This is a genomic window from Pseudofrankia sp. EUN1h (genome assembly GCF_001854645.1).
Taxonomy (GTDB): Bacteria; Actinomycetota; Actinomycetes; order Frankiales; family Frankiaceae; genus Pseudofrankia; species Pseudofrankia saprophytica.
Genome location: NZ_MBLN01000036.1, coordinates 57,672 through 114,972, shown reverse-complemented (window position 1 = coordinate 114,972; position 57,301 = coordinate 57,672). Strand labels below are relative to the sequence as shown.

Sequence of the window (57,301 nt, the reverse complement as noted above, 5' to 3'; positions counted from 1 at the left end):
CCAAGGCGGCACGACGTCAGCCAGACGATCCACAGACAGTTTTCACCCGATCAGGGTGCGCCGTCAGGCGCACGGGCTACTAACCCTCGGGAGCCGGGTCTGACCCGGGTGCCTCGTTCCGCGCGAGCGCCTCGGAGATCGTGCCGTAACGGCCGTCGTGGTACAGGAGCGGCTCGTCCGTCCGGTCGATCCGACTGTCCACCACCTCGGCGACGACGAGGTAGCTCTCGCCGGCCGCGATCCGATGCTCGATCCTCGCCCGCAGCCACACGGCCGCGTCGGACAGCACCGGCTCGCCGGTCGGCAGGGTGCGCCAGCGGACCGGCGGCGCGAACCGGTCGACGCCGCTCGTCGCGAACCGGCGCGCGATCTCCTCATGATCGGACGAGAGCAGGTGCACCACCAGCGTCTCGGCGGCCAGCATCGCGGGCGCGCTCGACGACGTGGCCGACAGCGACAACGACAGCAGCGGCGGCGCGGCCGACAGCGACGTGACCGACGTCGCGGTGAACCCCACCGGGCCGGCGGGCCCGGTCAGGGTGACGACCGCGACACCGGCCGCGTGCCGGCGGAAGACCTGCCGTAGCGCCCCCGCGTCGACGGTGGGCGCGGCCCCCGGCGCGCGGCGGCCCAGCACCACCGGCCGTGGCTCCCGGGCCGTGTCCGGCACCTCGGCCAGTGCTGGGTCGACATCCGCGAGGAAGTCCGCGTCCGTCATCGGGTGCCCCACCAGCCCTTCCCCGCCGACGGCCACGCGAGGGCGAGGCCTCGCGTGGCCGGAGGGCTCTCGGCGAACTCCGTCGACGGATTCACGTCTCTACCCAACAGTTCCCGCCGCCACCATGCAGCCAGAACTCGAGGTGATTTGGACCAGGATCACGCGGATGGGGCCGGTACGGCGGCACCGAGGCCACCGTCCCGGCCCACCGCGCCGTCAGCCGAGCCTGTCGGCCGCGGCGGGACGGTAGCGATAGCCGACCCGGCGGACGGTCTCGATCCGGAATCGGTGCTCGGTTCCGAGCTTGCGGCGCAGCCGGGTCACCAGCACGTCGACGGTGCGCCCGGCCTGGCCGGGGTCGTCGTCGACGTGGTGTCCCCAGACGTGGCGAAGCAGCGCCGCCCGTGAGTACACCCGGCCGGGGTGGCGGACCAGGAAGTCGAGCACCTCGAACTCGAGGTACGTGAGGTCCAGCAGCTCACCGTCGAGCCAGGCAGCCCAGGCGGACCGGTCGACCGTGAGCCCGCCGCGCCCGCCCGACGCCCCGGCCGGGCCGAACGGGCTGCCGCCGGCTCCCGACGTGGCCGCTGCGGCCCCGGTCACCGCGCGCACGGCGACGGGGGCGCGATGGAGCTGGCGAAGGTCGAAGCGCTCGGCGGGGCCGCCCGGCGCACCGGCCCGGGCACGTGCCCCGGCCCCGGTGGGCTCGTCCGGCGCGCCCGCCGGACGGCGGACGGTATGGATGGTCGCGAGCGCGGGCACCCGCGGCGAGGTCGGAGGCGCGGGGACGGTGGCGGGCTGCGGCGGCATGTGGATCTCCTCAGGCAGGGCGGCGCGGGACGAGCGGCGGCGTGACGATGGCTGCGCCGGTGGGGTCGGCTCGAAGCGGGGATGGCTCGAAGCTGGGACGGACCTGCGCCGGCCGGGGGCGGTGACCTCGTGCTCGCCGCCGGCTTCGTCGACGGGCGCGGCGAGGAGGTCTGGTTCGCGACCGGTCTGGCGGCGCGAGGTGGTCGGCCGCGACGCCGGGAGACCGGCGACGCGGGCGAGCGGGGAGTGGCTGGCGGCTAGGGCGACGGGGTCTTCAGCGGACCGGACAGGCCGCGGAGGCGACCCGGAGCAGGTCGATGTAGCCCCTGGTCACCAGGTAGGCCGGCTTCAGCACGAAAGCAACGGAAACACACTCGTAGCGCGGCCGCCAACGTTTTCATGATGTGTTGTAATTCACTTTTCAAGTACTTGACTGAACAAAGTGGATTTTTGACCGCTGGGCGAGGTCGAATCAGGCCCCAACCAGAGGCCACGTGGACTCGACGGTGTAGCGCGGATGAGGGCCCAGCACGCTCCTCACGAGATCGAAATGGTCGACCGTCCACGCCAGTGCCGGCAGCTCCCCGAGCGCCACCAGCGCCGGTTCCAGGTCGGCGGCGCCCGGCCCCCGCTCCCGTCCGGAGGCGGCTCGGCCGCCACCGTCCTGTCCCGGCCGCCGGTCGTCGCGCGCCCGCGCCAACGTCAGGTGCGCGCGCAGCGGCCGATCGTCGAGGCCAGCGATCCCGGCCTTGGCCGCCGCGCGCCGAACCCCGGCGGCCAACGGGGCCAACTCGCCGGTGACGCCCGCCCACAGCACCCGGTGCCCGAACCGGCCCGCCCCCGCCAGCTCCACGGCGACCGGAGGGTGGCGGTGCGCCACCCGGCCGAGCCGATCAGCCAGATCCGCGCGCGGCGCGTCGTCGACCGGGCCGAGGAACGCCAATGTCAGATGGATCCGCTCCCGGTCGACCCAGCGCAGTGCCGGCGCCACTGGCCGGGCCCGACCGACCGCCGCGACCAGCGCCTCGATCACCTCGACCGGCGGTGTGACGGCCACGAACAGCCTCGCCCCGGCCGGACGGCCCCCGGACGTCCCGGAGGTGGCGGAGGTGGCGGAGGTCATAGACGTCCGGGAGGTCACAGGAGTCGCGGAAGTCACACCCGAAGGCGGCGCTTCCCGGGCGAGGCCCCGCCCGGCCGCGGTCGGCTCAGCGGACATCGCGTCCTCCTTGGTCCTCACCCCGGCCGCCAGCGGCCGAAGCGCCCTGCCGCCGCGGGATTCGCCGGCATGGCTCGCGCGGAGCGGCCTTCACCGGGCGCCGGGCAGGGGCACTATCTCTAGCCATGACCACCGTGCCTGAGCTTGTCGGCCCGCGCGACCCGATGGTCGCGCGGGCCTGGCGGGAGCGACAGCGCGCCGCGCGGCGCCTGGCGGACCCCGCGCGGCTGYCGGTCGTCACCGCGCTGGTCACCGACGGTTCGGAGCGCGCGACCGCCGCGCTGCTGCGGGAGGCCGGGCTGGAGGTGGTCGGGCTGCTCGCGCCCGAGCCGCTGGAGTCGCTGGCCTGGGCGGCGGACATCGAGGCGCCGCGGGCCTACGCCGACCTGGTCGCGCTGCTGTCGGACGACATCGAGGCCGTGTGCATCGAGCTGGCGCCGCCGGCTTCGGATCTGATCGCCCAGCGAGCCGCCGAGGCGGGGCTGCACGTGCTGATGGTGCGCGCGGTGACCGATGACCCCGCCGCGCTGCGCGCCGTGGCCGACGTCGCCGAGGACGCGGACCTCGCCCATGTCGTCGCCTTCGACGACCGGGCATGGCCGGCCGCCTGGCACGTGCAGGAATCGGTGCCCACGCTCGGCCGCCTCACCCAGATGACGGTGGTGGGTGCGCCGTCCGGGCCGCTGGGCCGGGCGGAGATCCTCGATCTCACGGTCCGCTGGTGCGGCGACGTGCTGGCCGTGTGCGCCGATCCGGAGGTCATGCCGGCGCGCCGGCTCACGGAGACCGCGCCCGTCACCCTCGCGCTCCTGACCGCGAGCGGCGCGACGGTCCTGGTGCACGAGCAGATGGGCGGGACGCTCGACGAGGCGACGTTCACGCTGTGTGGAGAGCGGGGGCGGATCGTCGTCGAGGGCCGCCGGGTCCGGCTGGCCGACCACGACGGAGTGCGCACCGTCTGGACACCCGCCCCGGCCTCCGACCGTCCAGGCCTGGTCGAGGCGGCCTACGACCTGGTGCGCGCGGTCGAGCTGGGCGACCCCGCGATGGTCCGCGGCGCCACCGTGCACGACCTGCTGACCGTCACCAGGCTGCGAGACGCCGCGCGCCGCTCGCGGGACAGCGGCGGCTGGGTCGAGCTGTGACGGCCGCCAGGCCGGGCGCCGGGGCGGTGGGGGGAACACCGGCACGGCGGGGGCGCCACCGAGGGTCGGAACCGGCGAGGGTCAGGACCCGGCGAGGCGTTCGAGGATGGGAGCCGCGCGGCCGAGCGCGGCGATGTCGTCATCGGACAGCTGGGTCAGGCGCTCGGCCAGCCACTCGTCCCGCCGGCGCCGGTCGGACTCGAGCAGGGCGCGGCCGGCCGCGGTGATCTCCGCGATGACCTGACGGCCGTCGGTGGGATGCGCGGACCGCGCGGCCAGGCCGGCGTCCGCGAGATAGGTGATGACCCTGGTCATCGACGGCGGCTGCACCCGCTCGTGCGCGGCGATCTCGCCGAGCGTCATCGGGCCGTGCCGCTCGAGCGTGGCGAGCGCGRCGATCTGCGTCGGCGAGAGGCTGCTGGAACGCTCCTGACGCATCCGTCGGGACAGCCGCATGACGGACAAGCGCAACGCCGACGCGAGTTCGGGCATCGCCGCGGTCTCCATCGTCCGACGGTACTCGTTAGCGAAGCTCAGGATGTACCGGGCCCCCTCGCGGGCCCGGCGGAAGGGACCATCGGCGAGCTCTCGCCCGGACGACCCTTCGGAAGCCACCGCTCGGGCGACGTAAGACCACCAACGGGCGGATCTGGACGACGAGGTAGGTGGTTACCCCCATCCTGGCGCCGAGGCTGTGACGGACCGTGTCAGGCTTATGACATGGCTCCTCAGCATCGGAGGGTGTGCTGACATGGCGTGGTCTCTGGTCTCGCCACCGAGTGACGGGCAGATACGCACGAGCAGGTCCGAGTGCCGCTTCCTGGCCCCGGTGATGCTCGTGCTGGCGACGGCCTGCCTCCTCACCACGCTGTTCKGGATGGCGCCGGGGGGCCGCRTATACCTTCCGACGGTCCTCGCGTTGCTCRCGATCCCCGGATCGTTCGCCGCCGCGGCGGTGCGCTGCCGGCTGGCCCGCRAACGGACCACGCTGCTGCTGGCGTCACTGCCGGTGCCGCCGTCGCTGGCGGACGTCAGGAGAGTGCTGCGGACGGCGCTGGGTGACCCGACGGGCGAGATCCATCTGTGGGTCGAGGACGACAAGCGCTACATCGTCGCGAACGGCGCGCCGGCTGATCCCCCGGACCCCGCCAAGGGCATCGTCCGATTCCCGTTGCGCGACCGTGACGGCCGCCCCCTCGCGGTGGTCGTCCTGAACGCCCGGCAGGGCGGACCCCGGGACTTCGTCGACGTGACGGTGAAGGCGCTCGCGGTCGCGTTGGAGAACGTCCGGCTGAAGGCGACCGCCGACGCCCGTCTCGAACAGATCGTCGCCTCGTCCGCCCGCGCCAACGCGGCCGCCTACGAGGCCCGCCGCCGCCTCGAACGCGATCTCCACGACGGGGCCCAGCAACGGCTCCTGGCGCTGGGTACCCGCCTCGGCGTCGCCCGCCACACCACGACCGAGCCCGAAACCCTCGCCGCCCTGGACGCCGCCCGCGGCGACCTCGCCGCCGCCCTCGCCGAGCTGCGCACCCTCGCCCGCGGCCTCTACCCCGCCCTCCTCGCCGGCGGCGGTCTCGCCCCCGCGCTCGAGGCCGTCGCGGACGCGCTTCCCCTCGCGATCACCATCACCGCCCCAGACGAACGTCTCGCCCCCGCCATCGAGGCCAGCGCGTATTACACCGCCTGCGAGGCGCTCACCAACGCCGTCAAGCACGCCCAGGCCACCGCCGCCGCCGTCACGATCACCTGTACCCCCCTCACCCTCACCCTCACCGTCACCGACAACGGCCAGGGCGGCGCGCGGGCCACGCCGGACGGCGGCCTCGCCGGGCTGAGCGACCGGCTCCACGCGCTGGGTGGCCGTCTGACCATCAGCAGCCCGCCGGGCAGCGGCACGACGCTCACCGCGGCCATCCCGATCACCTGAGCGACGGGGTTCTCATGCGGGTAGCCGTCGCCGACGACTCGGCCCTCTTTCGCGACGGCCTGGTCCTCCTCCTGCGCCGCGTCGGCGTCGAGGTGACGGTCGCCGCCGGGACAGCCGAGGCGCTGCTGGCCGCCGTCGCCACCGATCCCCCGGACGCGGTGATCCTCGACATCCGGATGCCACCGACCTTCGTCGACGAGGGCGTGCGGGCCGCCGAGAGGCTGCGCGCGACCCACCCGGAGATCGGCGTGGTGGTGCTGTCGACGTATGCCGAGGCACCGCACGCCGTGCGGCTGCTCGGCGACGGCTCCGGCGGGGTGGGCTACCTGCTCAAGGACCGGGTCGACGACGTCGACACGCTGCTGGACGCGTTGCGCCGGGTCGCGTCGGGCCGGCTGGTTGTGGACGAGCAGATCGTCGCCCCGCTGCTCGAGCATCGCCGCCAGGCGAGCTCGCTGGCCCGGCTGACCGCCCGAGAGCGGACCGTGCTGCGCCACATGGCGGAGGGACGGTCGAACCAGGGCATCGGCGCCGTGCTGCACCTCTCTCCGAAGACCGTGGAGAACCACGTCGCGAGCGTGCTGGCGAAGTTGGATCTTCAGGTCACCGCGGACGACAACCGCCGGATCCTGGCGGTGCTGGCCTGGCTACGCGACCGGGCGGACGACGATCCGTCCGCCGTTCCACTGCCCAGCCAGGGCTGACCGCCTCGGCGCGCTGGGCCCGACCGTTCGTCGAGCTCGACCGGGGCCAGATGGTCTCGTTCGGTGCGTTTTAAACTACTCTACGTAATTTCAAATATCGGCAAATAGACTCTTTTGCCGTCCTCTCGAAGCGATGCCAAGGGCAGTGGGGACCGGGCGGGCAATCCGGTACTACGGGCACACGCCAGGCGATACCTGATACACAACGCGTTCCCACCAATAACGATCGAGAGCTACCGGAACCAAGGTCGACGAGCGTTACGACCACGAATTGTGGCTAGCTCAGGGCGCTACGCATGGCTGTGGCGACGCAGCAGACCAACCCGGCTACGCGGGACGGACCGGGTGGCGCAACCCACGTCGGATGTTCCACTCCGATCACGCGCATGTGGCGCGCCGAGCGGCCAGACTTGGGAGTAACGAACTGCCAGCAAACCGGCGCGAGGGCTTCCGTTACCCGGACTCGTGGCGCCGGCGTCGTGCCAGCCCGTCGACCGACTGCGCTGCCACAGCGAGAGGAGCCCGGCGTGTCCGAGCAGGTCAGCACCCTGACCGTGACCGACAACCGCACCGGTCGTAGCTACGAGATTCCGATTAAAGACGGCGCCGTGCCCGCGGCCGACTTTCGCAAGATCAAGGTCGACGACGCCGACTTCGGGCTGATGACCTACGACCCTGCGTTCACCAACACGGCGAGCTGTCGCAGCGCCATCACGTTCATCGACGGCGACGCCGGCATCCTGCGGTACCGCGGCTACCCAATCCAGGACGTCGCGGAGAAGAGCAGCTTCCTGGAGGTCGCCTACCTCCTGCTCGCGGGAGAGTTGCCGACCAAGGACGAACTGTTCACCTGGGAAGACGAGATCACGCACCACACCCTGGTGCACGAGTCGATCAAGAAGTTCATCGACGGCTTCCACCATGACGCCCATCCGATGGGCATGCTGGTCTCGTCCGTGGGCGCACTGTCGACCTTCTACCCGGACGCCAAGAAGATCAAGGATCCGGGGCTGCGCCGGCTGCAGATCGTCCGGCTGATCGCGAAGATCACCACGCTCGCGGCGTACTCCTACCGGCACTCCGTCGGGTTCCCGTACGTCTACCCGGACAACGACCTGTCGTACGCCGGCAACTTCCTCAACATGATGTGGAAGGCGACGGAGCTCAAGTACGACCCGGACCCGGTCCTCGAGCACGCCCTCGACGTGCTGTTCATCCTGCACGCGGACCACGAGCAGAACTGCTCCGCGAACGCGATGCGCGCCGTCGGCAGCTCCGAGGCCGACCCCTTCTCGGCCGCCGCCGCGGCGATCGCCGCGCTCTACGGCCCGCTGCACGGCGGCGCCAACGAGCAGGTGCTGCGGATGCTGCGCGAGATCGGCTCGCCGGAGAACATCCCGGGCTTCATCGCGCAGGTGAAGGACGGCAAGAAGAAGTTGATGGGCTTCGGCCACCGGATCTACAAGAACTACGACCCGCGCGCCCGGGTGATCCGCCAGATCGCCGACGAGGTGTTCAAGGTCACCGGCACGAACCCGCTGCTGGACCTGGCGATGGAGCTGGAGCGGATCGCGCTCGAGGACGACTACTTCATCAGCCGCAAGCTCTACCCGAACGTCGACTTCTACACCGGGATCATCTACCAGGCGATGGGCTTCCCGGTGGAGATGTTCCCGGTGCTGTTCGCGATCGGCCGGATGCCGGGCTGGCTCGCCCAGTGGGAGGAGGGCCTGCTCGACCCCGAGCAGAAGATCGCCCGCCCGCGCCAGCTCTACGTCGGCTACGACGAGCGCTCCTACGTCCCGATGTCGACCCGCTCCGCCGCCCAGGACGCGGACGTGGACGCCATCGCCGCCCAGGCCGCCCAGGCCGCCCCGGAGCGCCCGCTGCGCTAGGCCCCCGCACCCACCCGGCGCAGGCCTTCGGCTGAGCGACTGACCCGCAAGACCCGCAAGACCCGCAAGAAACCCCGGCTCGACCCGAGCCGGGGTTTCTTCGTCTCCGCCGGCCAACCATGATCGCCAGATGTGTACCGGGATCCGAATGCCCAAGCCCCGCCAGTTCGGATTTCGATACACATCTGGCGATCAAGCCCGCTGGCGGCTCTGGTTGGGCCGTCCTCCAGCACGTGACCGGTCGCCCTGGTCAGCCGCTCGGGCTGGAGCGGTCATCGTCAGTCGCGCAGCCGGGAACGGACCTCGGCCATGGCGGCGGGGCACACGTGCCCATTCCGGGTCAGGGTGCGAGCCGCTCGACTGTCCACCATTCCTCGCTGTCCACCTTGGTCGACCTCCCCTCACTGTCGTCCGCTGCCACCGCGCTGGCCGGCCTACCGGTAAGTGGGGCCGTGCGGCGGTAGCGGAGGCGGTCGTGCAGGCGGTCGGGGCGGCCCTGCCAGAACTCGACGGTCTCCGGGACCACGAGCAGCCCGCCCCAGAACGGCGGGACCGGGATCGACGTCCCGGGCGGCCAGCGCTCGACGAGCTCCGCGTCGCGGCGCTCGAGCTCCTCCCGGGACGAGAGCACCGCCGACTGGTGGCTGGCCCAGGCGCCCAACTGGCTGCCCCGGGGGCGAGAGTGGAAGTACTCGGCAGAACGTTGCACCGACACTCGCTCCACGGTCCCCACCACGATCACCTGGCGTTCCAGCGAGTACCAGGGGAAGACCAGGCTGCCGTGCGGGTTGGCGGCGCTTTCCCGACCTTTGCGGGACGTGTAGTTGGTAAAGAGGAGGAATCCCTCGGCGCCGAACCCCTTCAGCAGGACCGTACGGGCGCTCGGCCGGCCGGCCGCGTCGGCGGTGGCGAAGACCATGGCGTTCGGCTCGAGCACCCCGGAGCCAGGCGCGGCGGCGTCGGCGAACCAGTGCGCGAACTGCTCCAGCCAGGTCGACGCCAGGTCGCTCTCGTCAAGCCGTCCACCGCCATAACCGCGGCGCACCGCGGCGAGGTCGGCGCCGAGCTGGGCGTCGGCCTCCGCCGGGACCCGAGCGAGGCGGGCGGGTCCGGGATGGACCTGACCGGAGTGGGCGTAGTCAGAGCGGGGCAGGTCCGATGGTGACGAAGCAGACCGTGGCCGGGTGGGCTCGGGCTCGGGGGCGGCCATGGGCCGATCCTGGCATCGCTCGCGGGGCCACGGGGAACCGGAGCTCCCGGTAGAGAGYGGCGGTCTCGCGGCAGTAAAGGCCGCCGGCGGAACCAGTACGCCGTTCTCTCCGTAACACGCAGGTTTCACCTGCCTGACCGCTTCGCGGGATGTGAAGTACGACACCTCCCCGTCACTGGGGGTTTCCCTGCGGCCCCGGACAGGACGATCGTCCCCTGCCAGGGGTTGGATGGTCGGCGGGGCCTGTTCGTGGCGTCGCCGGGCCCCGGGCGGCAGGATGCTCGCCGCGGGGGACGCAATCACTGCGATACATAGAGCGGAGATCCGGACTCGATGGCCGAGAAGACAAGCGATTTCAAGCCCGGTCTGGAAGGCGTGATCGCCTTTGAGACCGAGATCGCCGAGCCGGACAAGGAAGGCAGCGCGCTGCGCTATCGCGGCGTCGACATCGAGGATCTCGTCGGCAAGGTCGACTACGGCCATGTGTGGGGCCTCCTGGTCGACGGCTCCTTCGAGCCTGGCCTGCCGCCGGCCGAGCCTTTCCCGGTGCCGGTGCACTCCGGCGACATAAGAGTCGACGTGCAGAGCGCGTTGGCCATGCTCGCCCCCTACTGGGGCTTCGGCCAGCTGATCGACATCCCGGACGAGCAGGCTCGCCAGGACCTCGCCCGGTCCTCCGTGATGGCGCTGTCGTTCGTCGCGCAGTCCGCCCGCGGCCTCGGCCAGCCGGCGGTGCCGCAGACCGAGGTCGACAGGGCACGCACGATCACCGAACGGTTCATGATCCGCTGGCGTGGCGAGCCGGACCCCAAGCACGTCCAGGCCGTCGACGCGTACTGGGTGTCGGCCGCCGAGCATGGCATGAACGCGTCGACGTTCACCGCCCGCGTGGTCGCCTCCACCGGCGCTGACTGCGCGGCGGCGCTGTCCGCCGCGGTCGGCGCGCTGTCCGGCCCGCTGCACGGCGGCGCGCCGTCCCGGGTGCTCGCCATGCTCGACGAGGTGGAACGCACCGGCGACCCGGTCGGCTACGTGAAGCGCGCGCTGGACAACCACGAGCGGCTGATGGGTTTCGGCCACCGGGTGTACCGGGCCGAGGACCCGCGTGCCCGGGTACTGCGGCGCACCGCCCGCGACCTTGGCTCGCCCCGCTACGAGGTCGCCGAGGCGCTGGAGGCGGCGGCGATCGAGGAGCTCACCAACCGCTACCCAGACCGGCCGCTGCGCACGAACGTCGAGTTCTGGTCGGCCGTGGTACTCGACTTCGCCGAGGTGCCGGCGCATATGTTCACGTCCATGTTCACCTGTGCCCGGACCGCGGGCTGGAGCGCGCATGTGATGGAACAGAAGCGCACCGGCCGGCTCATTCGGCCGTCCGCGCGCTACGTCGGTCCGGCGCCGCGGCCCCTGGGGGATGTAGCCAGTGCCTGATACCGACATCGTTCTTCCCGACGAGCTGCGGCCGGTCGACGGCCGGTTCGGCTGCGGCCCGTCGAAGATCCGTCCGGAGGCGGTCGCGGCGCTGGCCGCGAGCGGAACCGGGCTGCTCGGCACCTCGCACCGGCAGAAGCCGGTGAAGAACCTGGTCGGACGGGTTCGCTCCGGGCTCGGCCAGCTGTTCTCGCTGCCGGATGGCTACGAGGTCGTGCTCGGCGTCGGCGGGTCCACGGCGTTCTGGGACGCCGCGGCGTTCAACCTGGTCCGTGAGCGCGCACAGCACCTCGTGTTCGGCGAGTTCGGCGGCAAGTTCGCGGACACGACCAAGGGCGCCCCGTTCCTGGGTGAGCCCTCGGTGGTGAAGTCCGCGCCGGGCACCCACCCGGACTGGTCGCCGCTGGCGGGCGTCGACGTGTACGCCACGCCGCACAACGAGACGTCCACCGGTGTCGCCAAGCGGGTGCGCCGGCCGGTCGGTGCCGACGAGGGCGCGCTCCACCTGGTCGACGCCACCTCCGGCGCGGGCGGCCTGCCGGTCGACGTGTCCGAGACGGACGTCTACTACTTCGCGCCGCAGAAGTGCTTCGGCTCGGACGGTGGCCTGTTCGTGGCGCTGATGTCGCCGGCGGCGCAGGCGAGGCTCGCCGAGATCAGGGCGACGGACCGGTGGATCCCGCCGTTCCTGGACCTGACCACCGCGTTGGACAACTCCACCAAGGACCAGACGTACAACACCCCGGCGGTGGCGACGCTGTTCCTGTTCGCCGAGCAGCTCGACTGGATGCTCGGGCAGGGTGGGCTGGACTGGTGCGTGTCCCGGACCGCCGAGTCGAGCTCGATCCTTTACACCTGGGCCGAGAAGACCCCTTACACGGTGCCGTTCGTGACCGACCCGGCGCATCGCTCGCAGGTGGTCGTCACGATCGACTTCGACGGAGTGGACGCGGCGGCGGTCGCGAAGGTGTTGCGGGCGAATGGCGTCGTCGACGTCGAGCCATACCGCAAGCTCGGCCGCAACCAGCTGCGGATCGCGTGTTTCCCGGCGGTCGACCCGGCCGACGTGGAGGCGCTCACCGGCGCGGTCGAGTTCGTGGTCGAGCACCTGTAGCCGCCACGCGACGCTCGACAGAACGGCCGGTCCGGTCCTCCTTCGGGAGGCGGACCGGCCGTTTCGCGTAGGTGCGGGGGTGGCTCGGCTTACGGGACGCACAGGTCGCCCGCCGGACCAGGCGGGCTGTGACCTGCCTGGCGCACTCCGGCGTGGGGTCGGCGGGGCCCGCCGCGAGATTGTCACTCAATGGCAAAACTCGCCCTTAGTGGTGGGACAAGCTTCCTACGTGGAAACCGACACCCAACGGCAGCGCTAGATCGTAACCCTACCTGTGTATCCGCTATGCCTTGTTGGTACCGTTCCTGACCGGTACCGGTGCGCGCGCAGGGGAAGTGCCCCCGTCGGCTCGGRCCAACTAGCCCTCGTGGGTGGCAACCGCGCGGGCCGGTCTGCGAGGGAGACGGATTCATGCGTAAATCCAGAATGCGGGCCGTCGTGGCCGGCACTATCGGCGCGGCGGTGATCGCCGTGGGTGCTCCGGCGTGGGCGGCTTCCCCCTCGCCGAGTGCCAGCCCCGAAGCGGCCTCCAGCCCGTCGGCCAGCCCCACGGCCACGGCGACTCCCGTGACGAACGGCCTCGGCGTKACCATCAGCCCGCCCGCGGTCATCCCGCCCGGCGCCACGGCCACGGCCACCTCGACGGAGACGCCGACGCCGACGCCCGAGGCCGGCCTGACCAGCACCGCGGTGACGTCGGCGAGCCCGACGGCCACCGGCACACCCGGAGTGATCGTCGTCCCGGGCTTCGGTGAGATCGACTTCAAGAAGGGCTGCGACACCTTCAACTCCTTCTCGCCGATCAAGGTCCCCTGCGACAAGGAGATCAACGGCATCGAGGACTTCGAGGTCAACCCGCTGCTCATCACCGCCACCTGCGGCCCGAACGGCCCGGACTGGACGATCAAGAACACCGGCGCCAAGGCACTCGGCTTCGGCTGGTTCGACATCAACCTCGGCGGCGGCATCTCGACGATCGCGCCGGGCGAGACCCAGAAGCTCAACACCCACTCGAAAGCCGTGATCGCCTCGCCATGGGACGCGGCGACCAACGTCCTGCTGGTCGCGATCCCCGCCGTCGGCTTCTCTACCTGCCCCGGCGCCCCGGCCCTCCCTGCCGTTCCGGTCAGCCTGCCGACCGCCCCGCCCGCCGCTGCTGTCCCCGGCATCCCGCACTTCACCGGCTGATCCATGCGGTTCTCCGGCAAGATCGCTCGCGCCGCGGTGATGGCGGCTCTGGTCGCCGTCGCCGCGGCCGGCTGTGGGGGTGGCGGCACCCCGGAAGCCACCCCCACCCAGATGCCGGACCCGGTGAAGACCCAGCTGGCCGCCGTGGCCGGGGTCGGCGTGGACAGCACGATCCTCACCGCGACCGGTAACTCGGTCGCGGTGTACCCGGCGCCCGGGGCACCCGGCGCCGCCGCGACTCCGAAGCTACGGCTGGCCAACCCGAATCAGGACGGCGCGAAGCTCGTCCTCCTCGTCACGGCCAAGATGCCGGGCTGGTGGCAGGTCCTGCTGCCGGTCCAGCCGAACGGCTCGACCGGCTGGGTCAAGGCCGAGCAGGTGGCCGCGAGCAGCACTCCGTACCGGATCGTGGTGTCCCGCGGCCAGCACACCCTCACGCTCTACAAGTCGGGCGCCTCGATCGCTGTGGAGAAGGTCGCGATCGGGACCTCGGACACTCCGACGCCGGGTGGCCAGTTCTACCTGGCGGAGCTGCTCAAGCCACCGAACCCGAGCGGTCCGTATGGTCCGTACGCATTCGGCCTCAGCGGCTTCTCCACGACCCTCGACTCCTTCGAGGGCCAGGATCCGGTGATCGGCATCCATGGCACCAACCAGCCGCAGCTGCTCGGCCAGGACGTCTCCCACGGGTGCATCCGGCTCAGCAACGACGCCATCACTCGCCTGGCGGGAACCGTGCCGACCGGCACCCCGGTCGACATCATCGCCTAAGACGCTCGAGGGGCGCCACGGTGACCTGTGCGGTTCGTCGGATGCTGGTCGGGCACGACGCAAGACACGCGGGCTGTCGGCCATCTGACAGCTCGGGAAGTCGAAATCCGGTGGTCAGTCGGCCGCCGGATGCCTGAACCTTGGCAGGACGGTCCCGGCCGACCTATTCAAAAAGGGCGCGTAAGCCCGGCCTAGCTGGGTAGGGGCCCATAACGTTGCCGGTCAGGCCTCGAAGTCGCGGCTTGGACCGGCGACAGTTAGAGAGCAGGACGTCGAGACTAGGCGGAGGTGATGGGGATCCCTCCGCCGTTGGGACCACAGACGTGTGGAGTAGGAGGGCTCTACTCGTCAAGGACGGTCCCGCCCGGCCGCGGTCGCGCCGACCCTACGCTCGGAGGGGGGCGTATGGAGGCGCGACCGCGATCGGGGTATCCCGTCTCCCATCCCGYTGACCCACCAACCACTGGCCGACCAACCGCCGCTGGCTGACCAGCGGCCGGCGCCGGCCCCGGGTAGCACCCGTCAGGCCGCTCGCGGCGCCCGTCAGGCCGCTCGGCGCGGGGTCGCCCGCGGAGACGGCCGGTTCCTTGCCCCGGACGTCCACGGCGGTCGCCATCGGTGGCGCCAACCGCCGGGTCTCCTTCACCGCAGCCGATCGGCCGATCATCAGCGTCCCGCCGATGAGGGTCCACAAGGGCCGCTCAGGCCCGGTCACCACGGATGATGTTGAGGTGGGGCCGGTGGGCGTCCGGCTTGGAGGTGGAACCGGTCTTCTCGGCGGCCGAACGGTAGCGGTCGAAGGCAGCCTGAGCACGGCTTTCCAGGTCATCGACGAGCTCGAGCTGAGCACGGACCCGCCGCTCGCCCGCCGGTCCGGCGGCAAGCAGATCCGACAGGCAGTGGTCCACCGCCCGCCGCGCCGCCAGCCACCCAAGAAGCAGGCGGGAACGGTCCATGTCCGATATCTCGTCCACCGAGAGTTATCCCTCCGGATTGCTGACTGCTCGCTCCGGTCGCGTCTCCTGCCTCGCCTGGCGGTGCGACGTGTGTCGGCGCCGTCTCGGCGCCCGCGCTGGTGCCCACTCCCAGAGTGCCGCAGTTAGGCCGACGACGCTCGACAGTTCGACGAAACCGCCCATCACACCGATCTGCCAACTCGGCCTTGCCGCTGGCCAGCATCTCCAGCCCCACCCGGCCAGGCTGACGGACCCCCAGCCTCTGGGCCGACCTCGCCGCTGACCTGCCGGATCCGTTCCGCCGATCCGGCGCCGCGAGGTGGCACCCGACCCGCCGCCGGCCATGACGCGCCGTTCGAGCGGGCGGATGCCGTGGCCGGTCGGTGCCGGCCGATCCGGTGGTCGGGAGGATTCTCGTCGGTCGGCGAGCGGATTGGTGGGACGCAGCGGGGACGGGGTCTGAAGCGCGGCGACGGCGCCCCTGAGGCCCTTCACGAGGCCGGCGCAGGCCGCTCACGGGGGGGGCGGTTCATCCGCGGGATCGCGCTCGGCGCTGGGTGACGACGACCTGGGCATCGCCGCCGGTGGGCCGGGTGAAGCGGCGCATGTCGGGGCAGGACGTGGCAAAGCGAGCACCGACGGCCATGACGGGCGACCAGCGGTCGAACCGGTGGACAGTACCGGACAGAATGGGCGTTGTGTCGGCCGTTCGTTGCCGCCGGGCCGTCACGGTCTGGCTTCTCAGCCTCGCGCTCGCCGCGCCAGTTCTGGCCGGATGTGGAGTCCTCGCCGACGATCGACCAGCCACCCAGGCCTTGCCGGGCTCCACTCCGGCCGCGGCCGCCGCCGCGACGCGCACGGCCGGACCGGACGCGTACGAACGCTCCGGCCGGACCGGCAACCTGCGGCTGATACTGCCGGGCTCCGACACCGCGGGGCCGTACCCGCTGGTCATCGCGCTGCACAGCCTGTACCACGACGGCGGTGAAGTGGCCGGGTGGGGACTGGACCAGTTGGCGAAGACCGCTGGCTTCGCGCTGGTCAGCCCGGACGGCAGCGACGGATCGTGGAACGCGGGCAGCTGCTGCGACAAGGCGGCCAGCACTTCGATCGACGACGTCGGCTGGCTGCATGCGCTGATCCAGCACATGGAGACCAACTACCCGATCGACCCGGCCCGAGTGGTGATCATCGGGCTCTCCAACGGCGGGATGATGGCCTACCGGTACGCCTGCGAGCATCCCGAGGACCTCGCCGGGATCGCGGTCGTCGCCGGCAGCCTGCAGCGGCCCGGCTGCCGGCCGAGCACGCCGATCACGGTCGTCTCGGTGCACGGCGGCAGGGACCAGTACGTGCCCGCCGCCGGGACGCCGTGGCAGCCGGCGCTCAGCTCGCCGGTCACCTCGACCGAGCAGAGTCTCGCCCCGTTCCGGACCGCGAACCGCTGCGCGGCCCCGACCAGCCCCGGCGATGTCACGGCCACCGGCTCGGACGGCGCGCCCCGGCTGTCGGAGACCCTCAGCACGGGCAGCGCGGCGGTGACCCCGGCCCAGATCCGGGCCGCGATCGCGGCGCCGCCCTCCCCTGCCGCCGGTGTCCCCACCACGCCGTCGGTCACGCTGGTACCGACCGACCAGGCGACAAGCCCCACGGACGCGGTGCGCACTGAGTCGACCTGCGCCGCGGGTGCCCGAGTCGTCGACTACTACCTGCCGAACGTCGACCATGGCTGGCCCCCGGCCACCGGTCCGAGTGCCTTCGCCACCACGTCGGTGATCTGGCAGCTGCTGAGCGCGGTGCGCGCCCACCCGGCTCCCGCCGGCCGCTGACGGACCTGAGACGACCTGACGCGACCCGGGGCGTCTTCCACCTCCGTGGCGGCGGCCTCAGGCGGCCGGCTGGAAGGAGGCGCGCAGCGCGGTCATCAGGGTGTCGAGGTCCCCGTCGGAGTCGGCGGGCACCCGCACGATCAGGATGTACACGGCACCGGGCGCGTCGACCGAGCGCATCAGGTAGGAGACCTTCTGGCCCTGCCTCACATAGGTGCCAGTCAGCTCACGCACCTTGGCGCCGGAGACCGGATCGGTCACGTCGCCGGAGCCGGTGACGGCGAGGCTCGGCTGGCCGCCGAACTCGAGCGCCTGCACCTTGGAAAGCGCGCCGGCACCGTCGACCCCGGTTCGCCGGGCTACGCCGACCATCCGCGACCCCGACGGCTCACCGAAGAACACCCCGGTGGAGTCCTCACGTACCGCCCAGCCACCGGGGTGGGAGAAGGTCGACTTCGCCTTGCTGGCCGTGGTGGTGTACGCGACCCAGTCCGGCGGCACCGCCGAGGTCGGCGACGCGCTCGCCGTCGGGGCCGGGGATCCATCCGCCGGCGCGGACGCCGTCGGCGTGGCGCTCGGAGCCGAGRCCACGGCGCTCTCTCCGCTGGGCCGGACCTTCTCCCACACGACGCCCGCGCCGACACCGAGGCCGAGCGCGAACCCGAGCCAGACCAGCGCGATCACCAGCCGGCGCAGGAACAGCCCCATCCCGGGGTCAGGCGCCTCGCGAGCGGAGCCGGAACCGCCGCTCAGGCCCTCGTCGGCGTCGTCCTCGGGGTCGTTGACCTTGGCGAAACGGCCGGTTCCGGTGGGCGACGGCGAGGCGGCGGAAGCGGCCGCCCCGGTGGCCGCGCGGCGCGGCCCGGTCCCACGACTCGGCCCGGTCCCGCGGCTCGGCCCAGTCCCACGGCTCGGCCCGGTCCCGCGGCTCGGCTGGAAGCCGCCCTCGTCGTCGTCGCCGCCGGCGTCGCCGGCACGGGACACGCCGCCTCGATCTCCGGCACGCCAGGGACGCTCGTCGACGCGGCCCGGTCCGTCGGCCCTGGTCCGCTCCCCGCCGGGCGCGCCCGGCCTGGCGGCGAACCGGCCGCTGGCGCTACCACCCCTGGCCGGCTGCCCGGTGCCGACCGGCGACCCATCTGTCTCCGGGTCCTCGGCTGGCCTGACCCGCCCGGCCGGTCCGCGGTCGCGGTCGCCCCAGCCGTCCTGGCGACCCGTGCCACCCGAGGCACGGGCGTCGGTGTCCTGGTAGCCGCCGCGCCGGGGCGCGGGGGCGCCGTCCCGGTAGCCACGGGCGGGTCCGGTGCCTCGCGGGGCGGGCTCGTCCGGGCTCCAGGCCCCCGGCCTGTCACGGTCGCGCCCGGCGTACCCCTGCTCGCCTCCGGCGCGCCCGCGGCCGCCCTCGTAGCCCGGCCGGCCGCCTCCCGGGTGGCCGGCGCCGTCCGCCCGGCCAGCGCCGCGGCCGCCGGTTGGGCGGCGGGCTTCCGGTTCCTCGTAGTACTCGTCACGCTGGTATGACGCGCGCCCGTAGCCGTCCTGCCGGTATCCGTCGGTCTCGTCAGCGCGACGCCCTGGCACCGCGGGCCGACGCGGGTCGGGCGGGCCGGGCCGGCGAGCACCGTCCGTCACCAGGCAGCCTCCATCCGGGCCTCACGCCAGCTTTGCCTCACACCGGTGTACCACCGGCGTTGGTTCCCCATTGCGRCAGGTCCTGATCAACCGGACCTTCGTCGCCCACAGAGCATTCAGCATGCCACTGGGCATTTCGATCGCAAAGCCGTCGTCCGAGCACCAACGCGGATAGGACGACGAAATCATGACGGATTGCCGTCCACCGGGCACGCGGAGGAGACCAGTCGGTCACGCAACGCGGTCGCATCGATCCGGTGCCCCACCTCGATGCCCCCGGCTTTCGCTCGGTTCAGGCCGTCCAATCGGGCGTTCGAGACATTCGTCTACGGTGGCCAGTCAGATGGCGCCCGGCCCGCACCCACGTCCGCCCCGGCGGCCGCGGGGAGCGGGACGGCCCGCCCGCGCTCGGGCGGGCCTCGCCCCACGCGGGTCACCGACCGGTGCCTGAAGGACAGATACGAGGGGGAGCAAATGCGGGACCTGCTCAAAGGGTTCAAGCAGTTCATTTTGCGCGGCAACATCATCGACCTGGCCGTGGCGGTCGTCGTCGGTACCGCGTTCACCGCGCTGGTCACATCGTTGGTGAAGAACATCTTCACGCCACTCATCGCGGCGATCGGCGGACAGCCGAACTTCTCCACCCTGCACTTCAAGATCCACAATAGCGTGTTCGCCTACGGTGCGTTCATCAACGACCTGCTCACGTTCCTCATCGTCGCCGCCGTGATCTACTTCATCGTCGTGATGCCACTGGCGAAGCTCGCCGAGCGGCGCACGCGGGATCAGGTGCCGGTCGAGGAGGAGCCGGTGCTGTCCGACGAGGCCCGGCTGCTGATCGAGATCCGCGACCTGCTGGCCGCCCGTGAGCCCGGCACCGGCACCGGCACCGGCCTGACCAAGTCGAACCTGTGACGGTCCCAGCCAGACCAGTCTGACCTGCTCTGACCTGACGGGCCGCCGCCAGCCGACGTGCCGGTCTGCGTCGATCGCGCCCGGGACCCCGGCGTCTCGACATCCGCGATACCGTGCGCGCGGGTCGGTGGCAAATGCCGCCGGCCGCCCCAGCGGGGAACGGATGACAGGGCGGGTGGTGGCGGGCGGGGCGCGATCCGGTCCAGCACGGCCATGCCGGTCGCCCGGTTCACCCAACCCACGGCCGCGCAGGCGGCGGCCTCAGCAGCCATCGGGGACAGCCCGCCACGCGGTGGACGGTGGGCGGCAGGACAGGAGGGCGCCGGGCGCTGTCGGCAGACCGACCGCGCCGGACCCGCCTGTCCGATAACCGATAGCCTATGGAGACCGCTTAGCGGAAACGTTGGATGGATTTCAGGAATCGCTCAGGGTCCGCCGGGAAAGTGCATCTCATGACAACGCGTCCCACCTTCAACACCACCGCGCCAGGCAACAACGACGCGGAGGGCCGGCCGATCGATGCCCGGGAGGTGCCTGACGCCGCGTCCGAGTACCGCTCGCCGTGGGCCCCGCCTGTGACGGCCTCGGCCGAGAACACCGGACCCGGCGCGGCTCCCCAGGGGCCGCCCGGCGGGTTCGGGCACATGCCCTACGCCGGCGGCGCGAACCCGGCGACCGGCCCCGTCCCGGTCGGCGCCGCGACCGGCGGCCTCCCGACGCACGCGGTGTTCAACACCGAGGGCACGCCGGGCCCCAACAACCCGCCAACAGGCCCCGGGCAGGGCTCCCCGTGGGGCCCGCCATCCCCGCAGTCGCCACCGTCACCGCCATCGCCCTGGTCGACGGGCCAGCCTTCCGGCCAGCCGTGGACGACCCCGCAGTACCCGCCACCCAGTGGTGGGTACGGCTCGCCCGTCGGCCCCGGTGGGCCGGGCGGGCCGGGCGGGCCGGGCGGGCGGAACACCGACTCGGCGCGCTCCGGCCCGCTGGGCGGACGGCGCCGGCTGATCGCCGCGGCGATCGCGCTGGTGCTCGTCAGCGGCGGCATCGGCGGCGGCGTCGGCGCCCTGGTCGCCGACAGCAACGGTTCCGCCTCCCAGGTCGTCACCAGCTCGGGGCTGACCCGCGACACCGACAACTCCCCCGTCGCGCCGGCCGCCGACGGCACCGTGAGCAAGGCCGCGCAGGTCATCCTGCCGAGCGTGGTCACGATCTCCGAGGTGTCCAGCAGCGAGGCCGGCACCGGGTCGGGCATCATCATCCGCGCGGACGGCTACATCCTGACCAACAACCACGTCGTGTCGGGCGCCTCCAGTGGCGGGTCACTCACTGTGACGCTGCAGAACGGCGAGCAGCTCGACGCCACCGTGGTGGGTACCGACCCCAGCTCCGACCTCGCGGTCATCAAGATCAACAAGACCGGCCTCACGGCCGCGACGTTCGGCGACTCGGACGCGCTGCAGATCGGCGAGCTGGTGGTCGCGGTCGGCAGCCCGCTCGGCCTCAACGGGACGGTCACCTCCGGCATCGTCAGCGCCGTGCACCGGCCGGTGCGCACCGGCGACAGCGAGGTGCAGGACCAGAACGCGGTGCTCGACGCGATCCAGACCGACACGGCGATCAACCCGGGCAACTCGGGTGGCCCGCTGGTCAACAGCAAGGGCCAGATCGTCGGCATCAACAGCGCGATCGCGACCGTTGACAGTGGTGGCGGCGGGTTCGGTCAGCAGCAGCAGCAGTCCGGCAACATCGGCGTCGGCTTCGCGATCGGCAGCAACTACGCGCAGAAGATCGCCCAGCAGCTGATCGCGACCGGTCACGCGACTCACCCGTACATCGGCGTGAGCGCGTCGGACACGGGCAACAACCAGACCGGCACCGGCGGCGCGGGCGCCCAGATCCGCTCGCTCGTCGGCGGCGGCCCCGCCGAGCAGGCCGGACTGCAGGTCGGCGACGTCATCACCAAGCTCGACGACCGGGCGGTGGCCGACACCGACTCCCTGATCGCGGCGGTGCGCGCACACGAGATCGGCGACACCGTCACCGTCACCTACACCCGCGATGGCCAGACCCACACCGACCAGGTCAAGCTGGCCCAGCAGCCGCAGTAGGCAGGCGGCGCGACAACCCAGCGCCCGCGGGCAGGGAGGCCAGACGGCCCCCGCGGCCGAGGGACGGGCACCCGAGCCCGGCCGGTGGCGACCACCGGCCGGGCTCGCCGCCTTCGGACCTTCGGACCGGCGCCCTGGGCGTTGCCCTTCGGCTTCTGGCGACCGCCAATGGCGGCCATGCCGCGAATACGCGACGGAATCGCCGGCTTTCATTCGAGCTTTTCCCACCAGCTCCACCACGGATCATCAGATAATGATTTTCCGGATCCGGCGACCGCCATGTGGCGCGGATTTGGCGCACACCGAGGCCGCTCGGACCCCGCCCAGAGCGGCCCGGCGGGCAGCGGCGGCGGCGGCGTCCCTCGGGGCGACTTGTCCCGTAACCGACGCGGTTCACCCAAGAACCTGCTGTACGTCCGGTAGCCCCAGATGAGACCATGTTCGGGAGTGGGGCGTCACGGATCGGCACCTGATGGGTCGAGTACGACCATCACCGTCAAGTCCGATGGGCTGTCGAACGCGCGACACGGCGATCTTCGCAAGCTTCACGCCCAAGGAAGGCCTGGCTCCTAATATTGGTGCGTCCGACAGAACGACAGGAGTGGCGGGCGATATGGGCGGCGACGCGGACCTAGTGGCACGAGTACGCCGCGGCGACCGTCAGGCGTTTGACGATCTCTACGATCGGTACGCGGACGACGTCTTCTCGATGTGCCTTGTGGTTCTGGGGGACCCGACGGTCGCCCGCGCCGCGGCCGGCACGGCGTTTGCCCTCGTGGCCCGCACCCGGATGAACCCGCTGAGCGAGCCGGATCGGCTGCGGTCGTGGCTGCTGGAGCTCGCCCGAGGCAGCGCGCTGGCCTGGTCCGGGTCGCCGCAGGCTCGTAGCGCCCCCGTCCCGCACGGCGTCAGCGCCGAGGAGATGATCGACGGGGCCGTGGTGCCCGCGCCGACCAGCCTGCGCGCCGGCCTCGCGCGCACCTTCGACCGGGCAGCCAGCGCCGCCGCGCATGAGCGGGCCGCCCAGGAGCGGCTCGCCTCCCGCACGGGCTACGGCCTGGAGTCGTCCTCGCTGCCGATCCGCACCACCGGCGCCGCCGTCGCGATGGCTGGCGCCGCCGCGTTCGCCGAGCCGAACGCGGACGACACGGACACGGACGCCGAGACCCGACACGACGTCGCGGGGGCCGTCGGCCTTGGCGCCGTGGCCGCGGCCGGGCTCACGGACGCGCCCACCGTCGCCTCCGGCGCGGCCGGAGACGTCGGTGTGGCCGCGGCCGGTACGGGACCGGCCGGCTCGAACCTCGCCACGGCGGCGGCGGGCAAGGGGACGGCGGCCGGCCACGCCCAGGGCGGGAACCTCGCCCAGGCGGCCGCCGACAACGTGACCAAGGCCGCCCACGGGACCACCAAAGGCGTCGGCGCCGCGCACGACCACGGCGGGAACGCCGCCCAGGCGGCCGCCGACCACCTGACCAAGGCCACCGGTCACGGGGCGGCGGACGCCGCCGGAGCACACGGCCACGCCGTCAACCTCGCGAAGGCCTCCGATGGCGGCTCCGCGGCCAGCCATGGCAACGCCGAGGCCACCCAGGCCGCGGCCGGCCACGGCAACGCGGCGGACGCCGCCGCGCAGGCGCGGTCGTCCCAGTATCAGAGCGCCGTCGACCCGGTCACCAGCCCAGTGCGGCTGCCCGACGACGACGTCGACCCACCGACGGTGGACGTCGACCTCAGCGAACTCCCCGCGTCGAACGTGGTGCCGTTCCCGGCTCACCGCCACGACGCCGACGGCCACTACTACGCGGACGGCCAGGGCGCGCCGCTGGTGCCGATCGACGGCGCCGAGGGGCGCCGTCGCCACGGGCCGGACTGGCGTACCCGCCCGGCGATCGCGGTCGCCGCGTCGTTGGTCGTGGCGGTCGCGGGCATCACCGCCGCGCTCAACTGGCCGGCACCGACGGCCGAGCTGTCCGCCCAGGACTTTCCCGACGTCGCGATCGTGGCGCCCTCCCTGGAGGTGGGCAAAGCGGGCGGCGACGCGTCGACCAGGCAGCCGACCCCGCCCGGCCCGACGGCCGCACCGACCGTCGGCGCCACCAGCCGCCCGGACCCGGGCGGCAAGCCGCGGCTCGTCAGCGACGACCGCCCGATCGCCACGACGACGCCAGCGCCGCCGTCGCGGGCGGGTGCCTCGTCGGCGCCCGTGACCACCCCGCCGCCTCCGCCGACCACCACCAGGGGCACCAGCTCCACGCCGTCGCCGACCCGCACGACGACCTCGCCGACGCCGTCGCCGACCCGCACCACCACCTCGCCGACGCCGTCGCCGACCCGCACGACCACCTCGCCTCCGCCAGGTGACGGCGGCGCTCCCACCACCGCCCCGCCGTCGACCTCCTCGGCACCGACCACCACGCCGCCGGCGCCACCCAAGACGACGAGTCCTCCGGCCAGCGCGCCGGACAACGGCACGGCGTCGCTTTCCGGGACCGGTGGCTCCGGAGCCACCGCCAACATCTAGCCCTAGCGTGGGCAGCCAGGCCGGCCGAAGCGGCTAGGACTCGCGGAGGTAGGTCAGGACGGCGAGCACGCGGCGGTGGTCGCTGCCGGACGCCTCCAGGCCCAGCTTGGAGAAGACGTTGGAGATGTGCTTCTCGACGGCGCCGGCGCTGACCACCAGCTCGCCGGCGATCGCCGCGTTGGAGCGTCCCTCGGCCATCAGCCGCAGCACCTCGCGCTCCCGCGGGGTCAGAGCGGCCATCGGGTCGTCGCGCCGGGTACGGACGAGCAGCTGCGCGACCACCTCGGGATCCATCACGGTGCCGCCCGAGGCCACTCGCCGGACCGCGTCGACGAACTCCCGGACGTCGGCGACGCGGTCCTTGAGCAGGTAACCGATGCTGCCGGCGCCGTCGGCGAGCAGCTCGGCGGCGTACTGCTTCTCGACGTACTGGCTGAATACCAGCACCGGTGAGCCCGGCACGGTGGAGCGGGCTGTGATCGCGGCCCGCAGCCCCTCGTCACGGTTCGACGGCGGCATCCGCACGTCGACGACCGAGACGTCCGGGCGGTGCTCGATGATTGCCTCGACCAGGGCCGGCCCGTCGCCGACCGCCGCCACGATCTCGCACCCCGCGTCGGTCAGCAGCCGGGACAGTCCCTCCCGCAGCAGCACCGAATCCTCGGCGATCACGACCCGCACGAGCCCTCCCGGTCCTGGTCCATGGTCGGCAAGCCGCCACGGCGCATCGCTGGCACGCCTCCGGCCGCGCGAGGCTTCGCCATTGTCGCGCGGCCCCTCGGCGTGGTCGTTCTCGAGACTCCCGGCGCTGACGGCGTTACGCGGGCGGCGGCGGAGTCACTGGATCGCCAGGGCGCACCGTGCCTGCGCCGCGCACCTGGACGTAGATGCCGCATTCGGTATGACCGTAGTGGTCGGAAAGCTCCTTGACGACCTTGAGGTCACGCTCGGCGGTATCCGGATTGACGGTGGTCGCGGCGCAGCGCCGGGTGACGGAGAGCACCTGGGCCCGCACCGGGCCCAGGGCGATCTCCCGGCCGACCCAGTCGCGCTCGGCCCAGGCCGGGATGCCGTCGACGTAGACGTTGGCCCGGAACCGCAGCGGGTGGACCGGTTGGCCGACCCGCTGGGCGAGGTCGCGCACGGATGCCAGGTTGACGACCGAGACCGCGCGCATCAGGTCCGGCCCGCCCGGCCCCGCGTCGGTGAACCGGTGCCCGCCATGGGCCTCGACCAGCCGGGGCAGCGCGCGGACCCCGTCCGGACTGTTCAGGCCGGGCGAGCCGTCCGTTCGGTTACTCCGAGCAGCGGCGTCGGACGTGCCGGCGGTCGGTGCGGCGAGCGCGCCGAAGTACTCCTCGACGGCGCGCCGCCCGGCCGCGGTGCCGAGGTCGGCCGACCAGCGGCGCGTGCMGTCGTCGACGCTGAGCTGGCCGGTAGGCGGGTCGTAGCCGGTGCGGACCCTGGCGAGCGCCTCGTCGCGCTGCAGCATCAGGAACCGTGTCTTGTGCAGCGCCACCGGACGTTCCTCGTCGAACTGGGTGTCGGGCAGCGCGAGCGCGAACAGCCGGTCGCCGGGGACGCCCTCGCCGACGCTCAGCGCGACCTCGTCGATCGGCTCGGCGGACAGCCCTTTCACCGGGTACCGGTAGAGCTCGGTCACCAGCGGATCAGCCGAAGCACCCATCTATCCGCTCCCTCGCCCGTCCGCCGCCGTCCGGCCGCCTGCCGCGCGACGGCGACGCGGTCTCACGCGGCAGAGGCGGCTCGCTCGGCGGCGCGCATGTCCGACGCTACCGGGCATCGGGCGGCTTCTTCACCGTGGCTCTCGCAGCGCCGTCGGCCGGCGGGCTCACGGCGCTGCCCACGGGTCAGCGGACGCGGTAGGTGACGATCGTGGAGTACTGGTCGAAGTCATTGATCCGCAGGGTGATCGTCATGCGCCAGTYGCCCGGGAGCGGGACCTGCGCCTCCTGGGTGGTCAGCACCCCGGTGCCGGCCGCGACCACCGGTACGTCGAGCGGGCCGACCTGGGCCGCGGGGAGCGACAGCGTCACCGACGCCTCGACCAGCCGCTGTAGCTGGCCCTGTGGATCACGCACGGTGACCTCGACGCCCTCCAGCCCGATCCGGGTGGGTGATACCCGCACGTCGACCGTGAGCGGTCCGGCGACGGTCGTCGTGTGGAACGGCGGCGCGTACGAGTTACGGCCGGGGACACGGTTGATCAGAACGACGGTCACGGCCAGCACGGCCACCGCGATCACCGCTTCGGCGACCACCCCGCGCCGCAGCGCGGCGAGTGCCCCGACGGTGACCTCCTCCCCGGAGTCGCCCAGGTCGGGCGCGGTGCCCGCCCCGGTGCCCTTCGGGTCGTCCCGCGCGCCTCGCCGGCGGGCGGTGCCCGCGACCACCGCCTCTGTCTCGGGTGTCATGGCCAGCGCGACCCGACGGTAGTGGCGCCTGACCCAGCGCTGGGAGACGTAGCCGATCCCGAGCATCGCCAGCACGAACCAGAGCTTGTAGAGCAGCAGCCGCCCGTAGTCGGTGTCGAACAGCGCTGGCAGCGTGCCGACCTCGCGCCACGCCTGGTAGGTGCCGCTGACCACGATCGCGGCGACCGCGGCCATCGCCGTGCGCGACCAGCGCGGGAGCACCGAGGCGAGTTCCGCGGCCCGGTCCGCGGGCACCGGCACGGCCTCGGCGCCATGCTCGTCCAGGTAGGCACGGGCGGCGTCGAGGTCCGCCTCCTCATCGGCCTCGCCGCTGTCTCCCCGCTCGATGGTGGAGGCCCAGCCGGCGGATCCGCCTCGTCCGCCCGTCGTCGCGGCCTCAGCGCCTCGCCGGTCGATCAGCCCGGCGGCGAGCGTGGCCAGACCTCCCAGCCAGATCGACATGGCGAGCAGGTGCACCGTCACGCTGCTGGCGGCGAGCCAGGACCACGAGCCCGCGCCCGCGTGCCCGACGAGCGCCGTCGTCGCGGCGACCGCGACGGCGAGGCCGCCGAGCTCGGCCATCACCCAGGGCGACGGCCGCTGGGCGCCGGTGGCCGGTGGCCGGGCGGCGGCTGCGTCGTCGGCGGTGGCCGCGGTGGCCGACAGCACGCCTCGCAGCAGCGGAAGCGCCAGCAGCAGGGCGAGCAGGTGGATCAGGGTGAGCCGGCCGTAGCGGTCCCCGAGGGTGGCACCGAGCGGATCCCAGCGTGCCAGTGCCGAAAGCCCGAGTCCGCCGGTGTAGACGCCCTGGAGGAGCAGACAGGCGATGGACCCGACGAAGGCCGCCACCCAGCCGGCGGCGACCAGCCGCCGGGGCGCGGGCCGGCGCAGCCCGGCCGGCCACAGCGCCGCCAGGAAGAACACGGCGCCGAGCAGCAGCGCCATCCCGGCGAACGCGACCAGCCGGGCGAGACCGAAGGTGAACCCGGTGACCGCAGACCCCTTCGGCGTCGCGCTGGCCGCCGCCGCGGCGCCAGCCGCCGGGGCCTCACCGATCCCGAACGCGTAGCCGCCCGCGATCGGATGGCTGTCGGCGGAGACGACCCGCCAGCTGACGAGGTACGTCCCGTTGGGCAGCCCCGGCTTGAGGGCCACGGTCACGTCGGAGCCGTGCGCGCCGCCGTGCGCGCCGCCGGTGTCGATCCGGGTGCCGTGGGTGTCGATGACCCGGATCGAGTTCGCGTCGGTTCTGACGGGCTCGCTGAAGCCAAGCGTGATGCTCGTCGGCGCGGTGGCGATGGCGGTGCCGCCGGCCGGGGTGGCCCGTTCCAGGATGGCGTGCGCCCAGGCCGGCGCGGCCGCGCCACCGACGACGGCCAGCGCCGCCGCGAGGGTCAGCACCAGCAACGTCCCGGCCCGGCGGCGACGATGCCCGGCCGCCGCGACCCGGCGCTGAGGACGACGGGCCGTCGGGCCGGAGCCTCCCGTCGGAGCCGTCGGCGCATCGGCCGTGGCGTCCGGCCGAGGTTGCCGGGAAGAACCCGGCGAATTCGCCGCCATGCCGGTTGTACCGCTCATAACCTTCAGTCTCTTCCTGTTACCGCTCCCGGCGGGCCTGCCCGCCCGGTGACCGTTCCACCGGGCGGGCAGGCCGCGCGTGCGCGCGTCAGCCGCCCGTGCCGGCGCGGCGCCGGGAGGTGGCGAGGGCGAAGCCGGCCGCCGCGAGCCCGAGCACGCCGACGACCAGCCCGGCGATCCCCAGCCCGCGAGCCGTGCCATCCGACAGGGACGCCGTCCCCGTCAACGTCGAGACTCCCGCAGGCGTGGCGGCGGCCGTGGCCCCGTTGCCGGTGTCCTCGGACGCGGTGGTCAGGGCCAGGGCGGGTGCCGGGTGCTCCGGCTCCGGCTGACCGGCCGCGCTCGTGTCGATCCAGCGCACGATCTCGCCGTCCGAGTAGGTCTGCAGCGTCTTGAAGGTGATCGACGAGACGCCCTCGGGCAGCGGGCCGGCCGAGACGACGAAGGTGTCGAACTCGCCTGGCCTGATCCCGGYGGAGCCGTCCGCGGCGGTCCAGATGATCTCGGTGACCACCTCGTTGACCTTGTCACCGTCGTCGGTGACCACCGGTTTGCTCGGGGCGCCCCTGCGGACCTCGTAGGTCCAGCCCGCCTTCGGCTGCACGCTGACCGACGCTATCGGCGTGTCGGTGGGGAACGCGACGTCAAGCTTGGTGGTCGACGCGGTGTCGCTCTCGGTCGGCACCTTGAACGCCAGCGTCGTGTAGCCGCCGGCGGGCGCGCTCGTCGGGGCGACGGAGACGTGTGCCGAGGCGGGCAGCGCCGTCGCGACGACGGCTACGGTTCCGGCGGCGAGCACGCCGGCGGCCCGGACGACCCGGGACATGGTTCGGGACATCGTGGTCCTTCCACGCAGGTGGACGAGCGATTGGCAGGGGAGGGCCACCCGTTGCCCAGGGACCGTCATGGCGGTCTCGCCCTGGACGGTCGCTCATGGGCCCGGTCGCCCAAGGGGGCTCACGGGTGGCGGCGAGGCGCCCACCGGTCGGCCCTGCTCCGCCGCGCGGTGGCGACGGAGCACCGGCCCCGGTCATGGGATGTGCCTCGTTGTGGCGTGMCGCGCCCCGTACCCGGCCGTCGTCTCCTGGGCGTCAGAGCCTCGAGCCTCGGAGTCAGGCGGGTGTCAGGGCGCCCCGCGACACGGGCGGTCCGCGCCGCCGCGCCGCCCGGCCGACTGGCGCGTCCCGCGGCGAGACCGGTGGCGTGGCCGACCAGGCCGACCGAGCCGGCACGCCGGCGTTCATGGCCGCCGGCAGGGCCGTGATCGCCCGGGCCAGCAGGCGCCGCAGCAGCGCCACCGCGCCGGCCAGCGGGCCGAGGACGCGCGCCGTCAGGTGGCCCGAGGTGGCGCGCAGCGTGGCCACGGCCCACAGCACCTTCTCGGCCCGGTGCAGCAGGGCGCCGGTGACGACGACCGCGACCAGGTGAGCCAGGATCATCAGCCAGGAGCTGGCCAGGTAGTGCCCACCGCCGTAGGCGAGCAGCTCCGCCGGGGCCACCACATGGTGATGCTCCGGGTTCGCGGCCCGGTGGCCGCTCAGGACGAAGGCGACGTGCAGCCCAAGCTGGGAGCCCGCCAGCGCGACCAGCACCGCCGGCAGACCGCGGCGACGCCCGGCCACGCCGTACGCCAGCCGGATCAACAACGCGCCGGCGACGACGACCAGCACGCCCGCGGGCGGCGCACCGCCGGCGGCGGCGTGCGCGGCGACCCCGAGACTGGTCGAGGCTCCGCCGGCGACGACCGCTCTGACGAGCCGCACGCCCGGGGCGGTGGGGTGCCCAGCCAGGGGGTGCCCAGCCAGCGCATCAGGCCACCGCGGACCGGTCACGCCGGGCGACCGGCGCGCGCGGGCCCGACCAGTCGTCACGACGGTGACTCTGCCATAACCCCAACGTTCGCCACTATTGCCCACGCAGTCGGCCAGGCGTCAGCTGTCCCGCCGAGCCGGCGAAGGCCACGCCGGATCACCCTCAGCCGGCCGCGGTGGGCTCCACGGCCGGGGAGCGGGACGTGACGAGATGGACGCGGGGGGCGACGAGCAGCGAGAGGGCGAAGAAGGCGGCGATGGTGAGCACGATGGCACCACCGGCGGCGACGTCCCACTGGGCGCTCACCGCGAGGCCGATGACGCTCGTGGCGACTCCCAGGGCCATCGACAGGGCGGTCATCGGGCCGGTGCGGGCGCACCACAGCCGCGCGGTCGCCGCCGGGCCGACGACCAGCGCGATCGCCATGATCGTGCCGACGGCGGGCACCGTGGTCACGACCGTCACCTCGACCACGAGCAGCACCACCAGGTCGAGTAGCCGGGCCGGGTAGCCGGCGGCCCAGAGCGCCGTCGGGTCGAAGGCTCCGAGCAGCAGCTCCTTGCGCAGCGCGGCGAGCACCGTGAGGACGACGGCGGCCACGACGGCGGTGATGGCGAGGTCCGCCGTGCCGACGGTCAGGATCGAGCCGACCAGGAAGGCCGTCAGATCCTTGGTGAAGCCGTCCTGGGCGGACATCAGGGCGACGCCGAGCGCGAACCCGCCGGACAGGACGACGCCCGTCACGCTGGACAGGTCACGCCCGCCGCGGCCGGCCGGAGCGGCCGAGGGCAGGGCACCGCCCCCACCGCGCGCCCCCGAGACGGCCGCGACCACGCCGACGACGAGCAGCCCGAACAGCCCGGCGCCAAGGACGAGGTGCACGCCCAGCAGCGCGGCGACGACGACGCCGGGGAACGTCGCGTGGGTCAGCGCGGTGGTCAGGAAGCTCAGCCGCCGCAGCACCACATGCACCCCGACGGCCCCGCAGAGGACGCCGACCAGCACGGCCTCGGCCAGCGCGCGGCGGGTGTAGCCGTCACCGAGGGTCTCCCACAGCCTCATCGCGTCTGCCGCGGGCGCAGCCGGGCGCGGGCGGCGGCGGCCGCGAGCGCGAGCAGGTAGGCGGCGACGAGGACCAGCACGACGGTCGCGCCGGTCGCGAGCCGGATGCCGTGGTCGACCGAGATCCGGTAGCTGACCAGCAGACCGAGCCAGCCACTCGCCATCCCGAGGGCCACGGCGACGGCGACGATCACGACGATGCGGTCGGAGAGCAGCCGTGCGGCCGCAGCCGGGACCACGATCATTGCGATCACCAGGACGGTGCCCACCGCGCGCACCGCGGCGACGACGACGAGCGCGATCGCCAGGTTGAGCGCCAGGTCGAGCGCGGCCACCCGGTAGCCGGCCGCCCTGGCCGACTCCGGGTCGAACGCGACGAGCAGTAGCTCCTTGCGCAGCGTCGCCAGGATCGCGAGCACGAACGCCGCGACGACGGCGGTCGTCACGATGTCGGCGACGCGCACGGTCAGCACTCGGCCGAACAGGAACGCCGTCAGGTCGGCCGTGTACGACGAGCGCCGGGACACCAGCACGACGCCGATCGCGAAGAACCCGGTGAGCAGGATCGCGAGCGCCGCGTCCTCGCCGACCCGGCGGGTCGCCGCGAGCAGGGTGAACAGCCCCGCCGCCACGCAGGCGACCACCAGGGCTCCCGGGAAGATCCCCGACTGCCCGCCGAGCAGGAAGCCGACCACGACACCCGGGAACACGGTGTGGGTGAGCGCTTCGGTCAGGAACGCGAGCCGGCGCAGGAGCACGAACACCCCGACGACGGCCGCGAGGCCGCCGAGCAGCAGCAGCTCGACCAGCGCCCGGACGAGATAGGGCCGCTCGAACGGCGTGATCAACAGCTGGCTCACTGCGCGGCTCCGCGGGACGGCCCAGGCGGGCCACCCCGCCGGGCCCGGCGGGCCGAGGTCATGGGCGGGCCACGATGACGCCGTGGGCCCCCAGCTCCACCGCGGCGCCGCCGTAGGTGGCGCGCAGCAGCTCGGGAGTGAGGGTCGCCGCCGGCGGGCCGAACGCGAACTGGTGCCGGTTGAGCAGGCAGACGTCGTCGCAGGCCAGGTGCGCGAGCGCCAGGTCATGGGTCGAGATCACCACCGCGGTGCCCGCGGAGGTCAGCCGGGCGAGCGCCGCGAGCAGCGCGTCCTGGGAGACCGCGTCGACGCCGTTGAACGGCTCGTCGAGTAGCAGCAACCGCGGCCGCGCCGAGATCGCCCTGGCCAGCAGGACCCGCTGGCGCTGCCCGCCCGACAACGTTCCGAACCGGTCGTGGGCACGGTGCTCGAGCCCGACCGCCGCGAGCGCCTCCTCGGCGGCGGCCCGGTCGTCGGCGCCCGGCCGGCGCACCCAGCCGATCCGCCGGTAGCGGCCCATCAGCACCACCTGCGCGACGGAGACCGGGAAGTCCGCGTCGAGGGTGTCCGCCTGGGGGACGTAGCCGACCTCGCGGCGAGCCCGGGCCGGCGCCTGGCCCAACACGGTCACCGAGCCGGACACCACCGGGACCAGGCCGAGCACCGCCTTGATCAGCGTCGACTTGCCGGCACCGTTCGGGCCGATCAGCGCGACCGTGCGCCCGGCCGGCACCCGGCCGGTCACCCGCTCCAGCGCCGGGGTACGGCCGTAGGCGACGGTCGCTTCCGAGAGCACCAGCGCGTCCGGCGCTCCCGCGGCGGCCGGTTCGGCCGGCACGGCCGCGTCGGCGGGCCGCGCCACCCCCGCCGGCTCGGTCCGCGCGGCCGGCGCCCGGCGCGGCGCCGACCGGTCGCCGTCGGCGACGGCCCCCGCCACGACGACCGACACGGCCGCGGCCACGACGGCCGGCTCAGCGACGGCCGGCCGCGCCCCGCGGTCGGCGAGCGCGGCCAGCCCGAACCGCGGCGTCACGAGCGACGGGCCCGACGGAGCTACCGAGGCGGGCCGGGCGTCGGAACTCATGGCGGCCACGGTATGCGGTGGGCAGCCGGCCGACAGTGGGCGGTCGGTCCGAAGGCCACGGTCGGTCCGCGTCGCGACCGACCGCGCGAGGTGGGCGAAGCCGCGCGCGGCCGCCGCGGCGGCCACCGGTCGTGGCGACGGCCGCCTCACCGCAGCGCTCCGACGATCACGTCGGTGTTGTGCTGCTCGGCCTTCAGGTAGGTCTCGCCGGCCGACCCGGCGGGGCCGAGCGAGTCGGCGTACAGCGAGTCCTCGCCAGCGACCACCGTGACACCGGCCTCATGCCCGATCGTCTCGGCGGTCTTCGGTGGCAGAGATGACTCCGAGAACACCGCCTTGACCCCGGTCGCCCGGATCTTCGCGACGATCTCCTGGATGGCTCGGCCGGAAAGCTCGGCCGAGGTGTCGAAGCTCGGGATGATCGAGCCGACGTAGGTGATTCCGTAGCGGGCCGCGTAGTAGCCGAACGCGTCGTGGTTGGTGACCAGCAGCCGACGGTCGGGTGGGACCGTCGCGAACGCGGCGGCCTGGCGGCGGTCGAGCCCGTCGAGCGCCGCCGAATAGGTGGCCAGATTCGCCTGGTAGGTCCCGGTGTGCGTCGGGTCGGCCCGCGCCAGGCCCCGCTCGACGCCGGTCACCATGATCTTGGCGTTGCGCGGGTCGTGCCAGATGTGCGGGTCGTGCTCGCCGCCCTCGTCACTGGTGCCGGTGCGCAGGGTGACGCCGTCGGCCATCACCACCCGGGTGCCCTCGAACCCGGCGGCCGAGACCGCGTCGTCCAGCCAGGACTCCAGGCCGACGCCGTTGGTGACCAGGACGTCGGCCGTGGCGATGGCATCCAGGTCGGCCGGCGACGGTTCGTAGTCGTGCGGGTCGACGTTCGGCTTGACCAGCTGGGTGACCTTGACGAGGTCGCCACCGATCGCCCGGCTGAAGTCGCCGGCCTGGGTGGTCGTGGCCACGACCCGCAGCTTCCCGCCCTGGGCGTCGCCGCCGGCGGTGCCGTCCCCGCCGGTCCCCGAGCCGCAGCCAGCGAGCAGCGTCGACGTGGCGAGCGCGAGCAGCGCACCAGCCGCCGCCAGGGCCCTGGGGCGGCGCTTCCGGGGCGCGGCGAACCGACGGACAGGCGTCCGGACCTCTGAAGGGCGCATGCCCGTAATGAAAACCGTTTCGGATACGGCTGTCAAACCGAGCCCGCGGACGCCGGGTACTCGGGCTGGTGCCCGGACGGCCAGAACCCGTCGGTAGGCGGACCCCGCTAGTCGGCGGACCCGCTAGTCGGCGGAAAGCAGGCGGCGAAGTTCCAGGCCCAGCGAGCGCGGCTCGGTCAGTGGCTGGCGGAAGGTCACCCGCAGCTCGTCCGCGCCCTCCGGGCCGACCTGCCACAGCGTCAGGCCGGTGCGATCGAGATCGCCGACCGCGACCGCGGCGACGGCGGCCAGGTCCATGGGGTCCGCGAGCCGCCTGGACCACGCCGGCCCGGCCTCGCCGCCTCCGCCGCCCCCGTTGGCGAGACCTCCCAGGCCGACGGCGCCGGCCGCACCCGCACCCGCGGCCGAACCGAGGCCTTCCGTCACCGCCGCCGTGCCGCCGAGCGCGCCGGCCGTCCGGGACGGACTGGCCACCGGCCGGGCGACCAGCTGGCCGTGCGCGGCGATCCGGCGCAGCTGGTCGGCGTGCGCGGTGTTCAGATGCTCCACGAGGTCGGGCGCATAGGCGGCGATCAGGTCCGGCTCGGCGAGCGCGTAGGCGGCCAGATCGATCCGCTGACCGTTCGCCGTCGATGGCCACCGCGGCTCGGCGCCCTGGCCGAGCGCCTTGCTCTCCGCGCCGCTCACGGCACCCCCGGCCGCCCAGTGGACGCGGTGCAGCCATCCCCGGCGCATTCCCGGCTCGGCCGCGCTGGGCAGGCACAGCAGGACCTCGTCGACCGACAGCGCCACCGCCGCGAGCTCGTTGTCGCCGCACGGCGGCACCTCGACCGTCAGGCCGGGCCCGGCGATCCGGCGGGCCACCTGCTCGGCGCTGCCCGGCACCGCCCGCAGCTGCCCGGCCAGCACGAGCCGCTCGCCCGTGGCACCCGGGATGTCGAGGCGGCAGCGGCGCGACGAGGCGGCAGCGGCGGCACGCGCGGGCGGGCTGTCTGCGCCGACCAGCAGAACCGGCTCGCCGCCGTCGTCGATCAGGCCGGTCCAGCCCCGCACCCGCGGTCCCAGCAGGGTCAGCAGCGCGTGCCGGGCGCCGGCCAGCACGGTGCGCGCGCGGACCGCGTCTCGGACCGTCGCCTCGTCCGGTTCCTCCGCTGGCATCGAGTTCCTCCTGTCATCAGGTAAGGCTTACTTAAGTAGCCGCCGCTCCTCCCGTCAAGCAAAGGCCTTTCCTCGGCGTGCGGACGGGAGTGCCGAGGCCCCAACCAGCCCAATCGGCGACACAGGGGGTGACTGGCGTCTCGGGAGGATCGCCGCCGCGACGGCGGGGCGCGTTGACAACTACCCGACGCCAACAAGGCCCGCGTGTCTCAATGTCCGAGCAACTACGGGCCGGACACTGGTAGTGCCCCGGGGCGCGGACGGAGGATTCTAGGCTGGACTGGCCGGCCGGCCCGGGGGCTGGCAAGCGGCCACGCGGCCCGGCGCCGTCCGGGTGGCGAGGTGTTGACAGTTGGTCCGTGGCGTGAAGGTTGACGGCACGGCGAGGAGGTTCAGGTGATCTTCAAGCTGGTCGGGGACAGTCGCCCGTACCCCGACCACGGGCTCGGCCAGCGCGACTGGGCGAAGATCCCGCCCCGCCAGGTCCGGCTCGACCAACTGGTGACCACGAAGCGAGTTCTCGCGCTGGATCTGCTGCTCGACGAGGACTCGACCTTCTACGGCGACCTGTTCCCACATGTCGTCGAGTGGGAGGGGGTCCTCTATCTCGAGGACGGGCTGCACCGCGCGGTACGAGCCGCGCTGCAGCAGCGCACGTCCATCCACGCCCGCGTCTACACCGCGCTGTGACATTGGTTCGCTCCGTGCGGGCGGCGCGCTCCGGCCCCGTACTCGCTTCGCTCCCACGGGACCTCCGCGCGCCGTCCTCCTCCGCTCACGGGTCCTCCGGCGACCTCCGCTGCTGCCCAACCCACATCGCTTCGCTCGTGGGCCGGGCCTCCGCGGGGGCGCGCCTCCGCGCCAGCGCGGTCACCTTGCGCTCAGACAGCGCGAGACCACAAAACCGGGCCCGGGGCCACTTCGCTGCGCTCGTGGAGCGGAATTCGCTCCCGACCGGCCGGTACGGCAGCGCTCTAGCCGTCACCAGTCCAGACACCCACGAGCGAAGCGAAGTGGCCCTACAGATGGGCCTGCTGCGGGTTGGTGACGTTCAGCGGCGGGTGACCGTGCGGGCGCGGAGGCGCGCCTCGCGGAGGCCCGGCCCCGGAGCGACGCGAACGGGGTCGGGCCGCAGCGAGGTCGCCGGAGCGCCCGTGAGCGGAGGAGGACGGCGCGCGGAGGTCCCGTGGGAGCGAAGCGAGTACGGGGCCGGAGCGCCGTGCCCGGACGGAGCGAACCAGCAACAACCTTCGGCCCCAACCCCGGTCCCGAAGCAGGCCTGCGCGTTCAGCGGCCAGGCGGCTACTTGCTGGGGAAGGTGTAGACGACGAAGCGGTCGTCGTCGACCTTGGCGAAGACGTAGCGYGGGCAGGCCTTCGCGGGACGGTAGGCGGCGACGGGGCGCAGCACCGGTGAACGCATGATCTGCTTCACTCGGCCGCCCGCGAGCCTGTTCATCTCGGCCGTGGAGACGTCCGGTGGATTCTCCCGTTGCTCGTAGTACGAGCCGCAGTACCTGATCTCCGGAGGCCGGGACGTCCAGGCCGGGGTGTGKAAGAACCACAGCAGGTAGAGCTCCCGAAAAATGATCACCATCAGCCCGATGATCAGCAAAGACCGGACGAAGTTCCCGGCTCGGGACGAGGCGAGGACGGGGCTCACAAGACCGGGAGCCTACGGGCATCGCTGCAGATTTTGGGGCATGCCCCCTCGGTGCGGCGAGGCGCGGGGGGCCTTCGCCGCTACGGGCAGCGCGTCAGGACGTGCAGGGTTCCCGTGTTCGGGAAGTCGAAGGCGCTCGACKGGCACCAGCCCTCGCCGCGCAGATCGGCGAGTTCCGCCCGCGTGCCCGAACGGTCGTAGACGAGGACGAACAGCAGGACGCGGCTCGGGGACGGGCCCTGGCGCGCCGCCAACGCCGCGCGTGCCCCGCCGGCGCCGACCTGGGTGAGGAAGACCGTCGAACCCTCAGGCAGGCGCGGGCCGACGCGGACCGGCGCGCCTGGCACGCCCAGCGCGCCCGGGGCCGCCGCCGGATCCGCGGGTCCCGTATGCCCGGCCGTGAGGATCTGGGGCGCGGGCAGGTAGGCCCCGTCGTCGCTGACGCCCATCGCGTACAGCCAGCCTGAGCGAGCCAGCCGGCCACCGACGACGACGACGTCACCCGGCTGGTAGAGCCGGCGGGTCAGCGTCGTCGCGTCGACCATCAGCGCCACCGGCCGGATCTCGGCGCGCTCCCGCCACAGCGGCGCCAGCGCGCTCGCGGACGCCACCGGCGTCACGGCGAGCACGGCCAGCGCGGCCGCCAGGAGCACCCGCCCGGCCAGGGCCGCCGCCCCACCGAGGCCGCCGCGGGCCGCGAGGCGGCGGCCGGCGGGGCGAGCGACGTGACCGGCCACGCGGTCGGCTCCCGTGGCGATGACGACGGCCAGCAACGGGACGAGGAACAGGTTCGTGCGGTTGGCGCCGAAGGGCCAGTAACGGCCGGCGCTGGCCGCCAGCGCCAGCACCAGCGCGCCCACCACGGCGGCGATCAGATGGCGCCCAGGGGTTCCTCGGCGGCGCGCGAGCGTGACGGCTCCGACGACGAACGCCACGCCGGCGGCGGGAGCGATGAGCCAGCCCGCGGCGAAGGTGGTGTCGGTCGCCGGGTGCACGAGGTTCGGGTCGTAGCGGTCGACGCCGGCCGGCGCGCCGCCGAGGATCCGGACCGCCTCGCCCGCGACGAACCGGACCGCCTCGAGCGGGCCACGGCCGGCGAGGAACTGGGTGTCCCAGAACTGGCTGGCCCGTTGGCTGGACTGGTGGCCGACGAACAGCGCGGTGTGCAGCCCGCAGATCGCCAGCGCCGGCGCCGCCGTCAGCGCGGCGGCCAGCCGGCGTCGCCACCCACGGCCGGCCGCCAGCACGTCGACGGCGGCCAGGGGGATGATCAGGAACGCGGCCGGCACCGAGAACAGTGAGACCAGCCCCGCCGCGGCACGCGCCGCGAAGGCCCGGCCTGGCCTGGGAGCGAACCCCTGGTCGTCCGGAGCGCCCCCGTGCCGGTCCCCGTCGATCCCGTTCCCGTTGGCCGGGTCGTCCGCGCGGGACTGTGCCGTCGGCCGCGGGTCTCCGGCCGTCCACAGCCCGACGATGGCCAGCGAGGCAAGCGCCTCGACCGAGTATGGCTTGAGCTGGGTACCAAGGTCGACGATCACCCCGGACAGTCCGACCGACGCCCCGGCGAGGCCGGCCGCGACCACGCCGGCGAACCGTCGGGTGAAGACGTAGACGGCCGCGGGGAGCAGAACCAGCGCGACCAGCTCGGGTACCCGCAGCACCCAGGCGTGCCAGCCGAACAGGTCACCGACGAACCGGATGAGCGCGGCCCAGCCGAGCGCCGACGGGGTGTTCGCGTGCGCGAGCTCCGGCCAGAAGGTCGACGCCGGCTCGGCGAGGAAGTGCGGCCGCCAGATCTCGTCGTACCAGAGCGGACGGTCCAGCAGGACGTGCAGCACGCCCAACGCGGCGACGACGGCCCCGGCGAGCGCCACCGCCACGGCGGCGTCCACCGCCCGCCGGCGCGGTCGGGCCCGCCGGGTGCCCGACCGCGTATCCGGCTCGACCCCGGCGGCGAGATCCGCCTCGACGCCGGCGGCGGGATCGGCGGACGTCGACCCTGATGGTCTGACTTCGGCGGAGTCGACGGCGACCACGCCGGGAAGGGACGCATCCGGGTCGCCAGCTCCGGCGTCCACAGTTGAAGGCGAGTTATCCACAGGTCTTGTCCACAGGACGCTCAAGGCTGTGGAAATCTCGCCCAGTCATGTGGACAGCGACGCCGCGAGCTCCTCGTGCTCTGCTCAGAGCCCTGCTCAGATCTGCTGGTAGGTCGACAGGAAGCGGTCGATACTGCCGATGGCGGTCGTGAGGTCGTCGACGCTTGGCAGGGTGACGATGCGGACGTGGTCGGGCTTCGGCCAGTTGAAGCCGCTGCCCTGGACCAGCAGGATGTTCTCCGCCCGCAGCAGGTCCAGAACCAACCGCTCGTCGTCGCGGATCGCGTACACCTCGGGGTCAAGCCGCGGGAACGCGTAGAGCGCGCCGCGCGGCGGCACGCAGGACACCCCGGGGATGTCGTTCAGCAGCTTCACCACGGTGTCCCGCTGCTCGCGCAGCCGGCCGCCGGGCAGTACCAGGCCGCCGGCGCCCTCGTCGTTCGCCAGGGCCGCCACGACCGCGTACTGGCCGGGCACGTTCGCGCACAGCCGCATGTTCGCGAGGATGTTCAGGCCCTCGATGTAGCTGGAGGCGTGCTCCCGAGGACCGGAGACGACCATCCAGCCGGCGCGGAACCCGGCGAGCAGGTAGGCCTTGGACAGGCCGTTGAACGTCACGCAGACCAGGTCGGGAGCGAGCGCGGCCGTCGAGACGTGCTCGGCGTCGTCGTAGAGGACCCGGTCGTAGATCTCGTCGGAGAACACCATCAGGTTGTGCTGGCGGGCCAGCTCCACCAGCGACTCGATCGTCGCGCGGTCGTAGACGGCGCYGGTCGGGTTGTTCGGGTTGATCAGCACGATGGCCCGGGTGCGCGGGGTGATCATGGCGGCGACGTGCTCCGGGTCGGGCATCCAGCCCGCGGACTCGTCGCACAGGTAGTGCACCGGTTTGCCGCCGCAGAGGCTCACCACCGCCGTCCACAGCGGGTAGTCCGGGGCGGGCAGGAGCACCTCGTCGCCGTTGTTGAGCAGCGCCTGCAACGACATCATGATCATTTCGGAGACGCCGTTGCCCAGGTACACGTCGTCCGGGCCGATGCCCACGAGGCCCTTGCGGCGGTGGTACTCGGCGATGGCGACACGTGCCGCCGGCAGTCCCTTGGAGTCGCTGTAACCCTGTGCGCTGGCGAGGTTCGCGGTCACGGACGCGAGAACCTCGGGCGGGGTCGAGAAGCCGAACGGGGCCGGGTTGCCGATGTTCAGCTTCAGGATCCGCTCGCCAGCGGCCTCCATCCGGGTCGCCTCGTCGAGGATGGGGCCTCGGACGTCGTAACAGACGCCGGCGAGTTTCTCGGATTGAGTGAACTCCATGCCATCCAGGGTAGGCGTCTCGTCCACGGGTTATTCACGCCCGGTGTCCGCGCCAGGCGCCCCCACCCCGGCGGAGTGGGGGACGGGATACCCGTACCCGCACGTTCCCGGCGGCGCGCCTCACCCAGGGTTCTCACCCTCGCCCCACCAGGTCGCCACTTTCCGTAATCGCTCGCCGCGTAGGGACGCTCTCAGGCCGGGTGCGTCCCGCCCGGCCTGACGAGTCTGACGGGTCTGACGGGTCAGTTGTTGACGCCGCCAACCGTGGGCAAGGTCGGCTTCGGCGCGGGGCTGGTCGCGCCCGTGGGCGGCGCCGACGTGGTGGGGCTCGCCGTGGTCGTGGGCGGCGGAGCCGGCGTCGTGGCGACGGGCGGGGCCGTGGTACTCGTCGCGGTCGCCCGCGGGGTCGTGCGGACCGCCGTCGGCCTGGCCGCGGGCGTGGTGGCGCGCACGCCCGGCGCCGCCGTGTCCGGCGGGGCGCCCGTCGTCGGCTCGGCCGGGGTCGCCGCCCCGGCGGTGGCCATCGGCAGCGAGAGCCGGGCGGCGAGCGCCGCCCACTGCTCGTCGCCGGTCGTGAGCCCCTTCCTGATCTCCCCCTGGAGCACGTCGATGGCGAGCTTGGTGCCGTCGAAGAGGTTCCCGCAGGCGGTGACGCCGTTGCCGTAGCCGTCGAGGCCGCCGTCGAAGAGGTTCTGCGCCAGGGTGTCCGGACCGGACGTGAGCGCCCTGCCCTCGGTGACGTCGTCGGCGAGCCTGGTGCAGGCCGGCCGGAGCGCGGCGCCATCCTGCGCGTCGAGGCGCGCGCGGATCTCCGCGACGTCGTCAGCGGTCCGCTGGCGGATGTCGTGCGTCCCGTCGTACCAGAGGGTGACGGCGCTACCACTTACCGTCGAGGCGGCGTACACGCTGTCGGGAGAGACGGTCGAGCCCGACGACCGCCTGTCGGTGCAGGTGGTCAGCACCCCGGCGACCGCGATGAGAGCGGCACCGGCGATGGCGAAGCGGACCCAGATCTGGCTCGGCTCCCCGTCGGCGCGCACGCCCGCCCGCGACCCCGTCCGGGGGCGATCCATCCGTTGCCCTCCTTGACCTCCGGACGCCACACGACGGTGTCGCCCCGCCACACCACGCCTCGTCGGCCGGCGTACCCACCCCCTCGACGTGGCCACGCGCCACGTCGTTGGGGCCGGGGTCCGCGCCTCGGTGGAGGAAGCTTTCGGATCGGACGATATCGCCAGTTAGGTCAACCTTTGGTAGGGGTGCACCAGTTGCCGCCTCCACCACCGGTGGAGGGCGCGCGGCCGTCAACCGTTGACCAGGTCAGAGCGACTCCCGGACGCGGCGACGAACGCCCGCCGGAGAGCCGGCCCGCCTGGGCAACCTCGAGCACGTCGCACGTCACGGTGCGCAACATGAAGATCCCTTTACCTCCCAACGGTTCCCACTGACGCGATCACGACACCGCACGCGACCATCGCGCCACGGTGCGCGGTCGAAATGAAAACCATTGTCAATATCGTTGAAGCGAGGAGAGACCGCCTGCCCCCGCGGTCCGTCCAGCCCGGTCCCCCGTAGCTCTGGAGATGAGAAAGTGGAGGGCGTGCCCACCGCGAACCGCGATCGCGCCAGCGACGAGCCGGACGGCCGCGTAGCCGTCCCGGCCGGACGCGGCCTGCCCGGCCGCGGCACGACGTCGCGGTCCACCCGCCAGGGCGACGCCGTCTCGGCGGCGCTCGCGGCGACCAACGCGTTCACCAGCGCGCAGGAGCTGCACGCCCAGCTGCGCGCCGACGGCCAGCCGGTCGGCCTCACGACCGTCTACCGGCACCTTCAGATGCTCGCCGACCGCGGCGAGGTCGACGTGCTGCGCCTGGACGACGGCGAGACGGTCTACCGCCGCTGCGCGACGGGGGCGCACCACCATCACCTGGTGTGCCGCGAGTGCGGGCACGCCGTCGAGGTCGAGGGCCCCGAAATCGAGCGCTGGACCGAGCAGGTGGCCGCCGCCGAGGGCTTCACCGACGTCGCGCACACCGTGGAGATCTACGGCCGCTGCGCCGACTGCCGGACCTCCCCCGCCGACTGCTCCTTTTCCACCGACTAAGCGGTCGAGCCCTTCCCGACCGGCTACCCGGTCGGGGTGGCCGCGGCCGCGGCCTCGCCGGTAGCCGCACCGCCGGTCGCCGCACCGCCGCCCTGCGGGGTGACGGGGATGGCACCCCAGGTCGGTGGGTTGGGGTTCAGCCCGGCACAGCCCTGCAGGCCGCCCTTGGCCGCGAGGATCGCCTGCGCGTCGGACCCGGTGGCCAGCCGGGGCAGGCCGTTGACGATGCGGGCCGGCACCCACTCGGCCTGGGTCACCGCCCGGCCCTGGACGGTCAGCCGCAGTACGCCGCTCTGCGTGGTGGCGCTCACGCCGGACGCGTAGAAGACGAAGTTGCCGAGCCCGTAGTCGACGAAGGCACCCGACGGATGCCAGCCGCCGCCCTCGAGCACGTGCGCGTGCGAGCCGACGACGATGTCGGCGCCCGCGTCCACCAGGGCGGGCACGATGCCGGTCTGGTCCTCACCCGCGCAGCTGCGCATCTCCACCCCCCAGTGCAGGAACACCACGACGGTGTCCGAGTCGGCGCGGGCCGCGCGTACCGCCGCCAGCAGCTTGGGAAGGTCCTTGGCGGAGGCGAGCCCAGGCTTGCCCGGCCCCGCGGTCCAGGCGGCGGCGAGCTCGTCGTCGAGCACTCTGGTCGCCCCGATCACGGCGATCCGCTGGCCCTTGATCTCGGTCCGGTAGGGCTGGAACGCCTCGACGTCGTCCTGCCCGATCCCCACCACGGGGAACTTCGCCGCCTGGGCTGCGCGCAGCGTGTCCTGAAGGCCGGTCGGGCCGTAGTCCATGCCGTGGTTGTTCGCCACGTTCACGACGTCGACGCCCGCGGCGCGCAGCGACGTGAACGCCTGTGGCGGCGCGCGGAAGGTAAACGCCTTCGAGGCCGGCTCGCCGCCGGTGGTGATCGCCGTCTCCAGGTTCAGCACGGTGAGGTCGGCGGCCGTCAGCGTCTGGATGATCGGGCCGAGAGAGGTGAGCCCGGCCGCCGACGAGCCGGCGAAGTGCACGTCGCCGGCGAACTCGAGGGTCACCGGCTCGCCCGTGGGCGCCCGCTGCGCCCCGCCCGGGGGCACGGACGGGGCGGCCGGCGCCGTCGTGGCGGGGGCGCCCGGCTGGTTGAGCACACCGGCCTGGACCGGGCCGTTCGACGAACCGTCGTCGCCACCGCCGAGGAGCCCGCAGCCCATCAGCGTCGCGCTCGCCGCGGCAAGCACCAGCGCGATGCGCGGCGCCCCGCGCCGGCGGCCGGTGGACCGGTACCCGGATACGGCCATCGAGCGCTTCTCCTTCGGTACCTCGACGGTCGGGATCCGCGCGGCCGGCGCTCCGGACGCCCGACCCCCGGACGCCCGCCCGCCGACCGCCGGACCGCCGGCCGCCGGCCGGCCACCGACCACGGCTGGGCTCGTCGCGCCCTCGCTCCAGCCCTCGCCTGGCCCGTCCAGCCTGCCTGGTCTCCGCCGTGCCGGCATCACCGTTCACCCCACCCCGTGCTGGCCCCCGCCAGGGACACGGTAGGCAGCACCAACGTGCCACATGCGACCGGGGCCACACTGTCGGCTCGCGCGGGCGCCCCGGTCACGCCGGGTCATCCGACCTGGGGTAAAATCTCTCGTTCTGTACCGAAGCGTGTCGTCAGCGAAGTCGGCTTCCGCCGACGCGGGTCAGCCCCGAAGTGGTCGCCCCTGACGTGGTCGCCCCTGACGTGGCTCGTCAGAGCGCGAGCAGCGCGGGGGCGAGCTCGCGCCACTGGCGGCGTGGCAGGCCGCGGCGGTCATAGTCGAGCACCTGCACGGCGACCTGGTCGGCGCCGGCATCGAGATGCTCGGCGACCCGGCGCGCGAGCACCTCGGGGCCGCCATGCGGCACGATCATGTCGACCAGCCGGTCGGAGCCGGCGTTCGCGAAGTCGTCGTCGCCATACCCGTAGCGGCGCAGGTTGTTGGTGTAGTTCGGCAGCCGCAGGTAGGAGCCGGTGTGCCGGCGGGCGAGCTCCCGGGCCCGCTCGGTGTCGGCGTCCAGCACGAAGGCCTGCTCGGGGATGAGTAGCTTGCCMGAGCCAAGCGCCTTGCGGGCGGCGGCGGTGTGTTCGGGCGGAACGAAGTAGGTGTGCGCCCCATCGGCGCGGTCGCGGGCGAGCTCCAGCATCTTGGGCCCAAGCGCCGCCAACACCCGGATCGGCGTGCCATCCGGCGGCACCGCCCGGTACTGCTCGGCGGCCATCCGGTCCATCTCGTCGAGATAGGCCGTCATCTGGCCGAGCGGTTTGCTGTACGGCGCGCCGCGGATCTGCATCAGCTCGGCGTGTGAGACGCCGAGGCCGAGCAGGAATCGGCCGGGGTACGCCTCGGCCAGGGCCAACTGGCCGGCGGCCATGGTCAGCGGGTTGCGGGCGAGGATCTGCGCGATGCCGGTAGCCACGGTGATCCGGCTGGTGGCGGCGAGCATCAGCCCGGCCGTCACCAGCACCTCGCGGCCCTTCACCTCGCCGGTCCAGATCGTCGGGTAGCCGAGCTCGTCGAGCTCGGCCACGGCCTCGCGGACGACCTCGGCCGGCGAGAAGTCGAACTGCCCGCTCCAGATGCCCACCCGACCGAGTGACCCGCCATCGAGCAACGGCCGCGACACCGGTACGACGGTGCCGGGGGCACCGGACGGCGGGGACGCGGACGTGGGCGAGGAGGCCTGCGACGATGCGCTCACGCCGGTCACCGTACCGAGCCGCCCGGTGCGCATCCCCCGGCGACCCGCTGATGCCCTCTTTGCCCGCCGAAGCCACGCCCTGGCCCGCCGAAGCCGCGCCGCCGCGCCCATCGGGCGACCGACCAGCGCGGTGCCAGGCCGCATCGGGAGCGGCAGGAGGCAAGCCGGCGCAGTGGTTACCACCTTTCGAATCGCTCTGATTACAGATTGCTGGCTTGCCGGCGCGCGCACGCGGTCTATCGTTGGCCAACGTGACGGAGCTGATGCAGCTGCTCACACCGAGCGGGCAAAGGGTGGCGGCGGCCGGGCCAGAGATCGGCGCGCGGGACATCGAGGCGCACGTCGCGGATGTGACCTCGGCGGACCTGTTGGACATGTATGCCGACATGGTCATCATCCGCCGCATAGACGAGGAGGCCACCGCCCTGCAGCGCCAGGGCGAKCTCGGGCTGTGGGCGCCGCTGCGGGGCCAGGAGGCGGCCCAGGTCGGCTCCGCCCGGGCACTCGCGCCGGACGACATGGCGTTCCCGTCCTACCGCGAGCACGGTGTCGCCTACTGCCGGGGCGTCGACCCGGTCGCGGTCCTCGGACTCTTCCGCGGCTCGACGCACGGCGGCTGGGACCCGAACGAGCACGGCTTCGCGCTCTACGCGATCGTCGTCGGCTCGCAGACGCTGCACGCGACCGGGTACGCCATGGGCGTCAGCCGCGACTCCGCGGAGGCCACCAAGGGCAAAGCCGTCCACTGCGCGACGATCACATATTTCGGCGACGGCGCCTCCAGCCAGGGCGACGTGAGCGAGGCGTTCGGCTGGGCGGCGGTCTTCGGCGCACCCGTCGTCTTCTTCTGCCAGAACAACCAGTACGCGATCTCCGAACCGACCAGCCGGCAGTCGCGCGTCCCGATCAGTCAGCGCGCCGCCGGCCACGGCTTCCCCGGGGTACGGGTCGACGGCAACGACGTGCTCGCGACGCTCGCGGTGACCAGGTGGGCACTGGCCCGCGCCCGCGCCGGCGAGGGCCCGACGCTCATCGAGGCTGTCACCTACCGGATGGGCGCGCACACCACCGCCGACGATCCGACCCGGTACCGGGGTGCCGACGAGGTCGCCCGGTGGGCCGAGCGCGACCCGCTGGCCAGAGTGCGCGCATATCTGACGGCCCAGAACGCCCTGGACGACACGGCCGCCGCCGCCATCGCCGCGCGGGCCGACCAGGTCGCCGCCGACCTGCGCCGCCGTTGTCTCGCGCTGCCGGACCCGGAGCCGCTGTCGATGTTCGACCACGTCACCGTCGTCGAAAGCGAGCATGTGGCGGCCGAACGCGCCGACCTCGCCGATTTCCTCGGCGTCGTCGACGCCCACCCGGCGTCCTCCTCGGCGTCACCGTCCGCGGCCTCGGCGAACCCGGCGGATCCGGGCCCGGCATACCCGGCCCCGGGGTCAGCGAGCTCGGGGCAACGGAGCTCGGGGCTCTCGAGCGCGGCGTCGCGGGCCTCGTCGACACCGAGCCCATCGTCGACACCGGAGGCGAGCCTGGCCGGCGTGCGCCCCGTCGCGCCGCCCCCACAGACCCCAGGACCGGAGGCAACGTGCCCACGCTGACCCTGGCCGGCGCGCTCAACAGCGGCCTGCGCGCGGCGATGGCGGCCGACTCGAAGGTCGTCATCATGGGCGAGGACGTCGGCCAGCTCGGCGGGGTCTTCCGGGTCACCGACGGACTTCGCGCCCAGTTCGGTGAGGAACGGGTAATCGACACGCCGCTCGCCGAGTCGGCGATCATCGGCACCGCGATCGGGATGGCGATGCGCGGCTTCCGCCCGGTCTGCGAGATCCAGTTCGACGGCTTCGTCTACCCGGCCTTCGACCAGATCGTGAGCAACCTCGCCAAGTTGCACTACCGGTCGGCGGGGCGGGTGCGGATGCCGGTGACGATCAGGATCCCGGTTGGTGGCGGCATCGGGGCGGTGGAGCACCACAGCGAGTCGCCCGAGGCGTACTTCTGCCACACCGCCGGGCTGAAGGTAGTCACCTGCTCGAATCCGGCCGATGCGCACGTCATGATTCAGCAGGCGGTCGCGGCGGATGATCCGATCGTCTTTCTGGAACCGAAGCGGCGCTATTGGGAGAAGGACGAGGTCGAGCCCATCGACCTCGCCAGCCTGAACGGCGACGCGGGCCGGGCCGGCAGCGGCACGATCCCGGGCAAGCCCGCGCCACTGTTCACGAGCCGGGTGATGCGGCCCGGGACGGACGTGACCCTCGTCGGCTACGGGCCGATGGTGCGCACCTGCCTGGACGCGGCGCTGGTCGCGGAGGCGGAGGACGGACGCTCGGTCGAGGTCATCGACCTGCGTTCGCTGTCACCGCTCGACCTGGAGCCGGTGGTCGCGTCCGTACGCCGGACCGGGCGGCTGGTCGTCGCGCACGAGGCACCGTCGAACGTGTCGCTCTCGGCCGAGGTGGCGGCCCGGGTGACCGAACAGGCCTTCTACTCCCTGGAGGCGCCGGTCCTGCGGGTCACCGGCTTCGACACTCCCTACCCGCCGTCACGACTGGAAGACAGCTATCTCCCCGACGTCGATCGCATTCTCGACGCCGTCGACCGCTCCTTCGACTACTGACGCGACTACTGACGCGACGCGGAAGGAATCCGCGGGGAGGAAGGGGGGAACGGTGGCGCGACGAGAGTTCCGGCTTCCTGACCTGGGCGAAGGGCTCGCGGAGGCCGAGATCGTCCACTGGCTGGTGGCGGCGGGTGACACGGTGACGGTCAACCAGCCGCTGGCCGAGGTGGAGACCGCGAAGGCGCTGGTCGAGCTGCCGAGCCCGTTCGCCGGCCGGCTGGTCGCGACGCACGGCGCCGAGGGCGAGACGATCCTGGTCGGCACGGTGCTGGTCACCATCGAGGATGACGAGCCGGCGGACGCGGACGGTGGCGGCCCGCCGGCGCACGCTCCGGCGGTGGGATCCATCGGTGAACGGGCCGGTGAGACGCCGGCGGAGGCCACGGGGCCGCCCGCGACGGGGTCGGAGGTGCGCGACGTGCCGGCCCGCCGCGGCGGGGAGCGCGAGCCGATGCTCGTCGGCTACGGCCCACGGGCCTCGATCGGAGCAGCTGGTCTCGGCCGCGCGCGTCGGCGTGGGCAGCGGGCCGCGGCTCCCTCGGTACCGGCGTCCCAGGCCGGCACCCCACCGGCCCCATCGGACCCATCGGCGACCGTGGAGCGGGGCCATCGGGCGTTGGCGAAGCCACCGGTGCGCAGGCTGGCCCGTGACCTGGGCGTCGATCTCGGCCGGCTTTCCGGCACCGGTCCCGGCGGCTCGATCAGCCGTGCCGACGTCGAGACCGCGGCCCGAGGCCTGGTGACCGGCGTGCCGGAGGGCACCGGACGGGAGAGCACGGGACGGCTGGCCGAGCCGGCCGCCTGGGAGCCGCCGGTCCCGTCGGCGCTGCCTCCGGCCGGCCGGCCGGAGGCAGCGGCCACTGGCGGCGCGGGGGGCGGGCAGGTCGGCCGGATACCGGCCGAGGCCTCGTTCGACGCGGCCAGCAGGACCTGGCGGGTCCCGGTCTCCGGCGTGCGGCGGGCGACCGCGCGCGCCATGGTCAGCAGCGCTTTCACCGCGCCGCACGTCACCGAGTTCCTGACCGCCGACCTGACCGAGACGATGGCCACGCGCGACCGGATCGCCGCGCTGCCGGAGTTCGCCGACGTGAAGGTCACCCCGTTGCTGTTCGCCGCGCGCGCCCTCCTCGTCGCGGTCCGGCGGCACCCCATGATCAACACAAGCTGGGTCGAGCACGAGCGGCGCGACCCGGAGATCGTCGTCTCGGAGGCGGTCAACCTCGGTATCGCGGTGGCGTCGCCGCGCGGGCTGCTGGTGCCGAACATTCCCGGCGCCGACCGGCTCGACCTGGCGGGGCTGGCCCACGCGCTGGCCGACCTGACCGCGCGGACCAGGGCCGGTCAGGCCAGACCGGCGGACCTGACCGGTGGCACGATCACCATCACCAACATCGGCGTGTTCGGCGTGGACACCGGCACGCCGGTGCTGAACCCCGGCGAGGCCGCGATCCTGGCCCTGGGCGCGGTTCGCCCGGCACCGTGGGTCCATGAGGGCGAGCTCGCGGTCCGCACCGTGGGGCAGCTGGCGCTTTCCTTCGACCACCGTCTGGTCGACGGCGAGCTGGGCTCCGCCGTGCTCGCCGACATCGCCGCGATGCTCACCGACCCAGCGCTCCTGCTCGCCTGGAGCTGATCCGGAGCTGGGGCGAGGCGCTGGGGCGAGGCGCTGGGGCGTCGAGTCTCATAGATCACTACCGGCGTCGCCACCCCGCCGTCGCGCAACGGATGGCTCCAGGATGGCCAAGAGTGGTAGATAGCAGCAAAGGCCGCAGATGGGGCGAACAACGGCCGCCGGGGCCAGCCTGGTACCGTGGCGCACGCGCCCAGCTATCGGCACGACTCCGGCTTCCCGGACACAAAGGGGTGAACCGCATGACGCGCGTGGAGGCTCTGCTGGCCGCGGACGAGTTCGTCGCCAAGGTGCTCACCTCTGCCTCGTCCGCGGGTACCACCGGCGGCCGCTTCACCGGGGCGCTCAACCTGGCCGAGCGGGTCGATCTCACCCTGCGTGTCGCCCGCTTCCTCCTCGAGGGCCAGCCCTCGTCGGAGACCGACGACATCCTCAAGCGCGACATGCGCAACGAGCTGGACCAGGCGTTCCCGCCTCTCCGTACATCCTGAAAAAAGGTCGGCCAGGGGCGAAGAAAGCGCACGCATCCCCGCCGCGCGCCTGCTGACAGGCGCACGGAGCTGCCGGTCCCCCAGGACCGTTCTCATTCCGGAGTGCGCCGGCCGGCGAGACCAGGCGCACCGCGATCCGGCGAAAAGTCAGTGACGGATGTCCGGGGCGATGTCGCGCGCGGGAGCGACGAGCGGGGCCGTCGGCTCGACGAGGACGATGCCGTCGTCGGGCGGAAGCGGCGGAGGCGTGCCCTGCTCGATGGACTCCTCGAAGACGTGCCGTCGCCACCGCTCGCGGTAGAGCGCCGTCACGAAGCCGATGACGCTCACCAGCATCACGATGACACCGACCGCCGTGAGGTCGATACCTGGTGTGTCGCCGCGGACGGCGAACGCCAAGACCGCGCCGAACCCGAAGAACCCGAGGCTTGCCATGATTCCCATGCCGGATCAGGTACCCCGGTAAGGCCTAGTCGGAAACAGTGTTTCTGGTTCGCTCCGTGCGGGCGGCGCGCTCCGGCCCCTTACTCGCTTCGCTCCCAAGGGACCTCCGCGCGCCGTCCTCCTCCGCTCACGGGCGCTACGGCGACCTCCGCTGCGGCCCAACCACTTCGCTTCGCTCGTGGCCGGGCCTCCGCGGAGGCGCGCCTCCGCGCCGCACGGTCACCTTGCGCTGGAACGTCACCAAATCAAGACCAGACCCGATCCAGAACCTTGCGGGGGCCACGTCGCTTCGCTCGTAGGCAGGCCTCCGCGGAGGCGCGCCTCCGCGCCGCACGGTCACCTTGCGCTGGAACGTCACCAAATCAAGACCAGACCCGATCCAGAACCAGAGCCTTGCGGGGCCGGGTTGCTCCGCTGTCGGAACTGAGCCGTACGGAGGCGGGCTTCGTGCGGCTCAGTTCGACGAGCTTGCCGGCTAGAAACTCTCCTCGGGGAGATCCATCAGGTCGAGGGTGGTGGACTCGAGCATCACGCGGCGAGCGTGCAGCTCGGGCAGGACATTGGCGGCGAACCACTTCGCCGCGGCAACCTTGCCCTGGTAGAACCGCACGTCCCTGGGTCCCGGGGAGTCGGCGAGCGCCGTCAGCGCTACCTCCGCGCCGCGCAGCAGCAGCCAGCCGATGATCAGATCGCCGAGGCTCATCAGCAGCCGGGTGGAGTTCAGGCCGACCTTGTAGACCTCGCGCTTGTCGTCGGCGGCCGTCGTCAGGAACCCGACCATCCCGCCGACCATCGACTGGACGTCCTCGAGCGCCGCGGCGAGCTGGTCACGCTCCCGGGCCAGTGCACCGTTGCCCGCGTCGCCCTTCGCGAACGTCTGGATGTCGATGAGCAGCGCGGTGAGCGCCTGGCCCTTGTCTCGAACGATCTTGCGGAAGAACAGGTCCTGCCCCTGGATGGACGTCGTGCCCTCATACAGGGTGTCGATCTTGGCATCCCGGATGTACTGCTCGATCGGGTAGTCCTGTAGGTAGCCGGACCCGCCGAGGACCTGCAGGGCGCTGGCCAGCAGCTCGTACGACCGCTCGGAGCCGACGCCCTTGACGATCGGCAGCAGCAGGTCGTTCATCCGCGCGGCCCGCTCGGCGTCCGGCCCGGCGGCGCCGGACAGGGCGTCGTGGATGCCCGGAACACCCGCCTCGGCCTCGGCCGCGGCCACCGTGTCCTGGAAGGACGCGGTGAAGAGGGTCAGGGCGCGCATGCCTTCGGCGTAGGCCTTCTGCGCCATCAGCATCCGTCGGACATCCGGATGGTTGATGATCGTCACCCGCGGCGCGGTCTTGTCGGAGGCCTGGGTGAGGTCGGCGCCCTGCACGCGGGTACGCGCGAACTCGAGCGCGTTGAGGTAGCCGGTGGACAGGGTGGCGATGGCCTTGGTGCCGACCATCATGCGGGCGTGCTCGATCACCTGGAACATCTGGGCGATGCCGTTGTGGACGTCGCCCACGAGCCAGCCGACGGCCGGCGCCCGCTCGCCGAAGCTCAGCTCGCAGGTCGCCGAGACCTTCAGGCCCATCTTGTGCTCGACGTTGGTGACGTACACGCCGTTGCGATCGCCGGGCGCACCGGTGTTCGGGTCGGGCATGAACTTCGGGACGATGAACATCGACAGGCCCTTGGTGCCGGGGCCGTGGCCCTCGGGCCGGGCCAGCACCATGTGGAAGATGTTCTCGGGGACGTCCCAGTCGCCGCTGGTGATGAACCGCTTGACGCCTTCGATGTGCCAGGTCCCGTCCGGCTGCGCGACGGCCCTGGCCCTGYCCGCGCCGACATCGGAGCCGGCGTCCGGCTCGGTGAGCACCATCGTGGCGCCCCACTGCCGCTCGATCGCCCAGCCGGCGAGCTTCTTCTGCCAGTCGGTGCCGAGCCGGTCGAGGATGCCGGCGAACGTCGGGCCGGCCATGTACATGAACACGGCCGGGTTCGAGCCGAGGATCAGCTCGGAGGCTGCCCAGGCGACCGTGGGCGGCGCGCCCAGCCCACCGAGGTGCGCGGGGACGAACAGCCGCCACCACTCGCCCTCCTGCAGGGAGGCGAAGGACTTCTTGAACGACTCGGGCAGCCGCACGGTGCCGGTGGCCGGGTCGAACTGGGGCGGGTTGCGGTCCGCGTCCGCGAACGACTCGCCCAGCGGGCCGGCCGCGAGCCGCTCCAGCTCGGCCAGTACCTCATGGGCGGTCTCGCGGTCCATCTCCGCGAACGGGCCGGTGCCAAGGGTCCGGTCGACTCCCAGCACCTCGAAGAGGTTGAACTCGATGTCCCGCAGGTTGCTCCGGTAGTGCCCCATGGCCGCCCCCATGTCCGCTGAGGCCGCCGGCCGCGACGAGGCTTCGCCGTCGTCGCGCGGCCTTTGGCCGGGTGTCTTGTGGAGCCGCCGGCCGCGAGGTTCATCTCGCCGCCGTCAGCCAATCTGCCGTCGCCGCGACCCGCCGGGCCGTGGTGAGCCTGGTTACCGACGAGTACGTGATACCCCATGCTACTCGCCGGTAACCAGGACGCAAATGCGACTCCACGGCGGCGACCGGACGCCCTGACCACCCGATCGGGCCGGCGCCCACACCCAAACCACGACAGATAGCCACCTAACGATCAATGGCATATCTAAGCTGGGGGATGGGTACCCGTCGGACACGACTGACAGAGCCGCCAGAAGGGCGGCGCAGCACTACGGAGCGCGATAGCTTGTTAGCGCCTCGTAATTAGGTGATCGACGGCTGCTCTCGGCGACCGGTGCACGCCCGCGGTCCGCCGGGTGGGAGGAGGTAGGCCGTGGCCGGGTGGACGCACGTTCGCCGGCGGAGCCGGCGACCTGGTCTCAGTCGTCGGTGGAGCCGGCGACCTGGTCTCGTTCGCCAGGCGATCGTGATGGGCGCACTACCGCTACTGGTCGCCACCGCCCTGGCCGGATGCGGGCAGGACAGGGACGAGACGCTCAGCTCGTCCGCCCCCGAGGGCGCTACGACGACCACCGCGGACCCGGGCGGGACGCCCACCACTCCCGAACCGAGCCCTCAGCCAGCGCCCACCACAGGCGGCGCGACCAGCGGTGGCGACACCGGGAGCTCCGGCGGCGCGGGCGGTACGGGCCAGGCGACCGGTGGCGGCGAGGCGACCGGCTCCGGCCAGGCGAGCGACGGTGCCGGTGCCACCCCCTCCGGGGAAAGCGGGGCACCCACCGCGCCGAACGTGTCCGCGTCGCCCGTCTTCGTCGGTGAGCCCTGCGCGCCGAGCCTGGACACCGCGCCCGCCATCGCGATCAACGGCCTCCTGCTCTACTGCGCCCCGCCGGCCACCGGCTCGAACGGCCTGGGCAGCTGGTCGGACGCCCCGCCCGAGCAACAGCAGCAAGGGCCGACACCCGGCGCCGAGTGCGACAGCTCGGACATGGGACAGGTCCAGCAGGGGCCCTCCGGCCGCCCTGTCGCCTGCCTGCGCGAGCCCAACGGCGAGTTCCGGTGGGCGGACATCTCCTGACCGTCCTGCCCGGTGCCGCTGGCTATCGTGGGAACCGTAACCCTGAAGCGGGCCTGTGGGCGCACGGCTTCGCCACCATCACGTGCCCTTAGGCCAGTAACACCTGAGAATGGCCTCCGGGCGCGCGGTTTCGCCACCATCGCGTGCCCTTAGGCCTGGGACACTTGACAATGGCCTCCGGGCGCGCGGCTTCGCGATCATCGCGCACCCTTTGGCCGGTAACACCGTCGTCGCGTCGCGGGAGGCCCGCCGTCAGCCTGATCGTCTCTGTCGAGAACCTGACGAAACGGTACCGGCGAGTGCACGCGGTGACCGACGTCAGCTTCTCGGTGCGGCGCGGCTCGGTCACCGGCTTCCTGGGGCCGAACGGATCCGGCAAGACCACCACCCTGCGTGCCCTGCTCGGGCTGGTCGCCCCGACGAGCGGCCGCGCGCTGATCGACGGCCTCCGCTACCGGGAGCTCGCCGACCCGGCGCGCCGGGTCGGCGCCGTGCTGGAGCCAGCCACCTACCCGGCCCGGGCCGCGGTGGATCACCTGCGCGCGCTCGCGATGCCTCTTCGGGTCGGCAGGCGTCGGGTGACGGAGGTGCTCGGCCTCGTCGGCCTCGAGGACGCGGCCGAGCGCGCCACCGGCTCCTTCTCGTTGGGCATGCGCCAGCGGCTCGCGCTCGCGGGGGCGCTGCTCGGCGACCCGGAGCTCCTGGTGCTCGACGAGCCGGCCAACGGCCTCGACCCGGAGGGCATCCGCTGGCTGCGCGACTTCCTGCGCTCCTGGGCCGCCGAAGGCCGCACGGCGCTGCTGTCGAGCCATGTGCTGGCCGAGGTCGCCCAGACCGTCGACCACGTCGTCATCATCGACCGCGGCCGGGTCGCGTTGGATGCCCCGATGCCCGAGATCGGCCAGGGCTCGGTCACCGTCAGAACCCGACACGCCGACCTGCTCGCCGACCTGCTCGCCGCCGAAGCCGAAGCTCACGCCGACGCCGACGCCACAGCCGACGAGTCGAGAGGGGCGGAGGGCTCGGGCGGCCCGGTCCGACGGGCGGGGCCGGACGAGCTGCGGCTGCCGCCTGGCTGGGCCGAGCGGGTCGGGCAGGTGGCGGCCGAGCACCAGATTCCCCTCCTCGAGCTGCGCACCACCGGGCCCGACCTGGAGGGTGTCTTCTTCGCTCTGACCAGTGACGACGCGAACAACCAGGAACCGGGGCCCTACCCCGGGCGACGCCAGGTGGCTGGCCGATGACCGCCATGCTTCCCCCTGGTCGCGGCACGACCGACAGTCAGCGCCCAGCGCACGGCGGCGCCGCTGTAGCCCGAAAGTCCGCGACAGCTCGGAAGTCCGCCCTTACGCGGACGCATGCCAGGACCAAGCGGCCGGCCGGATTGGGCGTCTTGGTGCGCACCGAACTCTTCAAGATCACCGCGAGTCGCGGCCAACGCAACGCCATTGCGCTGTTTCTGCTCCTCCAGATCCCGATGCTCGTGTTCTGGGGTGCTCAGGCCTCGCCCGCCAGTACCTGGGACGGCCTGCGCGCCCGGTCGGGCCTGCTGCTCGGCTACCTGCTGATGGCGCTCGGGGCCCAGATCGCGGCGAGCGAGTTCCGCTGGCGCACCGCCACCCTCACCTGGCTCGTCACACCGGCCCGTCATCGGGTGCTCGGCGCGCAGCTGTTGACCGTCGTGGCGCTCGGCGCGGCCCTGTCCACGCTGACGTTCACCGCCTGGGTGTCGGTCGGCGTCGCCCGTCACGACGCCAGGACCATGCGTCTGGACCGGCCGGGTGAGCTCGCGGGCACCTTCGCCGTCGTCGTCCTCGCCGTCTGCGCCGCCGCCGTCGTCGGCGTGGCGGTCGGGTCACTGACCCGAGGCCCGAGCGCGGCGCTGCTTGGCCTGGTCGGCGTGGGCCTGCTCGAGCTGGTCGGCGACACCAGCCGGTTCCGCGGGCCAGTCAGCAGTCCGCTCGGCGTGCTGGCCTGGCCGACCTCGGAGCTGGACGCGGTGTCTCTGTGGGCCTCGCTCGGCTGGGCCGCCGCCGCGACGGCCGCCGCGCTCGTCGCGCTGCGCCGGGACCTGCCCGGATGAGCGAAAATGATCTTTCTCCGCCTGCCTGGCGGCCGTTGCCCTCGGGATCGCGAGCGGGCAGACCGGTAGCTCCCGGCGACGGGCCGTGGAGCACCCCCCAGGAGGAACCGGTGTGGGACGAGTCACGACGCGAGCGACCGATGCCGAGATCCCCTGCCGTCAGGCCACCCGATCGGCCTACCATCCGGCACATGGTGGCGTGCCCGACATGCTTGGAGGAGAACCCGGACCGCGCCCGGTTCTGCTCCGGCTGCGGGAACCCCCTGCCCACCGCGCGCAGCGGGACCCGCAAGACGGTGACGATCATGTTCGTCGACATCACCGGCTCGACCCACATCGGCGAGAACATCGACTCCGAGCCGCTGCAGCAGATGATGTGGCGGTTCTTCACGAACGTCCGCGAGGTCATCTACTCCCACGGTGGCACCGTCGAGAAGTTCATCGGCGATGCCGTGTTCGCCGTCTTCGGCATCCCGGTGCTGCACGAGGATGACGCGTTGCGGGCGGTGCGGGCCGCGCTCGACATCCGGGCCAGGATCCGTGAGCTCAACGCCGACCTGCGCCGTGACTGGGGCCTCGGGCTGAGGATCAGGATCGGCATCAACACCGGCGAGGTCACCGTCGCCGGCAGCGGCGTCACCGGCGACCCGGTCAACGTCGCCTCCCGGCTGGAGGAGGCGGCCGCCCCGGACGAGATCCTGATCGGCGACAACACCCACCGGCTGATCCGGCCCAGCGTCACCGTCGACCCCGTCGGCCCGCTCGTCGTCCAGGGCAAGCGCGACCCGCTGCGGGCGCACCGGCTGGTCGCGCTGGTCGACCCGACGGCCGGGCCCGGCAGCCGAACGCCGTCGCTGAGCCTCGCGGCGCCGGTCATCGGCCGCAACCGGGAGCGCCGACGCATCCAGGACGCCTTCGAGGCCGTCGTCGAGGAACGCATCTGTCATCTGTTCACGGTGCTCGGCCCGGCCGGCATCGGAAAGTCACGGATGGTGAAGGAGTTCTGCGACGGCGTCTCGAACCGGGCGACCGTGCTGTGGGGGCGCTGCCTCTCCTACGGCGAGGGCATCGCCTACTGGCCGTTGATGGAGATGGTCCGGCAGGCCACCGGGGTGTCGGCCGACTCGCCGGCGTCGGAGGGCCGGCGCCGGCTGCGCGAGCTGCTCGACGAGCTGGGGGTGGCCGGGGCGACCGAGGTGGTCGCCGCGCTCGCCCCGCTGGTCGGCCTCGGCGGCGCCGAGGTGAGCACCCAGGAGAGCTTCTGGGCGGTCCGCACGTTCTTCCAGGCGCTCGCCGAACGCCGCCCGCTGGTCCTCTGCTTCGACGACGTGCACTGGGCCGAGCCGACGCTGCTCGACCTGGTCGAGCACAT

48 protein-coding genes (1 of these 48 running past the window's edge) are annotated in these 57,301 nt (G+C 72.9%); 23 read left to right on the top strand and 25 right to left on the bottom strand.

Going from position 1 to position 57,301, the window contains the following annotated elements; genetic code table 11:
• Positions 1-79 precede the first annotated feature (79 nt).
• Both BCD49_RS08640 and BCD49_RS08635 read right to left on the bottom strand, forming a co-directional pair.
• Positions 80-718, bottom strand: coding sequence for a flavin reductase family protein (locus tag BCD49_RS08640; RefSeq protein WP_051466149.1), 639 nt, complete (start codon positions 716-718; stop codon positions 80-82).
• Between the two features lie 216 nt (positions 719-934).
• On the bottom strand, positions 935-1,528 hold the full coding sequence (locus BCD49_RS08635; protein WP_007517011.1) for a winged helix-turn-helix domain-containing protein: 594 nt from the start codon (positions 1,526-1,528) through the stop codon (positions 935-937).
• Between the two features lie 81 nt (positions 1,529-1,609).
• Between BCD49_RS08635 and BCD49_RS08630 the strand changes: the two genes are divergently transcribed.
• A complete protein-coding gene (locus BCD49_RS08630; protein ID WP_027140289.1) occupies positions 1,610-1,789 on the top strand; it encodes a hypothetical protein in 180 nt (59 codons plus the stop codon).
• Positions 1,790-2,000: 211 nt separating this feature from the next.
• Here the strand turns inward: BCD49_RS08630 and thpR are convergent, their stop codons facing one another.
• Positions 2,001-2,585, bottom strand: coding sequence for an RNA 2',3'-cyclic phosphodiesterase (gene thpR / locus BCD49_RS08625; protein WP_035926449.1), 585 nt, complete (start codon positions 2,583-2,585; stop codon positions 2,001-2,003).
• Positions 2,586-2,872: 287 nt separating this feature from the next.
• Here thpR and BCD49_RS08620 point away from each other — a divergent pair, with 287 nt between their 5' ends.
• The gene (locus tag BCD49_RS08620) at positions 2,873-3,892 is read left to right on the top strand and encodes a Gfo/Idh/MocA family oxidoreductase (RefSeq protein ID WP_071041362.1); all 1,020 of its coding nucleotides are present in this window, start codon (positions 2,873-2,875) and stop codon (positions 3,890-3,892) included.
• Positions 3,893-3,973: 81 nt separating this feature from the next.
• Here the strand turns inward: BCD49_RS08620 and BCD49_RS08615 are convergent, their stop codons facing one another.
• Complete coding sequence (locus BCD49_RS08615; protein WP_241832292.1) at positions 3,974-4,384, bottom strand: MarR family transcriptional regulator; 411 nt, start codon at positions 4,382-4,384, stop codon at positions 3,974-3,976.
• 259 nt (positions 4,385-4,643) lie between these two features.
• On the opposite strand from BCD49_RS08615, the gene BCD49_RS08610 reads away from it, so the two are divergent.
• From BCD49_RS08610 to BCD49_RS08600, 3 genes are all read left to right on the top strand, one after another.
• Positions 4,644-5,822, top strand: a complete 1,179-nt coding sequence (locus BCD49_RS08610) for a sensor histidine kinase (protein ID WP_071041360.1) — start codon at positions 4,644-4,646, stop codon at positions 5,820-5,822.
• Between the two features lie 14 nt (positions 5,823-5,836).
• On the top strand, positions 5,837-6,526 hold the full coding sequence (locus BCD49_RS08605; RefSeq protein ID WP_007517003.1) for a response regulator transcription factor: 690 nt from the start codon (positions 5,837-5,839) through the stop codon (positions 6,524-6,526).
• Positions 6,527-7,053: 527 nt separating this feature from the next.
• Positions 7,054-8,421, top strand: a complete 1,368-nt coding sequence (locus BCD49_RS08600; RefSeq protein WP_007517001.1) for a citrate synthase — start codon at positions 7,054-7,056, stop codon at positions 8,419-8,421.
• 340 nt (positions 8,422-8,761) lie between these two features.
• On the opposite strand, the gene pdxH is transcribed toward BCD49_RS08600, so the two are convergent.
• The gene (gene pdxH / locus BCD49_RS08595; RefSeq protein ID WP_007516998.1) at positions 8,762-9,631 is read right to left on the bottom strand and encodes a pyridoxamine 5'-phosphate oxidase; all 870 of its coding nucleotides are present in this window, start codon (positions 9,629-9,631) and stop codon (positions 8,762-8,764) included.
• A gap of 333 nt (positions 9,632-9,964) precedes the next feature.
• Between pdxH and BCD49_RS08590 the strand changes: the two genes are divergently transcribed.
• From BCD49_RS08590 to BCD49_RS08575, 4 genes are all read left to right on the top strand, one after another.
• Positions 9,965-11,062 (top strand): citrate synthase 2, encoded by a 1,098-nt coding sequence (locus tag BCD49_RS08590; protein ID WP_007516996.1) that lies wholly within the window; start codon positions 9,965-9,967, stop codon positions 11,060-11,062.
• Positions 11,055-12,176, top strand: coding sequence for a phosphoserine transaminase (serC, locus tag BCD49_RS08585; RefSeq protein WP_007516994.1), 1,122 nt, complete (start codon positions 11,055-11,057; stop codon positions 12,174-12,176). The genes BCD49_RS08590 and serC overlap by 8 nt, the downstream gene beginning before the upstream one ends.
• A 411-nt stretch (positions 12,177-12,587) precedes the next feature.
• On the top strand, positions 12,588-13,364 hold the full coding sequence (locus BCD49_RS08580) for a hypothetical protein (RefSeq protein WP_007516993.1): 777 nt from the start codon (positions 12,588-12,590) through the stop codon (positions 13,362-13,364).
• A gap of 3 nt (positions 13,365-13,367) precedes the next feature.
• Positions 13,368-14,135 (top strand): L,D-transpeptidase, encoded by a 768-nt coding sequence (locus tag BCD49_RS08575; protein ID WP_007516990.1) that lies wholly within the window; start codon positions 13,368-13,370, stop codon positions 14,133-14,135.
• Between the two features lie 701 nt (positions 14,136-14,836).
• On the opposite strand, the gene BCD49_RS08565 is transcribed toward BCD49_RS08575, so the two are convergent.
• A complete protein-coding gene (locus BCD49_RS08565) occupies positions 14,837-15,109 on the bottom strand; it encodes a hypothetical protein (RefSeq protein WP_007516986.1) in 273 nt (90 codons plus the stop codon).
• A gap of 671 nt (positions 15,110-15,780) precedes the next feature.
• On the opposite strand from BCD49_RS08565, the gene BCD49_RS08560 reads away from it, so the two are divergent.
• The gene (locus BCD49_RS08560) at positions 15,781-16,920 is read left to right on the top strand and encodes an alpha/beta hydrolase family esterase (RefSeq protein WP_035924364.1); all 1,140 of its coding nucleotides are present in this window, start codon (positions 15,781-15,783) and stop codon (positions 16,918-16,920) included.
• A gap of 57 nt (positions 16,921-16,977) precedes the next feature.
• On the opposite strand, the gene BCD49_RS44930 is transcribed toward BCD49_RS08560, so the two are convergent.
• Positions 16,978-18,549 (bottom strand): hypothetical protein, encoded by a 1,572-nt coding sequence (locus tag BCD49_RS44930; protein ID WP_071041359.1) that lies wholly within the window; start codon positions 18,547-18,549, stop codon positions 16,978-16,980.
• A gap of 474 nt (positions 18,550-19,023) precedes the next feature.
• Between BCD49_RS44930 and mscL the strand changes: the two genes are divergently transcribed.
• The 3 genes from mscL to BCD49_RS44030 all read left to right on the top strand — a co-directional run bounded on the left by mscL (position 19,024) and on the right by BCD49_RS44030 (position 24,099).
• Positions 19,024-19,464, top strand: a complete 441-nt coding sequence (mscL, locus tag BCD49_RS08550) for a large conductance mechanosensitive channel protein MscL (protein WP_007516981.1) — start codon at positions 19,024-19,026, stop codon at positions 19,462-19,464.
• A 452-nt stretch (positions 19,465-19,916) separates the two neighbouring features.
• On the top strand, positions 19,917-21,575 hold the full coding sequence (locus BCD49_RS08545; protein WP_027140291.1) for a S1C family serine protease: 1,659 nt from the start codon (positions 19,917-19,919) through the stop codon (positions 21,573-21,575).
• A gap of 709 nt (positions 21,576-22,284) precedes the next feature.
• Positions 22,285-24,099 carry a hypothetical protein gene (locus BCD49_RS44030; RefSeq protein ID WP_198939429.1) on the top strand — a complete coding sequence of 605 codons (1,815 nt, stop codon included), beginning with the start codon at positions 22,285-22,287 and terminating at the stop codon, positions 24,097-24,099.
• A gap of 33 nt (positions 24,100-24,132) precedes the next feature.
• Here the strand turns inward: BCD49_RS44030 and BCD49_RS08535 are convergent, their stop codons facing one another.
• The 10 genes from BCD49_RS08535 to BCD49_RS08490 all read right to left on the bottom strand — a co-directional run bounded on the left by BCD49_RS08535 (position 24,133) and on the right by BCD49_RS08490 (position 35,239).
• Positions 24,133-24,780 carry a response regulator transcription factor gene (locus tag BCD49_RS08535; protein ID WP_007516976.1) on the bottom strand — a complete coding sequence of 216 codons (648 nt, stop codon included), beginning with the start codon at positions 24,778-24,780 and terminating at the stop codon, positions 24,133-24,135.
• A 136-nt stretch (positions 24,781-24,916) separates the two neighbouring features.
• Positions 24,917-25,786, bottom strand: a complete 870-nt coding sequence (locus BCD49_RS08530) for an MOSC domain-containing protein (RefSeq protein ID WP_071041358.1) — start codon at positions 25,784-25,786, stop codon at positions 24,917-24,919.
• 184 nt (positions 25,787-25,970) lie between these two features.
• The gene (locus tag BCD49_RS08525) at positions 25,971-27,935 is read right to left on the bottom strand and encodes a copper resistance CopC/CopD family protein (protein ID WP_083401347.1); all 1,965 of its coding nucleotides are present in this window, start codon (positions 27,933-27,935) and stop codon (positions 25,971-25,973) included.
• Between the two features lie 265 nt (positions 27,936-28,200).
• Complete coding sequence (locus BCD49_RS08520) at positions 28,201-28,950, bottom strand: YcnI family copper-binding membrane protein (RefSeq protein ID WP_083401346.1); 750 nt, start codon at positions 28,948-28,950, stop codon at positions 28,201-28,203.
• 274 nt (positions 28,951-29,224) lie between these two features.
• On the bottom strand, positions 29,225-29,875 hold the full coding sequence (locus BCD49_RS08515; protein ID WP_027140292.1) for a hypothetical protein: 651 nt from the start codon (positions 29,873-29,875) through the stop codon (positions 29,225-29,227).
• A 211-nt stretch (positions 29,876-30,086) separates the two neighbouring features.
• Positions 30,087-30,986, bottom strand: a complete 900-nt coding sequence (locus BCD49_RS08510) for a metal ABC transporter permease (protein WP_007516967.1) — start codon at positions 30,984-30,986, stop codon at positions 30,087-30,089.
• A complete protein-coding gene (locus tag BCD49_RS08505; protein ID WP_007516966.1) occupies positions 30,983-31,846 on the bottom strand; it encodes a metal ABC transporter permease in 864 nt (287 codons plus the stop codon). Before BCD49_RS08505 ends, BCD49_RS08510 begins: the two co-directional genes overlap by 4 nt.
• Positions 31,847-31,904: 58 nt before the next feature.
• On the bottom strand, positions 31,905-32,684 hold the full coding sequence (locus BCD49_RS08500; RefSeq protein WP_051466655.1) for a metal ABC transporter ATP-binding protein: 780 nt from the start codon (positions 32,682-32,684) through the stop codon (positions 31,905-31,907).
• Between the two features lie 392 nt (positions 32,685-33,076).
• The gene (locus tag BCD49_RS08495; protein ID WP_007516166.1) at positions 33,077-34,081 is read right to left on the bottom strand and encodes a metal ABC transporter substrate-binding protein; all 1,005 of its coding nucleotides are present in this window, start codon (positions 34,079-34,081) and stop codon (positions 33,077-33,079) included.
• A gap of 123 nt (positions 34,082-34,204) precedes the next feature.
• A complete protein-coding gene (locus BCD49_RS08490; RefSeq protein WP_007516167.1) occupies positions 34,205-35,239 on the bottom strand; it encodes a hypothetical protein in 1,035 nt (344 codons plus the stop codon).
• A 396-nt stretch (positions 35,240-35,635) separates the two neighbouring features.
• Between BCD49_RS08490 and BCD49_RS08485 the strand changes: the two genes are divergently transcribed.
• Positions 35,636-35,929, top strand: a complete 294-nt coding sequence (locus tag BCD49_RS08485) for a type II toxin-antitoxin system VapB family antitoxin (protein ID WP_007516168.1) — start codon at positions 35,636-35,638, stop codon at positions 35,927-35,929.
• 612 nt (positions 35,930-36,541) lie between these two features.
• Here BCD49_RS08485 and BCD49_RS08480 read toward each other — a convergent pair.
• From BCD49_RS08480 to BCD49_RS08465, 4 genes are all read right to left on the bottom strand, one after another.
• On the bottom strand, positions 36,542-36,901 hold the full coding sequence (locus tag BCD49_RS08480; RefSeq protein ID WP_071041355.1) for a hypothetical protein: 360 nt from the start codon (positions 36,899-36,901) through the stop codon (positions 36,542-36,544).
• Between the two features lie 80 nt (positions 36,902-36,981).
• Entirely contained in the window at positions 36,982-39,000 is a 2,019-nt protein-coding gene (locus BCD49_RS08475; RefSeq protein ID WP_241832291.1) for a hypothetical protein, read from the bottom strand.
• A 96-nt stretch (positions 39,001-39,096) separates the two neighbouring features.
• Positions 39,097-40,311, bottom strand: coding sequence for a pyridoxal phosphate-dependent aminotransferase (locus tag BCD49_RS08470; RefSeq protein WP_071041354.1), 1,215 nt, complete (start codon positions 40,309-40,311; stop codon positions 39,097-39,099).
• 242 nt (positions 40,312-40,553) lie between these two features.
• A complete protein-coding gene (locus tag BCD49_RS08465) occupies positions 40,554-41,384 on the bottom strand; it encodes a hypothetical protein (RefSeq protein ID WP_007516172.1) in 831 nt (276 codons plus the stop codon).
• Positions 41,385-41,902: 518 nt separating this feature from the next.
• Here BCD49_RS08465 and BCD49_RS08460 point away from each other — a divergent pair.
• A complete protein-coding gene (locus BCD49_RS08460) occupies positions 41,903-42,415 on the top strand; it encodes a Fur family transcriptional regulator (RefSeq protein WP_007516173.1) in 513 nt (170 codons plus the stop codon).
• A gap of 23 nt (positions 42,416-42,438) precedes the next feature.
• Here BCD49_RS08460 and BCD49_RS08455 read toward each other — a convergent pair whose 3' ends face one another.
• On the bottom strand, positions 42,439-43,890 hold the full coding sequence (locus BCD49_RS08455) for a CapA family protein (RefSeq protein WP_241832290.1): 1,452 nt from the start codon (positions 43,888-43,890) through the stop codon (positions 42,439-42,441).
• 241 nt (positions 43,891-44,131) lie between these two features.
• Positions 44,132-45,154 carry a TIGR03620 family F420-dependent LLM class oxidoreductase gene (locus tag BCD49_RS08450; RefSeq protein ID WP_007516175.1) on the bottom strand — a complete coding sequence of 341 codons (1,023 nt, stop codon included), beginning with the start codon at positions 45,152-45,154 and terminating at the stop codon, positions 44,132-44,134.
• A gap of 218 nt (positions 45,155-45,372) precedes the next feature.
• Here BCD49_RS08450 and pdhA point away from each other — a divergent pair, with 218 nt between their 5' ends.
• The 4 genes from pdhA to BCD49_RS08430 all read left to right on the top strand — a co-directional run bounded on the left by pdhA (position 45,373) and on the right by BCD49_RS08430 (position 49,868).
• A complete protein-coding gene (gene pdhA, locus BCD49_RS08445) occupies positions 45,373-46,725 on the top strand; it encodes a pyruvate dehydrogenase (acetyl-transferring) E1 component subunit alpha (RefSeq protein WP_335341681.1) in 1,353 nt (450 codons plus the stop codon).
• Positions 46,713-47,744 carry an alpha-ketoacid dehydrogenase subunit beta gene (locus BCD49_RS08440; RefSeq protein WP_007516177.1) on the top strand — a complete coding sequence of 344 codons (1,032 nt, stop codon included), beginning with the start codon at positions 46,713-46,715 and terminating at the stop codon, positions 47,742-47,744. The genes pdhA and BCD49_RS08440 overlap by 13 nt, the downstream gene beginning before the upstream one ends.
• A 52-nt stretch (positions 47,745-47,796) precedes the next feature.
• Complete coding sequence (locus BCD49_RS08435; RefSeq protein ID WP_007516178.1) at positions 47,797-49,380, top strand: dihydrolipoamide acetyltransferase family protein; 1,584 nt, start codon at positions 47,797-47,799, stop codon at positions 49,378-49,380.
• A 239-nt stretch (positions 49,381-49,619) separates the two neighbouring features.
• Positions 49,620-49,868, top strand: coding sequence for a hypothetical protein (locus BCD49_RS08430; RefSeq protein WP_007516179.1), 249 nt, complete (start codon positions 49,620-49,622; stop codon positions 49,866-49,868).
• Between the two features lie 147 nt (positions 49,869-50,015).
• Here BCD49_RS08430 and BCD49_RS08425 read toward each other — a convergent pair whose 3' ends face one another.
• Entirely contained in the window at positions 50,016-50,312 is a 297-nt protein-coding gene (locus tag BCD49_RS08425; RefSeq protein ID WP_007516180.1) for a hypothetical protein, read from the bottom strand.
• A 475-nt stretch (positions 50,313-50,787) separates the two neighbouring features.
• Positions 50,788-52,659, bottom strand: a complete 1,872-nt coding sequence (locus tag BCD49_RS08420) for an acyl-CoA dehydrogenase (protein WP_071041353.1) — start codon at positions 52,657-52,659, stop codon at positions 50,788-50,790.
• Positions 52,660-53,237: 578 nt separating this feature from the next.
• Here BCD49_RS08420 and BCD49_RS08415 point away from each other — a divergent pair.
• From BCD49_RS08415 to BCD49_RS08400, 4 genes are all read left to right on the top strand, one after another.
• The gene (locus BCD49_RS08415) at positions 53,238-53,846 is read left to right on the top strand and encodes a hypothetical protein (protein ID WP_007516182.1); all 609 of its coding nucleotides are present in this window, start codon (positions 53,238-53,240) and stop codon (positions 53,844-53,846) included.
• 170 nt (positions 53,847-54,016) lie between these two features.
• The gene (locus BCD49_RS08410) at positions 54,017-55,090 is read left to right on the top strand and encodes an ATP-binding cassette domain-containing protein (RefSeq protein WP_007516183.1); all 1,074 of its coding nucleotides are present in this window, start codon (positions 54,017-54,019) and stop codon (positions 55,088-55,090) included.
• 152 nt (positions 55,091-55,242) lie between these two features.
• On the top strand, positions 55,243-55,929 hold the full coding sequence (locus BCD49_RS08405; RefSeq protein ID WP_035926496.1) for a hypothetical protein: 687 nt from the start codon (positions 55,243-55,245) through the stop codon (positions 55,927-55,929).
• 191 nt (positions 55,930-56,120) lie between these two features.
• Positions 56,121-57,301, top strand: the start of a protein-coding gene (locus tag BCD49_RS08400) for an ATP-binding protein (protein WP_035924376.1). 2,047 nt of this gene lie beyond the right edge of the window; only the first 1,181 of its 3,228 coding nucleotides appear in the window; the start codon lies at positions 56,121-56,123; the stop codon falls past the right edge of the window.

Bases quoted from the DNA above. Each gene is read 5' to 3' on its own strand.
- BCD49_RS08465 (WP_007516172.1), bottom strand. From the start codon at position 41,384: ATGGATCGCCCCCGGACGGGGTCGCGGGCGGGCGTGCGCGCCGACGGG.
- BCD49_RS44030 (WP_198939429.1), top strand. From the start codon at position 22,285: ATGTGCCTTGTGGTTCTGGGGGACCCGACGGTCGCCCGCGCCGCGGCC.
- BCD49_RS08560 (WP_035924364.1), top strand. From the start codon at position 15,781: ATGGGCGTTGTGTCGGCCGTTCGTTGCCGCCGGGCCGTCACGGTCTGG.
- BCD49_RS08545 (WP_027140291.1), top strand. From the start codon at position 19,917: ATGACAACGCGTCCCACCTTCAACACCACCGCGCCAGGCAACAACGAC.
- BCD49_RS08575 (WP_007516990.1), top strand. From the start codon at position 13,368: ATGCGGTTCTCCGGCAAGATCGCTCGCGCCGCGGTGATGGCGGCTCTG.
- BCD49_RS08410 (WP_007516183.1), top strand. From the start codon at position 54,017: ATGGCCTCCGGGCGCGCGGCTTCGCGATCATCGCGCACCCTTTGGCCG.
- BCD49_RS08495 (WP_007516166.1), bottom strand. From the start codon at position 34,081: ATGCGCCCTTCAGAGGTCCGGACGCCTGTCCGTCGGTTCGCCGCGCCC.
- BCD49_RS08590 (WP_007516996.1), top strand. From the start codon at position 9,965: ATGGCCGAGAAGACAAGCGATTTCAAGCCCGGTCTGGAAGGCGTGATC.
- BCD49_RS08630 (WP_027140289.1), top strand. From the start codon at position 1,610: ATGGCTCGAAGCTGGGACGGACCTGCGCCGGCCGGGGGCGGTGACCTC.
- BCD49_RS08415 (WP_007516182.1), top strand. From the start codon at position 53,238: ATGGGCGCACTACCGCTACTGGTCGCCACCGCCCTGGCCGGATGCGGG.
- BCD49_RS08640 (WP_051466149.1), bottom strand. From the start codon at position 718: ATGACGGACGCGGACTTCCTCGCGGATGTCGACCCAGCACTGGCCGAG.
- BCD49_RS08430 (WP_007516179.1), top strand. From the start codon at position 49,620: ATGACGCGCGTGGAGGCTCTGCTGGCCGCGGACGAGTTCGTCGCCAAG.
- BCD49_RS08605 (WP_007517003.1), top strand. From the start codon at position 5,837: ATGCGGGTAGCCGTCGCCGACGACTCGGCCCTCTTTCGCGACGGCCTG.
- BCD49_RS08510 (WP_007516967.1), bottom strand. From the start codon at position 30,986: ATGAGGCTGTGGGAGACCCTCGGTGACGGCTACACCCGCCGCGCGCTG.
- BCD49_RS08490 (WP_007516167.1), bottom strand. From the start codon at position 35,239: ATGCCAGCGGAGGAACCGGACGAGGCGACGGTCCGAGACGCGGTCCGC.
- BCD49_RS08635 (WP_007517011.1), bottom strand. From the start codon at position 1,528: ATGCCGCCGCAGCCCGCCACCGTCCCCGCGCCTCCGACCTCGCCGCGG.
- BCD49_RS08425 (WP_007516180.1), bottom strand. From the start codon at position 50,312: ATGGGAATCATGGCAAGCCTCGGGTTCTTCGGGTTCGGCGCGGTCTTG.
- mscL (WP_007516981.1), top strand. From the start codon at position 19,024: ATGCGGGACCTGCTCAAAGGGTTCAAGCAGTTCATTTTGCGCGGCAAC.
- pdxH (WP_007516998.1), bottom strand. From the start codon at position 9,631: ATGGCCGCCCCCGAGCCCGAGCCCACCCGGCCACGGTCTGCTTCGTCA.
- BCD49_RS08455 (WP_241832290.1), bottom strand. From the start codon at position 43,890: ATGCCGGCACGGCGGAGACCAGGCAGGCTGGACGGGCCAGGCGAGGGC.